The sequence below is a fragment of the Avibacterium sp. 21-594 genome, from assembly GCF_026226815.1.
GTDB classification, from domain to species: Bacteria; Pseudomonadota; Gammaproteobacteria; order Enterobacterales; family Pasteurellaceae; genus Avibacterium; species Avibacterium avium.
Genome location: NZ_JAKKOC010000002.1, coordinates 1 through 52,990, shown reverse-complemented (window position 1 = coordinate 52,990; position 52,990 = coordinate 1). Strand labels below are relative to the sequence as shown.

Genomic DNA, 52,990 nt, shown 5'->3' with positions numbered 1-52,990 from the left:
AATGTGATTTTTTCATTGTTTTCTCCTATGTAGGTAACTTAAAAAATAAAAGCCAATGGGTGTTATTGGCTTTACCTGATTTGTGACCGATTAAAGGTTGATGGCCAATAGTTTTAATGATTTCGCTAACAGGGATTTGCGTTTCGTTCCATTTAAAAACAAGCGTGCCGTTGTCGTCTAATACGCGCATACATTCATCAAAGCCTTTTTTGAGTTGGGTTTGCCAATCCTGATCAAGTCGCCCATACTTTTTTATTAGCCACGCATTATCACCGCCAACTTTCAAATGTGGTGGATCAAAGACGACAAGTTTGAAAGATTTATCGGGGTAGGGCATCTTGGTAAAATCGTGGATAACGTCAGGCTTTATCTCAAGTTTACGGAGTTTATCCCTATCTTTCATTGTGGTTTCAAGTCGTCTATTATCGGCAAACAACACATTCGGATTTTGCTTGTCAAACCAAAACATACGGCTACCACAACAGGCATCTAAAATAGGTTTCTGCATAATTTATTCCAAATAAAAAGCCTAACTTGCTAGGTTAGGCAGGTAAGTCATCTTCTTTAATAAATACGCCATCGATCATCTTTCCTTTTCGATCTTTTATTTGCTCGTAGGCATACTGTAGGCATTCGTTAAAATCTAAATAAAATTTAGTAGAGAGTAAAAATAACGTTCCGATAGTTAAGGCAAGATTATCAATGATGCTTTCCGCTTCTAACATTCCGATAGAGTGAGATAAATTCCCGATATTCTTAGAGATTAATAAGAGCGTTGAATCTTTTTCTTCATCAGATATTTCACCATCACTTAAACCTACGCTGACTACGTTAAGCAAACTCGGGATATTAATCGCATTACTGAGTTGTCGATTCATAATAATCATTACTACCATACAATCACCAATGCTATCTTTAATGATTTCAGGCTTATTTTTTGACACTCCGCCACATAATTCGCCAAATTCTTCAAGTAGTTTTAGCATTTGTTTGTGTGTTGTTGAGCCTGTAATTAAATTTCGCTCTTCAGCCCATTGTTCTATTTTTTGAATAATGTCTTCCATTTTATTTCCTTGTGATAATAAAAAAGCCACTTGTTACAGTGGCTTGTTAGTCTTCAGGTGGACTTGGTAATGGTTGCCAAAATTCTGTCGTAGCAATACCTAAAATTAAATTTAATTTTTACATTCTTTAATCTCCCAATTTAGTGTCAAAATAATGTTTAATTAATTTCTTTATACCACGTTGCCTATATTTGCTATTTGAATAGAACCATAAACCAGTGGAAGGGTAATAATTAATTACCCCTTTCTTAGTATTAATTTGTAGATGAGTATCGCTACAAGATTTAAAGGGGATACCGTTTACAGTTAATAATACTTTACCATTAATCTTGTTTTTAAAGCATTTCTCTTGTCTAGCAGAGCGTAGCTCTCTAAACATTTCACCCATATCACTCATTTTTATATTCCACTTTATAATTTAGAAGCGCTTTAGCCATTGTTTGGGCTTCTTCTTTTTTCATAAACACTAGCCTACGGTTCAATAAGTTATTCATTCCTTTTCTCCAATAAAAAACCGCTATTTAGCGGTTTTATTATCTTCTGCAACAAGTTCTAATTCTTCCCATTTGACAAGATAACCACCGTGGCGGCTAGAATTTCCCTCTTGCTCCCATCGCTTATTCTGTGCCACTTGCTCTTCAGTCAATACGCAAATTTTGCCCAATGGCATATAGCAATTTTCTTTATCGGCTTGAACTTCGCCGATTTGCCCACGCCATCTTACCTGTGAGCCAACAGGGAACGGCAATGTGTAGCCGTTTTGTGTTATCCATTCTGCTTGCATTTTTTCCTCGTGCCTGCGTGCATCATATTCTAGTGATTTGTTGACAAATTCTTGCGCTTCTTGAAAGCTCCAGCTGTCGTATCTAATGAATCGTTCTGCAGCATCTTCATCATCACCACCTTGCCAATGCTTAAGGATGCTTTGATATAAGCAAAATTCTGTAATATCTAGCGTGTCATCATAATATTTCGTCTCCTCCTCTACTGCCTCTGCAAATTCTTCGGCATAATTTTTCTTAACCCACTCTTGCAAAAATAGTTCAAAGGCATTTCCTTCAAGAGTTGGTCTTGGGACTTCAGGTATCCATTTATTATTGGTTAGCATTTTTTCTCCTGTTTTTATATAATCCACAACTGGCACACTTACCGCTTGCTGTGGCTCAAACTGCTTACCAAGTGCAAGGCTCGCGTAGCCAATAATGTCTTCCCAGTGGTCACTAAAGTTTTCATCACCGTTATAAATTCGGGTGAGCTTGGCGGCAATCATTGTGGCGGCGTAGGCTTTGACTTTGTTGCGTTCAAAAAGCTGACTATTAATAATTGGTTTAATCAGGTGATAAAAGGTTTCTGCACCGCTGACAAAATCGCCGTGCGTTTTTTCTCGTTCGTTGAGTAGTTCGTTTGTGTTCATTTTTTACCTCGTAAAAAAAGCCCTCAACTGAGGGCATTTGTCTAAAAAATTGTCTAGATTTCGTCTAGGATTGTCTAAGCTAGACAAGTTAAATTAGGATTATTTCAACGCATCTTTCAACGCATTCAGCGCATTATCAAGCTCTGTTGAGGTATCAAGGAGTTCATTTAAGAGTCTTTCATATTTTCCTTTAGTTTGTACCGCATTAAGGATTAATGGATCGAGAATTGCCCTTAAATTATGCTTCTCTACAGCTTCTTGTTTTTTGGCTTTTGCTAGCTCCGCTGCTTGTTTTGCTAAATTTTCTAACATTTCAGGCGATAATTTTTCTAATTGTTGCATATTTTTTTCCTTTGTTTTTGGTGTAATTGGGGATGTTGGACGTAATTCTTTTTTTAGGTCGAGTTTTGCAATCCAAAGTTTCGGCCCGTATTTGTTACTTGTGATTCTAATCAATCCAAATTCTTGCAGATCGTTGAGAATTAACTTTGTTTCGTCATCAGTTAAGTGGATAGAACCACATTTCCTGTTCTTAAATGATTTTTCCGCGTCAATAATGCGTCCCTGCCGAGTTCTATTGCTCCATAGGACTTCCAGAAATACTGTGGCAACATTCGCTAATCTAATCCCGAGTTTGTTTGCCTTAATATATTCATCAATCACCTTTTTCATATTTTTCACTGTATAATCTCCATAAATTAATCCCGCACTTTGGTTAGTAATACAATCATTGCCTAATAGCTCCACCCGTTTTTTATCAATGAATAACGCTGCAGAAATAGCGTCATTGAAAGAGGGAAAAAAGACAGTAGAACCATTAAGTGAGATTTGAGGCGTAAAATTATTATTTTGAGTTTTTATTACGCCAATAAACCCTGATTTGCTCTTAAAAGCTCCGCGTAATAAATAGGAATACCATTTGTCTGATGTGTAAAAGAGGCTCATACCACCCTCCTAACTATTAATTTTCGGCTTTCAACGCCTTAAGTGCGGTCAAAAATTCGGGAATATGGTAATCAAACGCTTCCATCAATGCTTGATTTCGTTCTACCGTGAATAAATAAAGCGGCTGCTTTTGATATTCGGGGCAGTAGCTGACAAAATCCCACGTTTCATAGCCTGTTACCCACAGATTCGCTTGCACTTGGATAATATATTCAAGCGGTATGCCCCCTTCAATAATGTAAGTAATGTGTGTACTCATTTTCGGGCATTTAATTTCTAACCCTTTTTTCAGTTCGGGAATGAGTCCATCAGGGCTAACCATTACTTCTCGTTTCTCATCAAGGTACACGCCGCCGACTTGCTGTACTTTGTTGCCAGTCAAGAACTCATAAGCACCGCGTGCAAGCGGTTCAAGCTGGTTGCCACGCTCCATATAATCAGATTTATAACGGCTGTCAGGTAAACCTAAAATGCTTTCTTCGACCAACTCGGCAAGGTATTTTATATAGGTAGCGGATCTATCGCCGCTTATTCGCACGATATTTTTGAACCCCGTACCGGTGGGAATGCCTAGCCGTGCGGCTAGCCATTCTTCCGAGCCTTGTTCACAATCAAGGGTGATCAAACCGTCTATCATAGTGGGATTTCCTCACTTGTTTTGTTATCAGCATTTTGTGCAGATTCATCTAATCGCCCGTTAAGGGTTTTGATAAAGTGTTCTGCTTTCGCTTTTGACAACTGCTCAATGCTTTGCACACCGTAGTAGGCAAAGGCTTTTTCAGTGTCGGTGTTCGTGAGCTGAATAAGCTGATTGAGGGTGTCGATTTGTTCAGATGTGGCTAATTCGACTGCTTGCCCTTCAATCACATTCGGTTTTGGTGTTACATTTAACGGTTCTTTTTGATTTTCTACAATGCGTTCAGCTTCGTCTTGGTCGTAAATACCTGTAAAGCCAAAAGCTAACCTTGCGCATTGGATCATTGCTTTATGGCGGAGCATTCGTTTTGGGTGTGATTTCCACGGTTGCGTGTTGCGGCTACATTCGCTCATATATTCCGTAACTGTCGTTGGGCGAGTGCGGTCTTTACGGTAGATATTACAGGTGCAACTGTTATCATCATTAAAGGTAAATTCAATACCGTCAAATTGTGGGTGGTCGTTCATAATGCGAGACCAACCATCCACGCCGACAATCGGCACAATGCCACCGTTATTTGGGAAGGCGTAGATTTCATTTGTCCAAGGGTTTAAGCCGTGTTGGTTAGCAACAACCAGTAGGGCGGTCATTTGGTCGGGGCTTACATTTTGCCCACGAAAGGCAGTCGCCATTAGGGTTTGTGGTAGATTTTCGCTACTGCCCATTTCAAAGCGTTCAGCGAGTTTATTTGTTAATGTTTGAAGTGCTGTTGTCATATTATTTTCCTTTGTTTGCTATTAAATCTGTTGTTATTCCGCAATAATGCCCGTCGCAGTCTGAGCCTAAATCTAATTCATATGCACACCACAACAAGCTGACAATCATTAAAATTCTGAACATAATTTCACCTTTTCACTGAATTTAGGTTGAACGAAACCGCCACACGGTTCACGGGGAAGTGCGGTCGGTTTTGGTTGAGTTTTAGAAATCGAGATAATTTCTTGTTGGGGTGATTTTTGGAATCACTCTTTGCCAGTTGAGCTTGGTAGAGCGTTTGAATGGCTCAATCAGGCGTTGCATTGTGGCTTGGCTTTCCTCGTGGTGGCGGTGATATTCGTGAGCGTGGCTGTACACGCTGCCGCTGAAAGTAGAGCCAATGGAATTGAGCGGTTCGTAAAGCTCGGCGAGTAGCGTGTTCATTCGTTTATGACTGAACCAGAGCCACGCGAGCTGTTCGAGTTCGTACTCGGTAAACTCAAACGTATATTTCTTTTCAGGTTCGGGCAAGACAAGTTGTCTTTGCTCTAAACTATATTTCCCTGTTTTTCTAATCTGTGGTAATACTTCTTCAAATACCCAAGCCTCAAATGGCTCTGCTTCAGGTTTGCGTGATTTGATGATTAGGCGGTATAGGTTTGGTTCGTTGATATAAACCATTTCTTGATCACCGCTTGTGGTAGGGGAGTAACGTTTCGTTACCCCCTTAGATTTGCAGTGATCTTTTAATGCTTTACTATCATTTGCATATCCTAAAATATCACAGACATCTTTACCGCAAAACCAGAATTCCTGATTTGGATCAGTAATAACTCGTACTTTAGAAGCTTTGAAATTGAATGATAAGAATTGGATTTGATTTGACATTTTATGCTCCGAATAATTTAGTTTAGTAATCCGATACCTTAGTAGGGTGTCGGGCTTCAACTACCGTATTCGGACGGCGGAACTTATTCCCCAGAGGGTATTGTATTAGGTTCTCTCGACCCGACATAGATTACTATGTAAATTTAGGGCATAAAAAAACCGCTTGCTGTCGGGTGCGGATTACCGCCGAATATTGTAGTGCGGTTATCTTAATCCGAAGTTTGGGCGGTGTCAAATAAAAAATAATTAGTAAATACTAAAGAACTCTTGCTTATTTATGAAGTATAAACTACAATAATCTTGTTTTTGGAATGGTTCTAAAAATGAGAAGCCCGACTGAAATCGGGCATCAAAAAAGGAGTTAGGATATGTATTTGAAGCTCGCAATCCTAATTATCCTGCTAATGGTGGCAATGCCAGCATTCTAGGATAAACCTGCGGGGGATATGTGGAAGTGTCCCCCAATGGCTCCTACTATAAACCGTTAATTCATTAAATGCAAGAGGTTAATATGTCTCGTGGTCGTCCTAAATCAGGTTTAACGCGTCAAGAACAGCAAGAAAAAAGCGATAAAAAACGCGGCGTACGTTTGGCTGGTTTTAAGTTGAAAGAAGAAACCATTTCACGCTTAGCAGAATTAAGCGAACGCACAGGAAAATCAAAAACCGCCCTAATTGAAGAGATGATTTGGAACTATTAAATTTACTGTTGTCTTAATCCGAAGTCGGGCGGTTGTAAAGTCTTATTTTTTCACAATCGTTGCCGTAATCCCCAACGCTTTCACTGGGGCAAAATACGCTCTTAATTGTTCAATGGTGCCGATAAATGGGATTTCTTGGGCTGAGATTTTAAGAATAAATTGCGTTGCCGCAGGTAGCGTTTCTTGCGTTGGTGTTTGCGGTTCAATATGCGCCGTGTTTTCATTGGTTTCTATTTTCTCGTTGGTTTGTGATGCGTTAAGGTTGGCTTCCGCTTCTGCACGTGCTTTTGCTTCTTGCTCTGCTTTCGCTTTTATTTCGGCTTCACGTTTTTCTTCATCGGCAATGCGTGCTTGAATGATAGGTTCAAGTTCGTCATCACCAGTAATCAGATTGAGCCAATCCTTAAAGAGATACTCATAAGAGATTGGAATTAGCTTGCGACGTGCGGAAAGTCGAGCAGCTTCTGTTGCAATTTCTGCCGCAATAAGGGTTTCTTCGGCATTCACAGCTTTCGTGAGAGTGGCAAGGGTGCTACGGCGTTTAGTGGCTTCTTCTAAGCGTTTTTTGATAGTAGCTTTTGGAATAACCTGTTCAAGGGCAATACACACATCGCTTTCAAAACCTGATTTGACCGCTGAAATTCGCTCAAAAGCCCCATTGACAATGTTTGTTTTAATCTCTGCTTCTTTGGTTTTCACTAATTTTTCACGCTCTAAACGAGCTTGGCGGAAGCGTTCGGCAATGTCTTGGGCTTGCTCAAGCAATTTGTTAATATCACCTTGCTGTGCATTTTTAATTGCTTCACGTGTTTTATCTTCTAGCTCCTTTAGTAACTTAACCTCTTCTTTAGCACGACCGAAGTCATCATCCGTTTCAAAGGTTTGTGTGAGCGTTGATAAAAACTGCTCAGCTTGTTTTTCAAAGTCGGTAATATTGCAAGCAAGCACTTTGCTTTCTGTGCTAATAATTAACTCAAATTTTTGGTTTTCCATTTATCCTCTCCCATAACAGTTATTTTTCCAATAATCGCAATCATCATCGCAAGGCTCGAAGTTATCGCTATCATCAGGCTCTATTTCATCTTCGCCTTGTTGACTAAATTGCTCGTAGTAGTCTTGGTCGCTGTCGCATTGCCAAGCACTTAAAAATCTGCGGCGCTTCATTGTGTTGCCTCATAATTTTGTAAAGTTGTCTTCGAAAAAGAGCGTAACCCCTCGCTGTTTACACGTTTTTATTTTCTCTTTAAACTCAGATGTTTCTTTTGCCATTTGGGGCGAATGGCAAACAGGCGTGCGATAAATATTTAAATTTGTTTTGAGATTGGCGATGTAGCCACGAAAGCCACCGTCATTAGCATAAATGCCGACTTCATAAGCGAGGTTAGTATTACTCATTGATTTTCTCCTGCAAAAGTGCGGTTGATTTTTTGAGATATTTTTCAATCTCAGGTGTCAAATTAGGTTGTAAATCACTGTGTTCTTGTTGCCATTCAAGATTTGCTTGGCGTTGCATTTCGGCGATTTGTTCTTGGCTAAATCCAAGGGCAGTGTAGTGTTCTTCTAGGCTTTGGGCGTAGGTTTCGGCAAGCCTTAGCACAAAGATGATGACAAATAAGATAAGTACAGTTTTTAGTGTGTGTTTGAGGAGTTCATTCATTTTTTGTTTCCTTTTCTTATAAAAAAGCCCACCTGTTACAGTGGGCAAACGGAGTATGTCTACACGGGGTTTAACGTCTTTCCGCAAGACGTATGAGTTTCTCCTATTTCTCATTCAAAACCGCACTCAGAGCCACGAGGAAAAGACATTAGGAAAAACAAGGCTAAGAATGCGGTTTTGAATAATGCCTAGATTAAGAGGCTCTAGGCTGCCCGTCGTGAATCAAAGTTGCGGTATGCCAATCCGCTGTTAAGTCAAATGCCTTAGTTTTATATAAGGCTTGTCTTTACTGGCTAGGTAAAGCCGTCATAAGAACCTATCCTAGGGGCTTCGTAGTGGTGTGCTACTGCTTTCTCCTATATAGGCAAAACACTTGCTTTCGGTTATCGCTTGGGCGATTAGTTCGGGTTTTCAATCCGTTCTGTTGAGCGGTGGGTCTAAATTGTCCACGCTTTGACTAACTCTCACCATCAGGTAATTGCTTGCGTGATAACGTGCCACAAGTGTTTGTTTAAATTGTTAAAGAGCAAATTCGGTTAAAGAAACCTTTATTAAAACCCATTAGGGCTTGAATAAAGGCTCTTTTGAGCCTAGGCGGTAACCATATATAAGCTAGTGAAGTAGCGTTTTGTGCAAAGATCTTTATCTCCATTATTCACGCCTAGATTTAAGCAATTCATCGCCGCATAGATTTTATTTTTGGCTTCTGTTTTCATTTCATTTGCAACATCAGCAGGCAAAGTAACGGTTGCTGAAAGCTCCATACGCTCATTGATTTTTGCGACCACTTTCCAGCCTTGCGGTAACACTTTTTTCACTTCTGCCATAATTTCTTTTTTCATTTGTTGGTTGATGTAAGCCATTTTGTTTTTCCTCGTTGTTTCGTTTTGATGGGTGTATTATGTACCATTGGTTCATATCTGTAAAGAACTTTTTGTTCATTTTGTAAAAAGAAAAGTACCAAAAGTACATATATTGTTGATTTTTAAAGAAAAATAATTTTAAAAAATTTGTTTGATTGCTTGTTTTTTATACAAATGGAGAGGTTAAAGGAGCGTTCTTCTGAAATAGCAGGGGGAAATGAACGGATAAAAGTCGGCTGATAGCTATTACAGTTAATAAAATGGTGGCATTCAAGATAATGTTTTAGGTGATTTGTTGTGGTTTCAATGAGTTAGGAACAGAAATTAAGTTTTTTCTAGGTGTTAATTCAAGATAATTGGTGTAGTTTGATACCATTTTCGTGGCGTTACGAAAATGGTTTTAGGGGATTTGGGCAAAAGAAAACCGCCACGAGGGCGGTTTTGTCAGACATTTTTAGCAAAAGCGATAAGATCGCTATCATTATTCCAATCAATATGCTGAATTTTAAACTTGTCAAATGTTCGCCTGATCGCATTTAGTATATTGGTTTTATTTGCTGTATCTGGAGTATCAAGAGCAAATAAAATATTTTCTTTTTTAAGCAACCCCTCATCATCAGCACGATTGATTTTAGCAACCCAACTATCACAATGCTCTATCATACTAGGGCTTTCAATTTGATCAAATGCCAAAGGTTTAACGGCTTTTAATATTTCTTGTTCATCTTTATTTTTTAAAGCTAGAGGTAATGTGAATTTTGCCATTTCTCCTTTTACTGTATGCTGCTTATAGTTCAATAGAAGCTGATTATTTTCTGCTTTGAACAAGGCTTTATAGTGTTTCAATATGGTTTGCTCTTGGCTTTCACTCTTTACTCCCGCATTTTGAATGAATTGCGTATAGAGCTGGTTAAAATACTCCAAGGGGTCATCTACAACACCAAAGGCGGCATTACTGTATTGAACAATACCTTCTTTTACATCAACGTAATGGTGAAAAAAGCGGGCCATTTCTTGAGAGTTAAATGTAAAATGTTGGTTAACAATATAGTCTAATTCTTGATTAATTGTTTCCCTTACGCTTTCAAATAGCTTGCTACGATAAAAGAAATCGGTTACCCGTTTATTATTTTTATTTACAAGACGATAAGTTAGCTTTTTACGTTCAGGCTCGCACATCAATAAGCCAACATTGACGAATTCGCCTGTTTCAAAGTAAGGACGATACCTTACAAAGCTGTATAGGATAGGTTTTTTCATTCTATGTTGTCCCAATAGTGTTCTTCAGTAATACGTGTTAAAAGTTGTTTAATTTTTTGAATCTGATCTTCCATTTTTTGAAAGTCCTCTTCATCAAAAGGAAACCAATCGTCTGGAATTTTCTGGTAAATATCAGCAAAATTTTCCAAGATGTCAATAGCTTTTTCTGTAAAATATTGTTTATCAATCCAATCTAACCGCCAACTTCGATTTTGTGGTGAAAAAATATGTTGAGAAAAATTAGCTTGCTCATCAAAAGCAAGGTTATGATCTATTACTAAAATTTCTTGACTAATTTCATCATACAGAAGGTTGATATTACCCGTTCCCACCATTGAAGCTGTTCTATCAGAATTTAATATCCAACGGTCAAACATGTAGAGCCATTTTTGATCTTGTTCACAAAGCATTTTGGCTTGTGCTGTCTTTGCCATTTTAGCTTTTTCAAAAAAAGGCGATGCAAAGGCTGTACCTAAAGGCAAATCACTTTGCCAACCTGGTGGAGCATATTGATTAGTTATTGATGTTATTTCCACAAAACTGATTTTAGGACAAGGTAATCCGATTCTTTCCGCTAATGTAGAACCAATAAATTCAGCTAATAGTTGAGCTATTGGCATCATTGCTTTTGTTTTAACAACAAACCATTGATCAGTTTCACTTTGACAAATAAAGGGTTTGGTTATCCCCATTTCTGTTCGTTCTCGAATAAAAACAATTTTATCCATTTTTTATTTATCTCTTTCTACGATAAATTTGACGTTCTACCATAGCTACGATCATTCTTATGATAGATTACAAATAGCTCCTATGCTCAACCGCCACGCCAATGATGCGAATTTCTTGTTTCATTGAACTAAGGGTTGGGAAATCTGGGTTAAGCGGAACAAGTTCAAAATGCGGATTACCTGATTCGGAAATTTCGCCTAATTCACGATAGCGTTTTAAGGTTGCTTCACCGTTTCCATTGACAGCGGCTACAAAATCACCGGGGTGAGGGTGTTTTCGAATGTCAATTAACACTAAATCCCCTTCGCTAAATTTAGGCTCCATCGATAAGCCGCTTATCCTCAAAAAGAACGCGTCTTCGCCTGCATCTATCTCTGTGTCAATATAGTTATAACCCATACTATCGTGAAAATCGCACGCTTCTGTCCACGTTCCTGCTTGAATTGAACTAATAAGGGGATAAGAGTGGGATTTTTTAACGTTCGCAGGAACAACATTTTGATCGCCAAATGTTAGCCATTCTGGTGTTACTCCTAAATATTTGGCAAGAGCATAAGTTTTACTCGGTGAGGGGGTTGTTTCTCCGCTAAACCATTTACTGACCGCTTTAGGCGTTACTCCAAGGATTTTAGCAATTTCTGCACCACGCCCCCACTCTGCTAAACCTTTTTCTTTACAAGCAAGATCTAATCGTTTAGCAAAATTCTCTCTGAATTTTTCTTCTGTAATCATTTTTTATCTCCGTACCATTGGTTCAATTATAAATAAATATTGAAGTACTTTCAGTTCTGATTTATTATGTACTTAATGTTCATATTTTTATGAGGGATTATGAAAACACTTACACAAATTATTGACCATATTGGAGCTTCAAATGTTGCTCAATTATGCGGTATTACTTCTCGGGCTGTGTATAAGTGGCGAGCTTCAAATACATTGCCAAGAACAGATTACACGGGAGAAACGCAATATGCAGAGAAACTAGCTAATGCTCTCAATAATAAAATAACGGCTGACGACATTAAGCGACTAGCGAACCCAGCTAATCCCTAATTTACCACCCCCACCCAAAAACAAAACCACAAAATCCACAAGGAATTTATGGCAATGAAGAAAACGATTATTGAAATGATTGAAAAGTGCCAAGGTGGAAAAGCTGCCGTGGCAGGCTTTCTTGGAATGACAGAACAGGCGTTGAATAACCGCCTTTATCAAACCAAAGGGCAACGCTTCACTTGCGAAGAATTGATTGCGATTGAACTTGAATATGGCGTGAGTGATTGGTCTGACGAAATTAACCGCCGTTTAGGCAAGGTGAGTTTTGTCGTACCGAACGAAAACGAAACAGATTTAGTCGAGCTATCGCAGTTACAACTGCAAGAACTTGCAGAGCGTGGAATTTTATTTGCCAAGCTCAACGAATTTTTAAGCGATGGTGTGCTAACACAAGAAGAGCAAGATGTATTGCACAAGTTGTTGCATAAATCACAACAGACTACGGCAAAAGCAATTGAAGTGGCAATTGCTATTCACAAGCAATAAAAAACCACCGTTGGAGCGGTGGCTTAATCTTATTAAGGAATTAGGTATGGATCAATTATCAATAATTTCAGAACAAAATGCAAGCATAAAAATGAGCAGTCGTGAGATTGCAGAATTATGTGAAAAACGCCACGACAATGTAAAAAGAACTATTGATATGTTGGCAGAAAAAGGTGTGATTGCTTTTCCTCAATTTGAGGAAAAGGCGACAAATGGGAGACCTAGCTTAGATTACATCTTTGTAGGAGAAAAAGGTAAGCGAGACACTTATGTTGTCGTAGCACAACTTTCACCTGAATTTACGGCTCGCTTGGTTGATCGCTGGCAAGAACTAGAAAATCAGCAAAAAAACACCGCACTTTTGCCTCAAAACTATTTGCAGGCATTAGAGGCATTGGTTGAGAAAGAACGGCAAAATCAAGCTCTTGCCTTAGAAAACAAGGATCTAAAACCTAAAGCAGCATTTGTTGAGCATTATGTTGAAGTTGGCACAAGCAAATCCCTGCGAGAAACCGCCAAAATCTTAAATATGCCGGAGAAAGCAATGATTATCCGCCTCATTGAAGATAAGGCGTTATACCGTCAATCTGGCAATCTCTTACCTTATGCAGATAAACAGCAACAAGGGTTATTTACGGTGAAAACGGGGACAACCGATCACGATCACAATTACACGCAAACACGAGTAACCGGCAAGGGTATTGAATGGATTGCACAACGTTATGCTTCGGAGTTAATGCTATGAGATTTAGCCAATATTTACGGCAATTAGGACAACCTATTGCGTACTATCCACAATTAGCAAAACCCTTGGGCGGAGTAACATCTGCAATTTTATTTGGACAATTATTCTTTTGGCAGGATAAAACCTCAAATCCATTAGGCGTATATAAAACACAAGCTGAACTCGAGCAAGAAACGGGGCTAACTCGTCGGGAGCAAGAAACAGCACGCAAAAAATTGGTCGAGCTAGGCATTTTAATTGAGACTCACAAACGCTTAGAACACCGTATTTATTTCAAACTGAATTTAGTTAAATTTGATGCGCTAATGGACGACATTCGGGAAGAAGCAAAACCGCCATTACCCAATGTCGCTAATGAACATTCCCCAATGGCGGAAAGCGACATTCGGGAAGAAGCAAAACCGCCATTCGTTAATACAGAGATTACTACAGAGACTACAAACAATAAAAAAACTTCGCAAAAAAAATCGCAAAGTGCGGTGGAAATTTTGGCAAGTTTTGGTATCGAGGGGGAGCTTGCAGAAGATTTTATTCAGCACCGAAAAGCCAAACGCGCAGTCATCACCAACACGGTAATGACACGACTGAAAAAACAAGCGGATTTAGCCAAATTGCCACTCGGGGAGGTAGTGGCGATGATGATTGAACGAGGCTGGCAAGGCTTTCAAGCCGATTGGGATTGGAAAAGTGCGGACAGCAAAAAGCCAAAGTTCAGCGATGATGACGATAGCTGGTGGCGTGGCAAAACCATTGAAATTCGGGGGTATTGATGAACCAAGTTAGTGCAACACAACTGCAAAATGCGATTGGGCGTGAACCAAACTATCACGCACCAGTGAGCAAGCAAGAAATCCCACCACACGTTGCTAAATTCGTCGATCGCTTGTTTGTTCGCCTGAAAGCGATATTCCCTGCTTGGCAAGCCGCATTTGATGGCGAAGAAGGCTACCAAGAAGCCAAGCACTTGTGGCTTGAAGCCTTGGTGAATAACGGGGTAACTACCGCAGCCCAATTCAAGCGTGGTATTGCACAAGCGGAACGTGAAAATAAACCATTTTTCCCAAGTGTGGGGCAGTTTATCACTTGGTGCAAACAAGACCGCTACGAGGCGTTAGGCTTGCCAAGCGAAGAGGAGCTTTACGACCGCCTTAAAAAATTCCAATCCTACGGAATGTTGGAAATCCACGAATTTAAATTTGAAAGCGATGCGGAATATTGGCTGCTTACCGATTTGTATTGTAACAATCGAGAAGCCTCAGAAGAAAAACTGAGAAAAGCCGTGAGCAAAGCATTGAAAGCAATGGCAGCACGCTTGGAAGCGGGGGAAACTTTACCTAAACCACAAATCACCTTGCCAAAGAAACCGAGTTTTATTACACCTGAAAAACAGCGTGAAATTAATTTGAAAGGGGCAGCAGCCTGTAAACAGATTTTAAACGGAGCAAGACAATGACAGAACAATTTGACCGTGATACTTGGCGCACGCCGAAATACGTTTTTGATTGGCTCTTACAGCGTTTTAACTGGTTTGATATTGACGGTTGTGCAAGTTATGAAAATGCCTTGACTTATCGCTATATCGGCAAACCTGCACCTGAAGATTATGATTATGCGGGTGGATTGGATAAAACGTGCGTAGCAACAGATTTTCTCGGTGAGGATTTATTCGAGCGATTGCTTGATGAAGTCGTGGAAACCTGCAATTTTCCTTTACGCATTTTCGTCAATCCGCCTTACTCCAACGTTACGCCGTTTTTAAAACGAGCAAAGGAACTACGAGACGCTGGGCATTTAGTCGTAATGTTACTCAATAACGATAAATCCACACAGTGGTATCAAAACCATATCCACAATGTGGCAAATGAAGTGATTGATATTATCGGCGGTCGTATTAATTTTCTCAACCCTATTACGGGCGAAGAAATCAAAGGTAACAGCAAGGGGCAAATGGTTGTCGTGTTTGACCCAGCGATGGAAGATTTTGTGCAACGTTCGGTGAGTTTGGATTTTATTAAAAAGTGCGGTGGGTATGGAAACTAAACAACGCTTTTTCTTGCGTAATGCGCGCATACAGCAAAATGCGATTGGGGCAATACATTCCCTTACCTTAGATGAACAAAGCCCTGTGGTGGTGGAAATAAAGCCCTTAACACGTACATTGGCACAGAATGCAAAACTGCACGCAATGCTAACGGATATTGCTAAGCAATGCACCTTTAACGGCAAGAAGCAAACGTTGGGCACGTGGAAAATGCTTTTTGTGAGCGGACATAACATTGCCACTGGTGAGCAAGCAGAGATGGCAATTGGGTTTGAAGGGGAAGTGGTGAATTTACGTGAAAGTACTGCAGAAATGGGCGTGAAGCGGTCAGCAAGTTTGATTGAGTATATTCAGGCTTGGGGCGTGAGTAACGGCGTAAGATTTAGCGATAGACAAGGGTTTTATGGGTATTAAAAACCGCACCGAAGTGCGGTTGGATTTTGGGGCGTTTTTAGAAATCAAGCAGTTTTCTTGTTGGGTTGATTTTAGGAATAACCCGTTGCCAATTGAGTTTTTTCGATTGAACAAATGGCTGAATTAAACGCTGTAGTGTGGCTTGGGTTTCTTCATAATGGCGTTTGTACTCGTGAGCGTGGCTATACACTGTTCCACTAAATGTTGAACCAATAGCATTAAGTGGGGAATAAAGTTCAGTAAGTAGGGTGTTCATTCTCTTTTGGCTGAACCATAGCCAAGCAAGTTGTTCAAGTTCGTACTCAGTGAATTCAAAGGTGTATTTTTTCTCAGGCTCAGGTAAAGCAAGTTGTTGGGGATTTTGCAAGCTGTATTTACCTGTTTTGCGGATTTGTGGGAGAACTTCTTCAAATACCCAGTTTTGGAATGATTTTGCGATTGGTTTTTCACTACGAAAAATGATCCGATATAAATTAGGTTCATTGATGAAGGCAGTTTTACGTTGTTTTTCATCTTTTGCCAACGTGTACGCTAGACGTACACCTTGAGGATCTAGCATTTGGCTTTGAACTCTACGGGAATTTTGGATTTGAAAAATTCTGCAAACATCAAGTAAACAGAAAAACGGTTGATTATCGAAAACTTCAACACGAACAGGGCTTGAATTAAAGTTGAAAAGTTGGTTTGACATACTGTATTTCCTTTTGAATAGGTTGGGCGGATAGGGTGTTCAAAACCGCTACAGTGACGGCGTGGGTATTGGTTATTTCCTCACCACCCTATCCATAGATTGAGTTTATTGTTTGTATTGAATTTGGTTGAGAAAAGGAGAAACACCAAATTTCAGATACAAAAAAATCACATTGACGCAGTGAGTAGCGACTGTAGTTATTTTTAAAGGCGTTTTGAAGCACCTTTGAAATAAATCTTACTCGGGAATAATGATACTGTCAAGATTAGAGGAAATAATGATGTTTAATTTTGAGAGAAATCCCTAACTTCTTAGGGCGTTCGACAGCTCAAAACTAGCAAACAGACTAGCGGAGTTATTCCCTTGCGGTGTTGTATTCCTCGCACTGTCGATCATTGATATTAATTGTTGTTTTTGTATCAGGTATGAGAAATAGGAGGAACCCAGATACAAAAAAATCACGCTAACGGGGTGAATTACCGCTGTTTGTAAGGCTTTTGAGACCTGTGGTAAATCCTACGCTTGACCGAGGAGAATGTCAAGCGTAAGGGGATTATTCTCGTAGCTCTTTTTGTGAAGCAATGGCTAAAAAATGACTACGATCTTTGTAAATTGGGTTGCTTGCTACACGGCTATCAATGCGTTTGATGAGATATTCGGGCAAGCTGATATTAATACGGTGGCGTTTGCCTTGATAAGCGGAAATATCCACATCAAGCAGTAACCAAGTATCGCAGTAGTTAAAGTCTTCTAAGGTCTGGTAGTGCTTATAGCCTTTATCTTGAAGCTCACTGATATTTGCGCCGTCTTCAAACATCATTTCTAAGATGGAATGAATGGCGTCTGTAGCTTGAATAGGGATTTCTTCAAGGGTATCTGCTGCACTAATGCAAGCGTATTTATCTGTAAATAATACTGGCACGGCAATGCCGTAAGCTTCATTTTCGTTATCAGGGGTTTCAATGCCGATAGTAAATAACATAGTCGCTCCTTATGGATTAGCTCGGCAGAGCTATAAAAGCCCTGCCGATTTTTTAATGGATCTTAATGTGCCGATTGGAAGGTGTTGCTTGGGGTGTGGTACGGGGAATGTTTTCCCAGTTATCGGCGATTGCCAAATTTGGTGATCGCCTTTACCGTGTCGAACAAACGTGCAACCTGCATCTTTAAGTTCCTTGATTAAGTCGCGTGAGTGCATGCTTCCTCCTTGTCGTCTTAATCGTGAATAATTATACACAAGAATACACACAAAATAAAGGGGTTAGTTGTCAATGCGAAAAAAATTCAAGCTAAAATGTAAAATCTGTGGTGAATGTTTTGAAACCTACGATAGTTTTCGCCAATGGTGTAGCCCTGAATGTGGGGTTACACCATTGGCAAAGCAGAAGCAAGCAAAGCAACGTGAAAAAGCGGAGCGTGAAAAAGTGCGGGCGGAAAAAGCGAAAATTCGGACGGTGAAAGAAAGATTAAAAACCCGTTCGCAATGGTTGAAAGAGGCTCAAGCAGAGTTTAATCGTTATATTCGGTTGCGTGATAAAGATTTGCCCTGTATTAGCTGTGGGCGTTTTCATTCTGGCAAATATGATGCGGGGCATTATCGTTCCGTTGGGTCAGCACCGGAATTGCGGTTTCACGAGGATAATTGCCATAAGCAGTGTGTGCCGTGCAACCGGCATAAAAGCGGCAATGCTATTGATTATAGGATTAATTTAATTGGGAGAATTGGTGTGGTTCGCGTGGAGTTTTTAGAGCGTAAAGATCATCCGCCAGCTAAATGGTCTGTTGATGAGATTAAAGAGATTATCAAAACTTATAAAGAAAAAATCAACGTGTTAAAAGCAAGGGGCAACTGATGGAGTTAGTGTTCAATGATATTAAAAAAGTTTGCACACAATGGGGCTATTGGGCTACACCACGATTAGGCACAGAATATCCTTGCCTTTCGGTGAGCATACCGGTGCCGATTGATGAGAGCAAAAGACGTGCCGATCCAATCAGTGAGCCATTGGCGGAAGAAATTGAACGTTGTGTGTTAGTGATGCGGAAAACCACACCTGAGCTTTACGATTTATTTATGGCAACTTATGCTTACCGCTTGCCACTTTATAATGAGTACGATCGCAATCGTGCATTAGTAAGAATGGGGATTTTGGAAAGGTTTGGGATTGGGCGCCGCACTTATTTTGAGCGCTTAAAAATAGCAGAAATATCACTGATGTTAATGTTAAGCCAGAATAACTGCATTTTTATTGCGTAAGCATATTTTTTGTGAAAACACTTGACTAGTGCGCACTAAAACACTAACATTCTGTCTATAGTGCGGTTTTGCACGTTTAAAACGCACGAATGAATTTTTAACAGCCCTGATCGGAAACGGTCGGGGCTTTTTATTTAGAAAGAACCCGCCATAATCGGCGGGTTTAAGGTTGTTAGTATGGATTCAACTATCACTATTGATATGAGTGCAATAAAAAGAGAATTGTCAAATCTTGAACAGCTTGTTACTTTTGAAGGCATCCCTGATCATCTTATCAAGCTCTTTTTTAACAACTTGCATCGGATAATCTCCATTGATTTTGTTTCCACACTTAATGCAAGTGGCACCGTTGAGGTCCTTGGAAGAGTTAATTTTACTACGAGTCTTGAAAGTTGTATTGCCGCACTTAGGGCAGGAAAGAGTGAATTTATCTCTCATATAGCATCCTTTTCGTAAAGCAATTTTGCATAAAGAGCTTTAAATAGGTTGCAAAAGGGATAAAAAACCGTAATAATGAATACGGTTTCGAAGCCCCTTAGAAACGAAATAAGCCCTCGAAAATGTGCTTGTTAAGTTTATTCCTAGCCCTCAATAGCGCCAACTATTGAGGGTTTCCTATATCTAGTATATGTTAAATATAACAATGCACTAGATGTAGTGATTATATGGAAAGATCTTTTTTTAAGCAACGATCTTTTTATATATAAATACAGTATTCATTGGATATATAAACAGATTTATTTACAAAGCTCAGTCTTAACGGACTGGGCTTTTTTATTGCCTCGAAAAAGCGGGGTGAGGTATGGAAAGAATGAAAGAAACATTGAAAAGCATTCCCCTTGAGTCGCAAGTTTACGGCTGGCTCACCTCTTTTTTTGGAATGCTGACATTAAGTGAATGGGCAATCTTGATTGGTATTATCGTAACCGTATGCGGTTATTGGCGAGAAAGTCGATTTAAGAAACGTATGCTTGAGCTGGAAGAAATCAGGGTAGGCGTACGAGATAAAAGCGGCAAGGTGATTAAATGAAACACATTAAGAAAATTGCGGGCTGTTCTGTTGTAGCAATTATTGGCTTAGTAATGCTTAATCACTCCGATGAAATCCGTACCACACAAACAGGCTTAGCATTAATTGGCAATGCAGAAAGCTGTATGCGTGAGCCGTATAAATGCCCTGCGGATGTATGGACGGTTGGAATTGGGTCAACGGGTGATATTACTTTCGGCAAGGTGTACTCAGATAAAGAGATTGCCGACCGTTGGGCCAAAGATATTCAAACAGCAGAACAGTGCGTCAACCGTTATGCCAACGGCAAAGCGTTACCACAAGGCGCATTTGAGGCATTAACCTCTCTAACATTTAATGTGGGCTGCGGTAAATTGAAAACCTCTACGATTTACCGTTATGCAAAACAAGGCGATATTCGGGCTGTGTGTGAGCAGTTCCCACGTTGGAAATATTCAGGCGGAAAAGTGTTGAAAGGTTTGGTAACCCGCCGCGAAAAAGAGAAAGCATTATGTTTAACAAGTTTAAAACGTGGTTAAATCTCACCGCACTTTGTTTGATTTTGGGCTTGTGTGGTTGGGTTTGGTATCAGTCGCAGATGATAAGTAGCTTAAAAGCCAAAAATCAAACGCAAGCCCAAACCATACAGCAACTTAATCATAATCTGACAGAGAAAACAAAACAGCTGGAAGATGAGCGCAAAGCAACTGAAAAACAGACCGCACTTGAACAAGCACAGCGAGAGAAAGCCGATGAAGACATTCAAGTTATTTACAAAACAATCAAAGTGCAAGATTGTAGTCGTCAGCGTTTGCCTGATGATGTTATTAAGCGGTTGCAGCACAAAAATTAAAACAGAGTATCGCCTGCCACCGAGCATTTACTTAATCCCTTGCCAACAAACCGCCTTCAGTGGCTCAACCTATGGTGAGGCGATTATTTATTTGCGTCGGGTGCAGAAAGAGCGTGAGATTTGTGCTGGGCGGTTAGATGGGATTATTGAATGGAGTAAATCAAATGGGAATGCTTTATAAGTCTAAGAAGAAATTGATTGAAGAGGGCTTCACGCATTACGGGCGACTTTGGGATATTCCTGTTTATGTCAAAGACATTCACAGTGAAGCTCCAGAAATTATTGCAGCTAATTTTATTCCTGAATGGGTTTTAACTATTGCCGATCAAATAGGATTTTTTATTGAGGGATTGATCAATATTAACAATCCTGAGTACGAGCCGATGTTTAAAATCCGTATTACAGGTGAAATTAAATAAGGATTGATTTACTATGTTAATGGAGGATATATGACAGAACAGGAACAATCAACACCAACTTTTACACGTGGTGAGAAATTAGTTGGCATTACTTTTAACGTTGGTGCAAGACAAGATGTACACGACTGCAAGCAGAGATTTGCTTTTGCTATCGATCAGCTTGAGGCGCATAAACAAGATGCCTTTGCACAAGGTACACTAAACTCAACAAAAGAAATGCTTATTGAAGAAGCACAAAAACGCATTCTTGATGCGCAGATGTGGGCGGTGAAAGCGTTAACATTTGGATTATAATTTAAGGATTAACCTATGCTAAAGAAAGACGGGGTTAAGTCCACGTCTAAGGGGCGTGGGTTGACCGACAAACAGAAACGATTTGTAGAAGAATATCTTATTGATTTAAACGCAACTCAAGCAGCTATTCGGGCTGGATATAGCGAAAAGACAGCTTATTCAATTGGGCAAGAGAACCTGACAAAACCTGAGATCCAAGGTGCGATCCAAACTGCCCAAAACAAACGCGCTGAGCGTGTTCAGATAACGCAAGATGACGTATTAAGAGATCTGCAAGAGTTGCGTGATATTTGTATGGGGCGTAAATCCATTGTAGTTACCGACACGGTTAAAGACAATCAAAAAGGGACGGTTAATTCCGTTGACAATCCTGTTTTTTGCTTTGAGCCTACGGCGGCAAATAAAGCCCTTGAATTGCTCGGTAAGCATTTGGGAATGTTTAAAGATAAGCTCGATGTGAGTTCTTCAGATGGTTCTCTTTCCCCCACAGTCATTCAACTTATTGCACCGGAGTTTGACAATGCAGAAAGTGCAGATACAAATTCCACCTAAGTTAATTCCTGTTTTTTCTGATAGCTATCGTTATCGCTGTGCTCACGGCGGGCGAGGCTCCGGTAAAACAAGGACATTTGCAAAAATGTCGGCGGTACGTGGCTATATGTTTGCAAAATCGGGCGTATCTGGTGTGATTCTTTGTGGACGTGAGTTTATGAACTCGCTAGAAGAATCATCATTGGAAGAAGTTAAACAGGCGATTCGCGAAACTCCGTTTTTAAATGCGTTTTATGAAGTTGGTGAAAAGTATATTCGTTCAAAGTGCGGGCGAATTGCTTATGTATTTAGTGGACTAAGGCACAATTTAGATAGTATCAAGTCTAAAGCAAGAATTTTAATTGCGTGGATAGATGAAGCTGAAACAGTAAGTGAGACAGCTTGGCGTAAGCTAACGCCAACAGTCCGCGAAGACGGTTCTGAAATTTGGGTAACGTGGAACCCAGAAAAAAAAGGGTCAGCAACTGACATAAGATTCAGGCAAAACCCGCCTGAAAATGCCATTGTCGTTGAGATGAACTATAACGATAATCCTTGGTTTCCTGATGTGTTGGAGCAAGAGCGCCTGAGTGATCAGCGACGCCTTGATGACGCGACATATCGCTGGATCTGGGAGGGAGATTATTTAGAGCAAAGCGATGCCCAAGTCTTTAAAGGTAAATTCAAGCAATTTGAGTTTGTTGCACAACCTGATTTCATTGGTCCTTATCACGGGCTTGATTTTGGTTTTGCGAAAGATCCAACGGCTGCGGTGCGTTGTTGGGTGTTTAATGGGGATTTGTACATTGATTATTGTGCGGGGAAAGTAGAGCTAGAACTGGACGATACAGCATTATTTCTAAGTTCTCAAATTCCTAATATTAACCAATATATTATTCGTGCAGATAGTGCAAGACCAGAATCAATCAGCTATTTAAAACGAAATGGACTGCCGCGAATTGAAGGCGTAAATAAGTGGAAAGGTAGCGTGGAAGATGGCATTGCGCATTTAAAATCTTATGGACAGATTTATATTCACCCACGTTGTGCTGCTGTACTTGATGAGTTCCGCCAATATAGCTACAAGACCGATCGTTTAACGAGTGATGTGTTGCCCGTCATTATTGATGCCAATAACCACTATATTGATGCAATTCGTTATGCTTTGTCGCCATTAATTCAATCTCGTGGCACGTTAAACCAACAATCACTAGAGATTTACTAAGGATTTTTTATGAGTGTATCTGATATTAGTACTCCTTTTGTCAAATTACATAGTCAAGTAAAGATTATTGATGATTTGCTTGGTGGTACTGCCGCAATGAGAAATGCTGGGACAGCTTACTTGCATCAAATGTCGCTTGAGAGCAAGGAGCGATACCAAAAGCGCTTAGAACGGTCAACGCTTTATCCAGCATTAAGTGAGACTTTATCACAAATGACAGGACGGGTATTTTTTAAACCAATTGATGTACAAGATGTCAATCAGGTGATCACAGATCGCTTTTTGCTAGACGTGGATATGCTTGGTAATAATCTTGATGTGTTTGCAGCAAGATGGTTTTATGCATCGTTGGCTTATGGCGTGAGTTATGTGTTGGTGGATTATACAAAAATTAATGACGTGCGAACACTTGCTGATGAGATAAAAGTAGGCGCAAGACCCTATCTTGTGCATATTAAGCCACAATCCGTTTTAGGCTTTAAAACTGCAATGCACAATGGTCGACAAGTATTAACGCAGTTCCGTTACACTGAAAATGTGGTTGTAGACAAAGACGAATTCACCACAGAAACTATGGAGCAGATCAATGTTTATGAGATTGGTCGTGTGCGTAAATATCAGAAGCGTGGTGAAGATTTTGAACTCGTTGATGATGTTGAATTGAAAATTGCCGGGAAACGATTGGATTTTATCCCTATTGTTGCTTTCGCAACAAAAAACAGCGGTGAATTTATGCTAGGTGAACCGCCATTAATGGAGTTGGCTTATCTCAATATTAAACACTGGCAGTCACAATCTGATCAGGACAATATCCTCAACACAGCAAGAGTACCGTTATTAGCTCGTTTTGGTGTAAATCAAGATCCAACATCGCCTAATACAATGCAAATTGGTGGCAGTTTGATTGATTTGCCAGAAAACGGTGATTTGCGTTATATCGAACACTCCGGTAATGCAATTGGCGCAGGGCAAGAATCATTGAAAATGCTCGAAAGTCAAATTCAAATGGCAGGTGCAAGCCTGTTAGTTAAAAGCGAAATCGCAATGACTGACAGCCAAACGAAAGAAGAACACGACAAACTTATTTCTAAATTGCGTTTATATGCAAATCGCTTTGAAGACGTGTTAGATCTCACCTTGGAATATGTTGGGAAATGGCTAGGTGTAGAAAAGGCAGGGAATGTAGAGATTACGGGCAACATAGATAGTGATATTGATGCGAATAGTTCTATCGAAAGCATTATTAAATTGCAAGCAGCCGGTATTATTTCCGCACAAACTGCATTCTCTGAAGCAAAACGTCGGGGGCTAATTAGCGATAACGTTGAATGGAAAGATGAGCAAGCACGCTTAGAAAATGGTGAACTCAATGGCTTTGACAGTTGATGAACAAATTGAAATTGGTCTGGCAGATAATAAAATTTTGCTTTTCCGTTTCGATGCGCATTTACGAAAAGAAGTGTATGAGCGCTTAAATGCAATGCAAAAACGTCTATTAAGTCGTATTTCTGCTGTTGGTATTGAAAGCGTCAGTCAAAAGGCATTAAAGCAGCTCTTAAAAGAGATTAGCGAACTCGTTGATGAAACCTATCAAGATATTCACCAGGTTACTGCGAAAGATTTAAAAGCCTTGCTTCCACTACAAGCCGAAGCATTGACTAAAATTTATAATCAGGCGGTGAAGTTTGATCTGTTTAATCAAGTGCCAGACTATCGCATTAAGGCAATACGTAATGCAGAAATTATCGCAGGTGCGCCATTGGAAGATTGGTGGAGAAAACAGGGAGATAATCTCACATTCGATTTTGAGCGAACAATTCGATCAGGAATGATAGAGGGCGCAAGCTATAATGACCTTGTAAAAAGCGTAAAAGAAATCACAGGACGTTCTCGCCGTGGTGCAGAAACGCTAGTGAGAACAGCAGTGATGAAGGTGAATGATGCGGCCCACGAAGCCTTACGCGATGAAAATGAAGACTTGCTCAATGGAGAGCAGCACGTTAGCACTTTGGACACTCGAACATCGGAAATCTGCCGTTTAAGAGATGGGCTTTCGTGGGATATGGAGCAACAGCCTATTGGTGGGCATAAAATCCCTTACAAGCGTCCGCCACTTCACCCAAATTGTCGCAGTGATCTAAAATTACTGATCAAATCTTGGAAAGAGCTAGGCATTAATCTTGAAGAAATTCCAGAAAGCACTAAAGCGAGTCTGGATGGGCAAGTGAAAAGCTCAATGAATTATGAAGATTGGCTAAAAACGAAGTCAGAAGCTGAGCAAGATAAAATCCTAGGCAAAGGGAAAGCCAAGCTATGGCGTGATGGCGTGATCACGTTTAGGGATATGCTGGATCAATCTGGCCGACCATTAACCTTAAAAGAGCTGAGTGAGATTTATGGCAGTAATAAATGGAAAGATTTTATTGAAATGCAACCATTGGAGAATGCCATAAAACACCATCAGAATGTGCAAGGATGGATTGACTTGGGGAAAGGATTGAGTGCAAAACATCAACACTTAATTGATGAAGCGCTTAACAGTAGTAAGCCTCACGAATCTATTTTGCAAATCCTAACTAAAGAGGGAGTTCAGCTTGGCGGAAGTGTAAATGTTATTGGTTCCAAATCGGATAAAATAGGTATTGCTGAATTTACTAAGGCTGTCCAAGTATATCCTAGTGCTTGGATCAAAAAGTCTAACGAAAAAGGAACCGTTTTTATCAGAAATCTGGCTTCAAGAGCTTTTCACCGTTATGTCAACACGGATAATATTCATCAGGATTTCGCTAATTTCAAGAAAAAAGGATTAGTAAAGCAAGGGGACTCTCTCATTATTAGGAATACAAAGCATCCAGAGCTTTGGCGGTTAAAGACACATATTCACGAATATGGTCATCGCTTGCAGAATATTTTCCCCGAAATGGATAGAGTTTTTGAAGAGTTTTGGCGAGCAAGAACAGCTAACGATCAGATTGAAGATTTGCACGATTTATTGCCGCATATCTATACCAAGAGAGGGGAAATAGTTAAAAAGGATCACTTCATTAACCCTTATTTTGGCAAAATTTATTATGAGCCAGGGTTAAGTCCGTACAATGGGTATTATTCGGTTGAAAAGCCGTTAGAAATGCTTACAATGACATTTGAATCAATTTTGGGAGGTGTCCCAGAGCGTTTTAAATTGCTTTATGAAAAAGATCCTGATTTGTTTTATTTAGGATTGGCTTTGCTTGCGAGGTTTAAATAATGAAAATTCAAATAAATATCCCTATGTACAAAGAAGCAACCATTTTCTCTTGGGATGTGGAAGAAGAGGAAAGTGAGATTATTCTAGAAAAGGTAACTTGGGATAGCGATACAGGATCATTAACTGGTAACGAACGAGCAGTAAGGTTTTTGACTTGGGCAATAGATGATAGTATTGGTCAGCAGTATGGCGCGGAACCCAGCCTCTACACCGTTGTTGACCCGCTGACCAATCCCTCTGATATGGCTCACGTTTTGCGTCAAAATGGCATTAATTTGCCTAACGAGCTATTACCCTATGATGTTGTGTGGGGCTTCACGCAACAATATTTTGAACAATGGGAAGAAGAGCAGGAATATCTAGCACGGGGGGAAACGCCGCCGACAGTGTGTTATTAATAACTAACCCCGATAGCAATATTGGGGTTTTTTATTAGTTTTTTAGACCTTGAGTATGAAAAATGCTCAAGGTTTTTTATTGCCTATAATTTATAAAAGGAAATGAATATGCAATTAGCAAACCCAGAAAATTTTAAACAGTTTGTACAAATTAAAGATAACAATGCGATAACTACTTCCGAGCTTGTAGCTAAAGTTTTCAATAGGAGACATTCGGACGTATTACGCGCGATTGAAAAATTACTTTCTAGCAGTCCTGATGATTTTACAAAACGCAATTTTGCGTTTTGCTTTAAAAACAATGCGTTACAAAATGGAAAACCTCAACCTTATGTGGAAATGACAAAAAACGGTTTTGTGCTTTTAGTGATGGGATTTACTGGCAAGAAAGCTGTTGAATTCAAAATTGCTTATATTGAAGCATTTGATTATATGCAAGCAGAGTTAACTAAAGGAACTAAGGGATTACTTGAGCAGTATTACCAACTTTTAGGTGAACATAATGCAGAAAAACAATTTGCCAGTCTTTGCGGTCAGGGATTAAGTCAGTGGAAAGAGAAAAAACCGCTACTTGAGGCAACACTTCGATTATTTGAAGACAAAATGCAAATTGAACTCCCTCTTAAATAATGAAACATTGTAATTTTTACTAAAACCGCCATTTTCGGAAGAATTTGGCGGTTTTTCTTTATCCGCGCGGAAGCGCAAAATCAACTAAACGGAAGGAAATCCACAATGAAATTAAAACTTGATGAAAACGGCCACGTTGTTGTTAATGATGGCAAACCAGTTTATATCCACGATGACGGCAAAGAAGTTGCCTTTGATGTAGCACAAGCAACGGCAAAGATTGCCTCTTTGAATGAAGAATGTAAAACCCATCGAATTGCGAAAGAAAAAGCGGAAGCTGATTTGAAGAAATTTGAGGAGATTACGGACATTGAGGCAGCGAAGAAAGCCTTAGAGACGGTTAAAAATCTTGATGATAAAAAACTTATTGATGCAGGCGAGGCGGAAAAAGTGAAAGCCGAAGTGATTAAGCAATATGAGGAAAAGCTCAAAGCGAAAGATGCCGAAATTGCGACAGCACAACACGCCTTACATCAAGAAGTCATTGGTGGATCGTTTGCCCGCTCTAAGTTTATTGCCGAGAAGCTCAGCATTCCAGTTGATATAGTGCAGGCGTCCTTTGCTAAATATTTTAGCTATGAAAATGGTGGATTGTTGGCAAAAGACGCTAATGGCAACGTGATTTATAGCCGGGAACGACCAGGTGAAACAGCGAACTTTGAAGAAGCCATTGAACAACTTGTAATGGCTTATCCAAATAAAGAACATATCCTTAAACCAAGTGGAAACTCTGGTGGCGGATCTGGTAATCAAGCAGGTTCTGGCGTTGAGTATAATCCATTCTCAAAAGAGCATTGGAATATGACAAAACAAGCAGAATTAATGAAAAATAACCCCGCACTTGCCAAGCAATATGCTGGAAAGTGCGGGATCAAATTAGATTAAAGGAGTAAATGATGGGACAACCAACCCGCATTGCTGATGTGATTGTACCTCAGCTTTTTACTAAATATGCCATTCAAAAAACAGCGGAGAAATCTGCTTTATGGCAATCAGGAATCATCTCAAACCTTGATGAAGCGGCACTTGTTGCTCAGAAAGGCGGATCGTTAATTACAATGCCATTCTGGGAAGACTTGAACGGTGATTCAGAAGTGCTTTCTGAAACTTCACCATTGACGGTGAATAAAATTACCGCCAAATCAGACGTTGCCATTTTACACGCTCGCGGTAAGGCGTGGGGAACGAATGACTTAGCTCGTGCCTTGTCTGGCGATGATCCGTTAGGTGCTGTAACGGAACTTGCCGCGACTTACTGGAGCCGCGAAATGCAACGCATTTTACTTGCCACCCTTGAGGGCGTGTTTGCAGCAACCTCTATGGCAGGCAACAAGCACGATGTATCTGCATTAGGTACGACAAAGCAAGTGATCAATGGTCATTCGTTTATTGATGCGGCCTATAAGCTCGGTGATGAAGTGGACAACTTAACCGCTGTGGCAATGCACTCCGCAACAGCCGCCTATCTTGCTAAAGAGGGGCTGATCGAAACAATTCGTGATGCAGATGGTGTTATCTTATACCAAACCTATATGGGCAAACGCATTATTGTTGATGACACAATGCCACAAAGCGGTGGTGTTTACACAACATATTTGTTTGGTACTGGTGCAATTGGTTATGGTGAGGTAACTCCACCGCACGCTGTAGAGACAGATCGTGATAGCTTACAGGGTGATGATATTCTTATCCACCGTCGCCACTTTATTTTACACCCACGCGGTGTGAAATGGGCAGGAAGTGCGGGGCTTGCACCAGATAATGCAGGGTTAAAAACTGGCACTAACTGGACGCGCGTTTACGATCCAAAACAAATTCGCGTGGTGGCATTTAAACATAAATTAACCACAGACTAACTGATAAAACCGCTCAGAAATGGGCGGTTTTTCTATTTAGGAGAACAAAAATGGGATTAGCTGCTTTTAACGCAATGCGACGCAAAAGAGCGTTGCAACAACAAAAAACAGCATCAACTTCTGAAACTGAGAAAGATAGCTCAACACAAAAAGAAGCAAATGCGACAGAAGATTTCAGCAAGCTGAAAGTTGAAGAACTGAAAGCGAAATTGGCAGAACTTGGCGTGCAATTTAATAGTGGGGCGAAGAAAGAGGAATTGCTCGCAATTTTACAGCAAGCAACAACGCCATTAAGTGAATGAGGCTAATTTATGGCAACGTTAATTATCCCCGATGACAGTTATGTGAGTCTTGAAGATGCTAATCAGTATCACGCAATGCGAACAAGCGCACTTGAGTGGGAAGCATTAGATGATGAAACAAAACAGCGCCGTCTTGTTAGCGCATCAGATTTTTTAGATGCGAATTATCACTTTGCGGGGGAAAAATCTGAGACTGAACAGCTAAGAGCTTTCCCACGAAATGGGAGTGATACAATTCCTAAAGCCGTGAAATTCGCAGTTTGTGAATTGGCATTGCAAGAAAGTCTCAATCAGAACGAAGAAGCTAAAATGGAAAGCGTTTCTGTTGGGCCTGTGAAAGTGGCTTATCAGCAAGGATCGCAAAGTGCAAATAGTTCAATTGATCGTTTTGCTTATGTGAAAGCGTTATTAAATAGCGTATTAGCAAAATCAACAGGGCAAGTAACTTTATTGAGGGGCTGAAATGAGTAAATTTTATCCTCAACTCAAGAAACTTTCCAGCAGACTAATTCGGCAGTTTGGGAAACCTTGCACAGTCATTATTTCAGAAGGTGGAACATATGATCCTGAAACTGGAGGGATGACCCGCCAATATTCAGAAGAGTATGAAGCGTACTGTCTATTCGATAATCTGAACTATGACTTTCCTAGTTTTACGAGTTCAGGCGTAACTAAGGCAAGCTCAGCGATGGTTGAATGGGGTGATGTGTTGATCTATATCACCGCAGAAGGTCATCCTGTTGTTGGTGCCATTATTGACGTTGACGAAACTCAATGGAAGGTGATCGCCTGCCAGCCAATAAATCCTGCGGGAACCGCATTATTGTATCAAGTTCAGGCAAGGAAGGTGGTATAAATGGGAAAGTTTAGTATTGATGTGGGCAAATTTGTCGTAAAAAGCAAAAAGAAAGCAGATCTCATTTATCGTAAATTGGCATTAGAAACCTATCAGCGTGTTAAAGATAAAACCCCAATTGATACAGGTCAGCTAAAGCGGAGCTGGACAGTGGCGGTAAACACCCCAGCCACCAAACATAACGGCACACAAAAAGCCCTTACTCTTGCCGAGTTGACTGATGCTATCTATATCACCACAGATAAACCTTATGCCGAGAAATTGGAATATGGACTATATCCTCAACCCGGTGGCACGAAGACGATTAATGGATTTTCAACGCAGGCACCGCAAGGTATGGTTCGTATCACTGTAAAAGAGATAGCGGATTGGGTAAATTCACAGAGGTGGTAAATGATTACTGAAATCAGGTCGTTATTACAAACACATTTAGCCAAGTTAGATAAATTCAGTACCGCTTGGGAGGGCGTGCAAAACGACGTGAAATTGCCCTATCAGTCAGTTTTTTTGCAACCCGTCACAGCCAATACAACCTCTATTGGTGATGAACCTAAAGCCACAGAAAGCGGCTTTTTACAGGTTACGCTGTTCTTTCCAAGTGGAAAGGGAACGCAACAGATTACTGAACGAGCAGATTTGTTGAGGCAACATTTCTATGGGCAAAATCTCATTAAAAACAATGTACAAGTTGTCATTCATTCACCGCCACAAATTGGCGGTATTTTTTTGAATGATGGCACACTTGCTTTACCCATCACAATTAATTACACCGCTTATCAATTATAGGAGTAAGCAATGGCAACAGCACAAGGCGTTAAACGCAAAATTATTGTGGCCAAAGAAACAACCTTTGGCGTTAAACCTGCAAAAACTGCAGGGAAAATTATTCCCCGCACAGAAAGCTCACTTAATTCTAATTTTGAGAGTTTTTCAAGCGAGGAAATCCGCGCAGATATGCAGCGCGCCCCTTCTACCGTTGGCTTTGAAAAAGCTGAAGGGGATATTAAAGGCGAGCTTGCAGCAGGTCAGTGGGCAATGTTTTTAGCTGCCGCACTTCGTGGGAATTGGACATCCGCCGCCAAAACTCCACTTATTAAGAAAACCAGTGCAGGCACGGGAGAAAAGAATGGAAAAATCCTCTTTGTGCCAACAACGGGGCATACCACAGATTCATTTACGATTGATGATTTTTTTGAAGATATTAATTTGCACCGCATTTACACCGGTTGCCGTGTCTCAAAAATTAGCATTGATATTCAGCCCAATGGCATAGCCTCAATCACTGTAACATTCCTCGGTCAACGTGGTGAAGAAACGCAAACCGGTTATTTCACCTCACCAACAGAAATCGCCCAATCCCCGAAATTGGCAGGGGTAAATGGACAGCTTTTAGTGAATAAACAAAAAGCCGCACTGGTTACAGGATTGAAATTAGACATTGATCTTGGCGCCTCAAGTGAGGCAACACTCGGTACAACTTATGCCCCAGATGTATTTATCGGCGCGATTGCGGTAAGTGGTTCTTTCACAATGTATCTGCAGGATAAAACAATGATTGAGGCGGTACGACGTGGGCAAAATCTTTCCCTTGCTTTACGAATGGATGCAGGTAGTGAAGATAATGCCGACTATATGACGTTAATTTTACCGGGCATTAAAGCTACTTCCGTAGAAATTGATGATGGAGCGAAAAACCTTATTCAAACCTTAAACTTTGACGCATTCCCTGCCGTGTTTGAAGGCGGTAGTGATATTGAGCCAGGGTTATCCGCGGCAACAACATTAATTATCCAAGACACGCTTGCATAAGCATTTTCTTTTACCAACTCATAGGCGACTGTAACAGGTCGCCTTTTTTTATCTCTAAAATAAGGATCTAACAATGGACTTTGCAAAATTATCTGTATCACCAAATACCTTCACCTTTCATTTAATCCACCCAACAGAGGGGACAGAGCTTGAAGCCACAATGACCGTGTATGGTGCATTGAGTGATGTCGTCAAAAAACATCAATCTCAAGTATTACGTCAATTACAGAAACGAGAGTTTGAAAATTCCCGCTCCCGCAAACAAAATTACCGCACATTAACCGAAATGGAACAAGATGCGATTGAAAATGCCATTGTTCGTATTGCAGATTGGCACGGTATCGAATGGGAAGGTAAAGATTTGGAATTTACGACAGAAAACGCCCGTAAATTATTGAATGCCTGCCCTTGGATGCGTGAGCAAATTATTGAACAGTCTGAAAATCTGGGAAACTTCTTAGCGGCTTAATTGAGAATTTACTGGGCTATGCTAAAGCACAGTTTAACCTTGATAAAAAGCCGAAAGACTCTTCCGTATCTATTCGCGATCATTTAATGGCGGTATATGAACAAACAGGGATTATGCCCGCTGAATTGGATATTAAACCGCCTCCCGAACCGCTTGAATATCTCCTTGATTATTTTTATGCACTTTCCCTTTCTCGCCAGTCGGGAATGAGTGTTAACCCTATTCTTTACAGCGAGATTTTGGCTTGGTCGCAACTGACAAAATGCACGTTGGAACAATGGGAATTAGAGGTCATTAAGCAACTGGATATGGTTTGGCTAAGTGCGCAGATAGAAGAAAACTATTAAAAATTCCACCGCACTTTTTATTTGAGGGTTAAATGAAAACATTTAATTTTGAACCTGATTGGGGTGTTAAACGAACAAAGAAACCCCGTGTAAAAGTCATCAGCTTTGGTGATGGCTATGAGCAACGTCAGCAAGACGGCATTCATCACACGCTAAGAAGTTTTGAGCTCACCTTTAGTGGTGATAACAATCGAATTAATGCTATCGACACGTTTTTGAGCGAATGCCGAGGAGTGGAAGCCTTTCAATGGACGCCATACCAAGAATCGGCAGGAAAATTTAAGTGTGAAGAATGGTCAACAACCGTAAAAACAAGCCACTCTACCTTGACGGCGACGTTTCAAGAAGTGATAGCCTAGGAGTAAACAATGACAGATTTTGCCACATTGGGAATTAAAATCACCAGCACAGGCGCTGCCAAAGCCGAAAATGAATTGGGACGCCTTGAACGCCAATCCGTGAAGGTGGATAAATCCATTGAAAGCGTCATCAAAACGATTGATAAACTGCGTAATTATATGACATTGGGCTTTCTAGGAGCAGGAATTAATCAGTTGCTGCAAATGTCAGACAAAATGAAAACCCTCGCTACGCAAGTGCGGTTTGTTACTCAAACAACAGCAGAATATGAGCGTGTACAGCAATCATTGTTTGAAATTTCACAACAAACACGGGCAAGCCTTGAAGCAACCACGACCATTTATACCCGAACATCAAGGGCATTAAAGGATTATGGTTACAGCCAACAACAAGTCTTAACCTTTACCGAAACGCTCAATAAAGCAATGGCTGTTGGTGGCGTTGGTGCGCAAGAACAAGCTACCGCACTTTTCCAGCTATCCCAAGCATTAGGTTCAGGTCGTCTACAAGGTGATGAGTTCAGAACCATTGCAGAGGCAGCACCAATCATCCTTGATGTAGTCGCAGAATATATGGGTAAATCCCGTGCTGAAATTAAAAAGCTGGCAGGGGAAGGTGTCATCACATCTAAAGTTATCTTTGAAGCCATTAGTGGCGCAAATAAAAAAATCTCTCAACAATTTGAGGGAATGCCAATTACCTTTGGGCAAGCAATGCAACAAATGGAAAATTCAGTATTGAAATTTGTTGATGAAATGCTCAACGGTTCGGGAGCCACAAATGGATTGGCTGAGGCGGTTTCATTTTTGGCGAAGAATTTTGACGCTTTGGTTAAGGCTGTAGGTTATGCTACGGCTGCTTATATTGCTTACAACACGGTTTCTTATGCGACAAATTTCAAGCAAGCCCATAATGGGATAGGAATGCTTGCTATGGGATTTGGACATCTTACTCAAATGGTAAGAGGGGCAACAATTGCTTTAATGGCTAATCCGATCGGCGCATTAACAGTGGCTATTGTAGGAGCTGCGTATGTTTTTGATCAATTTATTAGCGATATGCAAGTTGGAGCTTCAACTGTTGAATTAACTTGGGGAGATGTTGCTCACGGTGTATGGGAAGATTTTCAAGATGTAGTTAACGACACTGGGAAATGGTTTGTTGAATATTGGGATAAGTCAATTGCAAGCGCTGGAAGTTCATTTGATAGTTTGTTAGGAACTGTCATTTCTGTTAGCAGTGATATTGTAACTACATTAAAAAGTACGGCCAACCTTATAATTGGTCTATTTATAGGGGCTTATAAATCAAGTGTCATTGCGTGGAATAATTTTCCTGCTGCACTAGAGGCTTTGGCAGTGGTGGCATTTAATGGATTGGTTATATTGGCAGAAAAAGGGATCAATGCATTAATTGAGCTGATTAAAGCACCTATTGAACTAATTAATGCAGCATTGCAAAAATTTGGTGGAGATGGATTTGACACATCTGCATTTCGTGCAAATTTAGATGGCTTTAAGTTGACAGCGAGCGAACAAGCTAAAAACGTGGGAGAAAATATTTCTTCCGCGTTTATGGAAGGGTTAGATAAAGATTATATCGGTGGAGCATTTAAAGATCTTCAAGATTACCTTATTAAAACAGGAATGGCGCACAAAGTTAAGCCTAAAGAAAGTGTAGATCTTAATCAATCTGGCATTTCTAGTATTGTTGATCCAAGTGATACCAAAGGAGGGAGCAAAAAAAGAGAAAAAGCATTGCGTGAATGGCGAGATTATTACAATCAGCTAGAAATAACGAATGGCACAGCTTGGGATAAAATTGTTCAGGAAGAAAATCGGGCATTACTGGAAATGCTTGATAAAGCAAAAAGGGCAAATGTTGGGTATGAAGAAATAGAAAAAGCAAGAAAGCTTATTACAGAGAAGTATCTTAAAGATCGCAAAGATCTTGCAGCAAAATATGCACCAGAATTGAAGTTTGAAGAAGAATTAAAAAATTCTCTTAAAGAGATTGAGCAGTTAAAAAAAGCAGGAATGCTTACTAATGAACAAGCTGGAATGGCTCTGTTATCGTTGGGTGAGAAATACAATCCTGTACTAGCTGCGCAAAGAGAATATATTCAAAATATGAAAGAAATTGAAGTCTTAAAAGGAAAAGGCATTCTCACTGAAAATCAGGCTGATTTCGCTAAACAAGAACAAGAGTTTAAGCGCTGGCTAACTCAAGCAGATCATTCAGACCCATTTAACGGAATGATTTGGGGCATTAAACGATTTGGAGATAAAGCAACCGATGTAATGGGTAATGTTGCTCAGATCACAGAAACTGCGCTTGACGGTATGACCGATCAATTAACTAATTTTGTATTGACGGGGAAAGCCGACTTTAGATCGCTTGCAGTTTCTATTCTATCTGATATTACCAAAATGATCGTTAAAATGATGATTTTCAACGCTATAAAGGCTGGTGCTAGTGCAATGGGGTATTCTATCCCCGGCTTTGATAGTGGTGGATACGTGGAAGGATATTCTTCAGGTGGCTACACCGGCAACGGCGGTAAATACGATCCTGCTGGCGTAGTCCACAAAGGCGAATATGTCCTAACCAAAGAAGCCACAGCAAGGCTTGGGGTTGATTATCTAGATTATCTTAACTATGGCAAATCTAAGCGCGGTTTTGCTACGGGCGGCGGTGTAAATCTACCAACGGTGCATACACAATCTAGCTCACCGAAAATCAGCGTAAAAGTGATTAATAATGGCGAGCCAACGGAAGCCAAAGTTGAGAGCAAGCAAGATGACAAGGGCGGGTTAGAAATCACTGTTGAACTAATGCGCAGTGTTGCCCGAGAAGAAACCAGCAAAATGCTTCAAAGCAATATGCGACCAGGTGGAATGTTTGCGTAAGGAACCAAAATGAAGAAACTTAAATTACCCAAAATGAGAGTACCTTTATTTGAATGCGGGGATATTTACTTCTGTAAAACCAAAGAAGAATGGGAGAAAGCCTTTCAATTTTTGAATCTACAAAGTGAAATCCCCCCAGAGATTGTCGGACGTGCAACATCTTTCAAAAGTAATGCAGGGCATCGTGTTTATCTTATTGGTGTTTTCGATCAGTCTATCTCAACATTAGCTCACGAATCAGCTCATATCGCCTTTGATATTTGCCGCGACGTAGGTGTTAATGTTCTCCCTGAAAATGCAAACGAAACATTCTGCTATTTATTAACGAGGTTAGTGGAATTTGGTGAGCCACATATAAGAAAGCCAGCATAGTTGGCTTTAAATTATTTATTGCTATCAGGCGTTTTATGGATTTGTATCCATTTATGCCCAGGTTCTGTTGTTGGCGGCGCTTTTTGGTTGTCTTTGATCGTCGTGTAATTAGACTTTCTACCACCTCGAGGGCCTATTTCTTGGTAAATACCACCGTCTTTACCCGTATTTTCACCGGGTTTTATTGTTTTAGTCATAAGAATACCTTCTTGGTTATACCGCGTATTACGGCATAATTTACCTGAAGGTAAAATTTTTATTTTCAATACGAAAGGATAAATAAATTTTAATTTTGTGAACTAGATCACGCAGTTTAGTTATTGCCAGCCCGATCGAAAGAGATCGGTTTTTTTATTGCCTGTAAGATAGAAAAGTACACTCGAAAGCGGTGTTTCCTTTCTCCACTCACCGTTTCTTACAGGCTCTTTTTTATGTGGAGAACAAGGAGATAATAATGGAAGCATTAACCGCAGAATTCTTAGGAAAAGAAATTACTTTAGTGGATAACAATGGCATTGCTTATGTGGCAATGCGTGAAATTGTTGAGGGGATTGGCTTAGAGTGGTCAAGGCAACATAAGAAGTTGGTAAATCAATCACAAAAATTCAACTGTGTACATATGACCACAGTTGCTCAAGATGGCAAAAATCGTGAAATGCTATGTATGCCAATCAAAAAATTAAATGGTTGGTTATTTAGCATTAACCCAAATAAAGTGCGAGCAGATTTAAAAACACGTCTTGAAGAATATCAGGAAGAATGCTTCTTGGCATTATGGGATTATTGGACGGAAGGCATTGCTCGCCGTGATGAAGTGAAAAGAAAGCTACTTGATTGGAAAGAAAAAGAGAGTCTTTCTAAATCGAAAGGCAGTGAAGCAGGGCGGTTACTCAATCAACGAAAGCAAGAAAAACACCGATTAGAATTAGAACTTGCCCAAATAAAGCAACTTGATTTATTTGTTGCACTTTAAGCCAGACAATTAAACGTCTGGCTTTTTTATTACCAAAAACAAACCCCGATTGCGGCAAACAGTCGGGGTTTTCCTTTTCAACTCCCACTCGTCTATAGGAGATTATGATTTATTATGCCCAATTTTAACATAGGAAATTTATTAGGCAAGCTATTTACAAGCCTAAAAATAGGAGGAAATATGAGTGAGCAAGGTGCAGATAAAGCAGGGAAAGACATTTCGTTTGGCATTAAATTTTTCTTTTGCTGTATGGGTATCTCATCAATCTTAGCAGTGATCTTATGGCTATTACCTGACTTAATTACGGCTATTCACTAAGTCTTAATTCAAAGAGATAACAACAATTATCACTTCTTTTAGAAGTGGTGGGCGCGGTGATGTGATCCAGATCACTTTAAAACTCGCCTGATTTTGGTATGATTAACGCCTATTTTTCAGTTAGGAGTTAATTTATGAAAAAATTATGTGGAGTTGTTGCAATCAGCTGCATTCTTTCTGCTTGCGCTACAACTCCAGTATTCCTGCAAGATGCTAAACCTGTTCCTGAAAATAGAGTTTTGGCATTTAAAGAATATAATCCAGAGTATGCTAAAGTAACAATTACGCGTGATGCAGGTGCGCTCGGAAGTGGATGTTATTTAGGAGTAATGTATAGACAAACATTACTTGCTAGATTTGATCCTAAAGAAAATGCTACTTTTTATATCCCTGAAGGAGAGTGGAAGTTTGCGGTAACACCAGATCCAATGGGGCGTGGTTTATGTTCAGGGGCTATGGGGTTTAATCCAGCTGTAGAAATCCAGAAAATTGAGAAAAATAAGGAAAATTTATTCCGTATTAGCTCTGGTCCTTACAGACGACCTCGATTACTACCAATGTGATTTGTCCCAAATGAAAAAACTACTATTATTTATTTTAGCTAGTGTTGTCTTATTAAGCGGATGCGGTTCTAGCTCTAAAAACATAAAAGCGGAAAAAGGAGAAAGCTATTTTTCAAGCAAGTCAAAGGATGCCTTAAAACGCTGTATGATAGAGCAATTAGACGAATTTAGACCCGATAGAATGGTTATTAATGACTTTGATAATGTTTCAGAAATCTATATTGGAGCAGTACAATCAGGGTATTTAAGATACTTTTATCTTTTTGAAATAACCAATGGTAAGATCCTTTTTAAAAGAAATGGGGTCTATTATGCACCGTTATCTGTAAACGAGGCAAAGAATAAGATTTTTAATTGTCAATAACTATAAACCCTGTTGACCTCAACAGGGTTTTCTTTTATATTACTCTAATAGGTGTCGTAACCTACAATCAAAGGCGGTAATCCGCACCCGACAGCTTAGCGGTTTTTTTATGCGTAAAATTTGTGTTTCTCCTATTTCTCATCACGAATGGATCGCACATTTCACTCTATGCCGAGAGGGCGGAGAATAAAATACCCGAAAGGGGAATAATCCCAGCCGTTCCTTTGGCGGTTTACGAACCTCTTGGCACCAACCATATTCATTATGAATATAGTTGACATAAAAATGCTTAAACTGTAGTATTTAAAACAAGGTCTCAAAAGCCTTTATGTTCAGCGGTAATTCACCCCGTTAGCGTGATTTTTTTGTATCTGGGTTTCTCCTATTTCTCATACCTGATACAAAAACAACAATTAATATCAATGATCGACAGTGCGAGGAATACAACACCGCAAGGGAATAACTCCGCCAGACTGAACACTGGTTTTGAGCTGTCGATCACCCTAATTAATTAGGGATTTCTCTCAAAAGGAAATGTTCAATGAAAACTCAACTTCAAACCGTAAACTTCCATAACCAAACTCTTTTAACTATTGAGCAAAACAACATTCATTATGTTGCAATGAAACCAATTTGTGAAAATATTGGCTTAGCTTGGAATGCTCAGCTATTGCGAATTAAAAGAGATGAAGTGCTTTCCCAAGGTATGATCGTGATGATCACACCTACAAATGGCGGAGAACAAGAGATGGTCTGCCTCCCAATCCAATACCTCAACGGCTGGCTATTTGGCATTGATGTAAAACGAGTGAAACCTGAAATTAGAGAAACCTTGATTACATACAAAAGAGAATGTTATCAGGCGTTGTTTGATTATTGGAATAAAGGCAAAGCGGAAAGAAAACAAACCACAGTTGATGATCGCACAGGCTTGCGTGATGCCGTCAATGTGTTAGTTGCTAAGCGTAAATTAACCCACAGTGAAGTTTACGGCTTTATTCATCAACGCTTTAACGTTGAAAAAATTGAACAGCTAACCGCTGAACAAATTCTACAGGCGATAGAGTATGTGCAAAAACTCACTATCGGCGTAGAAATCGTTCTCCCCGAACCAGCCAACAAGATTGCATTAAACCTTGATGATTTTTATGTACTGGCTAAAGCAGTTAATTACCTCAATCATTCTATTCCTGAATGGGAGCGTTTAGAGGATTTATTTTCTGACCTAGAGAGCCACAAAAACTACAAAACGGCTTTTAATCTTGGCACAGCGAGCAATAATCTTGCTCAAACTGCTGAACGTATTGTAATGAGGCATACATCATTGCTACAAGAGGGTAGCATTCGTAATGAGATAGAGAATTGGATTTTTAACAGCCCAAGAACAGAGCAACGCCCCACAAAAGCTGTAAGCTACTTACGCTAAAAACGCAACCAAAACCGACCGCACTTTAGTTTAAGTGCGGTTGTAAATTTCTTGCTTTGCTATTGGCTATAGATTAAAATCTATATCAGATGGCAAAAAAGGTAATCGCTGCATGAAACAAGAATGGGTAGTTATTTTACAAGACCCGCTTTTAAGTTGGTTTGATACGTTGGCAGAAGATGATTTATTAAAAGTCTATGCTGCATTGGAATTATTATCAACAGAAGGTCCGCAATTAGGTAGACCGTATGCTGATACACTACAAGGTTCTAAATATACCAATTTAAAAGAATTGAGAGTGCAGTCTAAATTATCCGTATTTCGTTTGTTTTATCTCTTTGATCCAATTCGACAAGCTATTGTGTTATGTGGTGGAGATAAAAAGGGCAAAAAAGAGAAACTCTTTTACAAAGAGATGATCGCACTTGCCGAGAAAACTTACGAGGATTACCTTTCTGAATTTTCAAAGGAGTAAGAAAATGAGCGTAGCATTTAAAGATTTAATGAGTAAACTTCCTGCTGAAAAGCAAGCGAAAGTGAAAGCAATGGCTGATGATATGCGTATGGAGTTACAACTTTACCGCATTCGTGAAGAATTAGAACTTTCACAAAAACAAATGGCGGAAGCGTTAAATATTTCTCAGCCATCTGTTGTTGCACTTGAAAAACGTGGTAATGATATTAAATTATCATCAGTTAAGCGATATATTGAAGCAATGGGCGGTGTTTTAAATTTATCGGTTGAATTACCTACTGGGAAAACCGTCACCTTTAATTTATAAATACGGGGATTTGGTAGATTGAACCTATAAATATCGGAGGTAAACGATGAGTGAATTTAGTACCGCTTTTATAGTAGCAATGATAGGTTTTAATCGAATATTGGCATTTATTCTGCTTGCTGTTGTTGGTTTCATTTATGTCCATTATGGTGTGAAATTGATCGACTTAATCCCATTAAGTGATGAATACTATCGTGGTCTGCTATATGCGCTCATTTTACCGAGTATTCCCTTAATATTATGTATTATTTGAATTATTAAGATTTTAAGTGATCCAACACTAACCAAAGAAGAAAAATAAATCGATTATTTGGTCGATATTGAATAATCCGTTGATTGACACAAGCTCGCAAATGCGAGCTTTTTTATTGGAGAAATAAAATGCCCCAACAAGTCCCAATCCAAATGAAACTTGAGCTAAGTAAGCTCGAGCAGAACGCAATGATCGAACTGTTTGAAGTGGATTTGCGAAACCTGAAAGACAAAGATGGAATGAATGGCGAATTGTTCCGCTTTTATGCCGGCACAAACGAGATGATGCAGCCGATTGTGTGGCAAGGGCATACTTATGAAGCCTTTGGGGTAAAAGCCAGTGGTTTTGCGTTATCTGGTCAAGGTCCAAGTAACCGCCCAGAATTAACTCTTGCCAACATCAACGGTTTTATCACAGGGCTTGTGCAACGCTTTGACCAATGTTTAGGTGGCATTGTCCGCCGTCGCCAAGTTTATATGCAGTATTTAGACGCAGTAAATTTTGCGGACGGCAATAAACAAGCCGACCCAAGCCAAGAAGTGCTGAGTTATTTTGTGATTGAGCAGTTATCTACCCTTAAGCGCGATGTGGCGGTGTTTACGCTGGCGTTACCCACCGAAACAGATAATGCGTTGATTTCTGCACGCACTATCACGGTGCAATGTGGCTGGCTTTATCGTGGTTCGGAATGTGGTTACACAGGTGGCCCAGTAGCCGATGAAAAAGACCAACGCACCCGTGATAAAAATAAAGACAAGTGCAGTGGCTTAATTAGCGGTTGTAAGTTGCGTCACAATCTACGCAACTATGGGGGATTTGTGTCGGTGGATAAGTTAGGTTGATAGTTTGGGCTTCTTTAATGAATAAGTGCTTCTTAATCCATCAATGTGTTCGTTTAACTGGTCAGGAATATTTTGTCTCATAGGGTCTAAAATAAAATCAACGCCTTCACGTCTTGCTAATTTTGCAGCAGGGACAAAATCAGAATCACCTGCAATAAGTACAATTTGATTAACTTGTTGTTTTAATGCAAGCGTGGTGATGTCAATGCCAATTCGCATATCCACGCCTTTTTGACGAGTATTAATGATAACTTCGTCTTCTGTTAATGGTTGTTGAATGAGGTTTCGCCGCCCCTTTAAGATTTGCTGTTCAATATGCGGTTTGATTACCCATTCAGCGGCTTGAGATAAATCCCCTAGGCGTAATGCTACTTTACGCTTTTTTAATAAATGCTGATGTAAAGCTAATCTGAATTTAGCTTCATCTGATTTAGAAAAATCAATGGCTCGTTTATTAATAGGGTTATGCATTTTCTTTTCTAAAGGTGGGCAATCATAAAAAAAGATACGATAAAGTTCTCTTTTCCTATTTTTATCAGATAAATGCAACATTGCACAACGAACAGCAAGATCGGCGATGCGTTGAGCATTGAAATAATTATTAGGTTCAAAATGTCTTATACGTTTAATGAAGTACGCACCATCAATCAAAATAGCAGTGGACATAATTACTCTCAGAATGGTAGATAAAATAAAACCCTGAGGGTCGGCGTAATGTCTGGATAATTGACAAAAGCGTACTGCTACAGGGTTGGATTGCTTGTAAGTATAAGGAAAACATTTTTATTGTCAACGATAAATTTAATAAATTTTATTAATTTCTAATAAGTTATTGTTTGTCAATGTGTTATTAAAAATAATTAAGTGAGGGTATTTAATGGATCTAACACAACAAATCATCACCTACGCCAAAGCCCAAGAACCGCACGAATGTTGCGGTTTTGTTGTTTTAAAGGGTGATGAAACGGTTTTTATTCCTTGCGAAAACCAAGCGGAGGATAAGGAAAACCACTTTGAAATTTCGCCCGAAGATTTTTTGCAAGCGAATTCTCAAGGAAAAATCACCGCACTTGTGCATTCGCACCCGAACGGCGAACCTGTGTTATCGATTTTAGACCGCCAAACCCAACTGGCGGCTGATTTGGATTTTTGGCTGGTGTGCGGTGATGAAATCCATATCTTCCCCAAAATTCCGCCGTTGCTTGGGCGTGAGTTTAATCACGGGGTAATGGATTGCTACACGCTGTTTCGGGATTTTTATTATTTGGCGGGTGCAGATTTTCCTGATTTTGAGCGGGACGATTATTGGTGGGAAGACGGTTTCAATTTGTACCTCGATAATATGGCAGCACACGGCTTTGAACGGTTGGTGGATGAAAGTGCGGTGCAAATTGGCGATGTGATTTTAATGCAAGTGGGCGCAGATGTGCCAAACCACGCTGCGATTTATATTGACGAACAGATGGTATTGCACCACAGCCCACGCCGCTTATCAAAACGGGATTTATATGATGGTTATTGGTTTAAACATACACATAGCATTTGGAGATTTACGCAATGGTCAAGGTTAGATTTTACGGTGCCCTTAAACAGTTTGGCACTGCATTTGAGCTAGACGCAGAAACGCCTGCAGAATGCATTAAGGCACTGACATCACAAATCCCCAAACTGCGAGAGTTTATTCAGCAGGGGCTATTTACTGTGCGTATCGGGCGTGAATATCTTGATAACCGCTATTTAGAAAAAGGCTTGTTTTATAAGCTCAAAGCCGGAATGACGGTGCATATTACACCGGTGCTGAAAGGGTCGAAAAAGGCAGGATTGTTTCAAACTATTTTGGGTGCGGTATTAATCGTTGTGGGGGCTATCACTTACGCCTACGGCGGACAAGCCTTAATTTCAGCTGGGCTTGGGTTAATGATTAGCGGGGTGGCACAAATGCTAACAAAACAACCCTCTATGTCAAATCAAAATGAGGCGGAAAAGAAACAATCCACGGCATTTTCCAACCGCGCCAATATGACTGCACAGGGTCGAATGGTGCCGTTGGCGTACGGTCGCATACTCACAGGCTCAATGGTGATTTCGCAAGGTGTACGCACAGTTGATGTGGATGTGTTTAAGACGCAAGAACGCGAAGTGGGATTTAGAAAAGGTCGATTGTAAGGAGTAGTTATGGGTAAAGGCGGTGGCGGCGGACATACGCCAGTAGAAGCGCCAGAAAGTGGTCGCTCAAAACAGCTAGTGAATATCGTTGAAATTATCTCGGAAGGTGAAATTAAAGGCTTAGTGAACGGTGTGAAATCCGTATTTTTGGATAAAACGCCAATCCAAGCCAGCGATGATAGCTATAACTTTAATAACGTAGATGCCCAAGGACGCATTGGCGTGCAAGACCAAGACATAATGAGCGGGTTTAACACGTCCGAAAAAGAAGTGGCAGTTAGTGCGCAAGTGCGTAAAACGGTAGCAATCACTCGCACTATTACAGATAGCAAAGTTTCTCGCCTGCGCTTAACCCTTGGTGTGCAATCCTTATTTTCGCAAAACGACCAAGGCGACACCAACGGCACGCGCGTGGAATTACGTGTCACCATTGGTAGCAGTATCTATCCTGTGGTCATTGAGGGTAAATATAGCTCACAATATTTGCGTCAATTTGAGTACGGTAATTTGCCACCTGTACCATTTCAGGTGCGAGTTGAGCGTTTAACAGACGATAGCAAAAGCCAACGCCTACAAAATAACACGTTATGGTCGAGCTACACGGAAATTATCGAAACGCGGTTTGCTTATCCTAACACCGCACTTGTCGGCATTCAGTTTGACTCAGAGTATTTTGGGTCAATCCCGAACCGTAACTACGAAATTTACGGCATCAAACTCAAAGTGCCAAGTAATTATAATCCAATCAGCCGCACCTATACTGGGCTTTGGGACGGTACCTTTAAGGTTGCCTGGTCAAATAACCCTGCGTGGGTGCTGTATGACTTGATGACCAATAAACGCTATGGCTTAGGCCAACGATTGGGTGAGTTTAGCGTAGATAAATGGACGCTCTACCAAGTGGCCCAGTATTGCGACCAGCTTGTGCCAGATGGTTTTGGTGGCAAAGAGCCACGTTTTACCTGTAACGCGTGGCTTGTTGAACAACGCAAAGCCTATGATGTGATTAATGATATTTGCTCCATTTTCCGTGCAATGCCCGTGTGGAATGGGCGTGAATTTACCGTGGTGATGGATAGACCCGCCGACCCAGTGTGGACATACACCAATGCGAATGTGGTGAATGGCGAATTTAGCTATCAATATTCCGCGCTCAAAGCCCGCCACAATGAAATCCACGTTGAATATATTGATGCCAGCGACAGCTACGAGAAAAAAGTGGAGGTGGTATCAGATGATGCCTTAATCCGCCGTTATGGGTTAAACATCAAAAAAGTAACTGCTTTTGGTTGTACTTCACGCGGACAAGCACATCGCACGGGTAAATGGATTTTAGAAACCGAACGATTAGAGACCAAAACCGTTACTTTTAGCGTGGGTGCAGAAGGCTTAATGCATATCCCCGGTGATGTTATCCGTGTTGCGGATAGCGATTATGCTGCGACAAATATCGGCGGACGTGTCTTAGCGATTGAGGGGCGTAAAGCCATTTTAGACCGTGAGATTGAAATCAACGGCAAAAGCTACTTAACCTATATCAACGCCGAGGGCAAGCATAAAGATATTCGCATTTTTGGGGTGGCAAATGGTAATCAAGCTGTACTAGAGGCAATGCCAGAAGATTTAACGCCTTATACGGTCTGGTCGCTAACTACGCAACAAATCAATGTGCAGCTGTTTAAATGCCTGACCATTAGTGAAGAAGAAAAAGGCAAATACACCATTGTTGCATTGCAGCACGAACCGCAAAAAGAAGCCATTGTGGATAACGGTGCAGTGTTTGAACCAAGAGAAACCACACTCGCCACAAGCGGCTTGCGCAAAGTGGATAATGTGCAGGTGCAAGCAAATGGTGATGGGATTGAGCTAAGTTTTGATGCCATTGTACAAAATAGTGCGATGGTCAAATACCAAATCAAACTCTATCGTGATGGCAAGTTTTACAAGCTGTATGACAATTTAACCTCGCCAAAAATCACCTTTGTGGATTTACCAGATGGCGAGTACAAAGCCGAAGTGCGAGCAAAAAACGCGCAAGGACAATTGTCCGACCCGGTAACCAAAACATTTACTGTGCGTTTGGCCGTAAGTGAATTAGTCACTGTGTCGAAAATGTTTGCTATCGAACTCAATTGGCGTAACCCGATTTTTGCTAATCCAAAAACGGCGATTGAAATTTGGGTAAGTAGTGATAATCAATTTGTCAAGGCGCGCAAACTGGTTAGCCTCGCTTATCCCACAACGAGTTACACATACTCAGGCCTAACACTTAACGATCGCTTTTGGTTCTGGGTGCGAATGGTTGACGGGGATAATGCGGGGCGATTTACTGATGCGGTAGAGGGACGACCAAGCCAAGATGCCACCGCACTTACTGATTATTTGCACGGTCAAATTACCAAAAGCGAGCTTGGTCAAAGTCTGATTGATAGCTTACAAGCGGATATTGATGATGCCGTTGCCGCTGAAGCAGGATTAAGACAATCGGCAGTTGCGAATGCCGTTGCTCAAATCATCGCAGAATCACAAGCGCGCACGAAAGCAGTCCAAGACGAAGCGAAAGCTCGATCTGCTGCACTCAATACGGAAGTAACCAATCGCACAAAAGCAATCCAATCCGAAAGTGCAAAATTAACCGCCAAAATCCAAGCGGAAGCCAATACTCGGGGTACGGCTATCTCGCAGTTACAAAATACCGATGCTCAACAAGCACAGAAAATTACAGCTTTGACTGCCAAAGCCGAACAGGCATTATCTGGACTGGAAGCAGAAAAATTAGCAAGAGCAAAAGGAGATGAAGCGGAAGCACTGCAACGCACTGCTCTTACATCAAGAGTGGCAAGCGCAGAAAGTGGGTTAACCAATCTACAACGCACAATCAGCACGCAAGCACAAAGCTTGTCGGAAGTAAGCCAAAACCTTAATGCGCGGTTTGATAATCTACAGATTGGTGGGCGGAATTTGTTATTTGATACTGGGAACTTATCTAAGTATCGACAATATCACACAAGAGGGCAAATAACCGAACAATCTGACTACGTCCACCTCGAAGTTAATGAGAGTGGCAATAGTGGCATTTATAACTCAACGAAATCAACTCATAGCTTAAAACAAGATGAAAAAGCCGTGTTAAGTTTTGATTATCGTACGAATATGCCGAACTTAAATTATACCTATGTGCTGTCAGATGATGTTGGCAACTGGGCAATTCGACCAGTGATTACAGTTAGCAGTGATGAGGAATGGCACAAAGCGATTGTCGCATTTACCGCACCGCGAGAATTAACTAATATCAGAGCTTTAATCGGTGGTTATCATGTTGCCACGGGGACATATCTGGATGTTAAAAATGTCAAACTCGAACTTGGCACCATCGCCACCGACTGGACACCTGCCCCCGAAGACCTAGAAAGTGCGGTGGATGCGGTAAGTGCAGATTTGACTAGCTACAAATCTACACAAGCCACTAAAGAGCAAGCAACGGCTCAACAAGTGAGCAACTTGACGGCGAGAATGACAACGGCTGAAAGCGGAATAGCTCGCGTAGAAAAAGCCGTGTCAGATAATCGCACTTCAACCGCCGCACAACTAAATCAGCTTGCAGCGAATTTGAATAAAGCTAATAGCCAAATTACGGAAGAAAAATCAGCTAGAGCCAGTGGTGACAAAGCTAACGCGGATAAAATCACCGCATTAACGAGCCGTGTAAGTAACGCAGAAGCGGGCATTACAAATATCCAATCGACAAAAGCTAACAAAACCGAGGTGGCAAGTCTTGCTCGCACAACGCTACAAAGCGAGTGGCGAAGAGATGCGAAAGCTGAGGTGGATAATATCAAAGTTGGTGGACGGAATTATGCTGATGATGGCGATTTTTCGCGCGGGCGTTGGCACTTCTCCACAGGGAGCCGAGATGACAGAAATCATCAAATAAATGATGGTATTGTTACGGTTACAGGCTCATCTACAACGTGGAAACAATGGCAGCTCTACTCTAAACCTTTTGGCTCTACTAAAGGCTCTAAAAGTCTTGGGAAAATTGAGGTTGGTAATAGTTATACATTGAGTTTTGAAGCTCGTTGTGTGAGTGGTAATCCGCAGATGTGGGTTCGCCTGCGTGAAAATCGTCACAACGGATTGCCGACAGTTGAGCGGATTAGCACCTACATTACCCTAACAGACCAGTGGCAACGCTACTCGGTAACAGGTCTATTGCAAGATGATGGCGAAAATTTTGATTTTTGGCGCATCATCTTAGGCTATAGTCAAATTGGGCAAGTGCAATATCGTAAAGTCAAATTGGAAAAAGGCACTATTGCTACGGACTGGACACCTGCACCGGAAGACTTAGAAAGTGCAGTGGAAGCAGTAAGTGCAAAAGTTGATAGTACGCGAGAGACGCTAACCCGATCCGATCAAGCCCTTGGGCAACGTATTGATACTGTGAACGCATCTGTCAATGATGCTAAAGCGCAAATCTCTACAGTAAGCCGAGCGGTGAGTACAACAGACGGCAAGTTATCTGCTACGCATACTATCAAAACGCAAACCATTGCAGGCGGTCGTAAAGCGATTGCCGGCATTGCTTTGGGTGCGTCAGGAGATAATCGCACGGCAGAAAGCAGTGTAATTGTAATGGCGGATAAGTTTGGTGTGGTTAAAAATGCCAGTGATGGCAATGTTGTGCCGATGTTCTCTGTTGTTAATAATCGAGCTGCTTTCAATGGTGATTTAATCGCTGATGGCACTATTTTAGGTCAACACATTAGAGCCAATCAAACTATCTCTGCACCAGTGATTAATGGGGGACGAATTAGTGCAGCAAGTTTTTCGGGGAATACTTTTACGGGTAATACGATTAATGGCGGTACTATAAATGGCACAACAATCAATGGTGGAGTGGTTAGAGGCACGCGATTTGAAGGTGTGACGGGAAAATTCACAGGAGAATTGGAGGTTACACAATTAGTCGGGGGAAATATTTTTGAGACTTTTACTTATTCGGTAGATTGGACAAAGGATCGCGGAAACCCTCAATTCCGTATTAATGCAAGTACGGCGGACAGAGTTATTTTGTTTGACATCACATTATTCAACTATCTTTCCAGAAGAACTGTTGGACACGGTGATGATGCGTATGAAGAAGGGATTATCAAATCGGGAGTATATAATCTTTTGATAAATAATACCGACATCAAGAACAGTAGAGCTTATTTCTTGCCACGAAATACCGTAGCCAATATATCACTCCGCTATGATACTGACAAAGTTGATAGAGGATCTACATTACTTATTACTTCAGCTCTTGCTACAAGAGCAAAAACTATACAGAAAATCTAATTTGTTTTACTAACCGCCCTCGTGGCGGTTTTCTTTTATCTCAACAAAAAAGGAAACTACTTATGAAATACATCGAAAAACAACTTGAAGATAATCGCACCGGTGCGAGCGTAAATTATCACGAAGTAACAGGATTGCAGGTAGATTACCTAAATCACGCGACTTACATCACAATTGCATCTTATGTATCTAAAGCGACAAAAGATGCTGGTAAGGAATTGTTATCCGTCAATACGTTTACAATCCCAAGCGTGCCTGACTGGTCGCAAATCCCGTACGAATGGGCGTTATCTGAACTAGTCAAAGCGCAACCAGAAGAGTATGTACCGGAAGAATATGAGGGCTACGTTAATCCTTATCTCTTTGCTGGTGGTAAGGTTAAAGCGTGATTTTAATAGATAAGATGACCGCATAAAGTGCGGTCATTTTTTGGGGGATTTATGACTAAAAAACATTATTGCACAGGGTGGAAATCCGCACCTACTGATGTAAATGACTGTTGCCATCAACACGACCGAGATTATGGCGTTAATGGCACGGTATCACGCAAAGAAGCTGACGAACGATTTTTGCAATGTATGTTAAAAAATAAACGCCCGATTTTAGGGCGGATTTTATATGGATTAGTGAGAGTATTTGGGGGGATTTGGTTTAAGAAGAAGTAAATTTAGTTTGACGTAAATTTGACGAAATAGGGGTAAAAAGGTAGGAAATATTGATAATTTGGTGTGATAAAATTATAATGATTAGGCGATTAGGTCATTGATTTTATTAATGATTGTAGTTTATAGGTATTTATAATGGATAGGATTCAAAATCCGCCGCCCTTAAAAGCGTGCCGGTTCGAGTCCGGCCACTGGCACCATTAAGAATTTCGTGTTAAGCTGTAAGTCAAGCCCTTCAAATCAGTAACTTACGGCTTTTTTCTTTTCTGGCAAATTATCCAAAATATCATTTTTAGCATCAAATTTTGTCGTGTCTAAAAGACACTTTGACGTAAGTTTGACGTGATTTGCGTAGCTTAACAGATGGTCTGCATTGAGATGCGCATAGCGTTTGACCATCTCCAGTGTTTCCCAGCCACCAAGTTCTTTCAGTACCATCAGTGGCGTACCGTTTTGGACGTGCCAACTTGCCCAGGTGTGCCGTAAATCGTGAAAGCGAAAATCATTAATGTTGCAACGCTTGGCCGCACGGTTGAAGTCATCACGATCGACTTCTATGATTCGCTTACCTTTACCGCGGTGAAAAACATAGGGTGATAGTTGTTCTTCCCGCCGTTTTGCGATTATGGATAAAGCTTCTTCGCCTAGCAGTAGCGATCTTGCACGCCCTGATTTAGCAATATCACTACTTACAATGGCAATATTGCGAGAAAGATCTACTTTATCCCAAGTAAGCGATAAAATTTCAGTCATTCTTGCCCCGGTGGCAAGAGCAAAAGCACACACATCTCGCATCCAGCTAAGCTGCAATGCGTTAAGAAGTTCAAGGGCTTGTGGCTGAGTGATCCAGCGCACCCTAACTTTAGGCTCTTTATTTTTTGGGATATAAGGGATATTATCTATCCAGCCAGCTTTCTGAGCGAGAGATAACACCCGCATTATTGAGCTACGATAGCGGTTTTGTGTGGATAACGATAACTTTTCTCCCGTACTCGTTTTGTGCGTAGGGAGATTATTGACAATATCATCGGTTGTTAAAGAGCTAAGTGTTCGCCCAGCCAATACAGATCGCCAATATTCCGTGTGGCGGATTTTGGTCTTAAAATCTTTTTGCCCTTGCGAAACTTCGAGAAACCTTATTAGTGCTTCTTCGATCGTTCTTTCGGGCTTTTTATTGAGTCTCTCGACTTGCCAATATTCGTGTTTTAGCTTGTCGTGTAGCTCTTGGGCTAATTTCTTTTCAGTTGTTTGAGCAGAGCGTCTAATTCTCTGGCCGCTCGGTGTGGTAATATCGATTTGCCATACACCGAATTCATTTTTTCTGATCGGCATAATTTCTCCTTATCGCCGACCTGATCGTCTAATCGACAAACATTTTGCGTGTTTTGCCGTTTCTGATCAAGCGTTGTTTTTGTTACTCGCCATACTCGAGATCCTTCCATACGGAAAAATCCCCAATGAAACCGATGAGCATAAACTGCTCCATAGCTCATTTTGAGTTTATTGGCAACTTCTGAAATAGTTAGGGTTTCCTCCATTTAACCTCCCCATACCCATTTGATCACCCAGGTTATTATTGCCACTGGCAAGCCAACAAAAGCAATCAATGCAAATAGATAAAGTACAGCCATCACGAATAAGAGATGCTTATCATCGTTGTTCATATTCCCTCCAATAAAAAGCCCCGACTAACGGGGCGTTGTGATTATTTATCCTGATTTCGATCAACTAATTTATATTGTCGAAAAAATGCTTGTACAGCAAAGGCGACTGCTGCGCCTGCGATCATACCTAATATAAACATTGTTGCTCCTTATTATCCGATTGAAGTCTTTTGATTTGTATCTCAACTTGATCTTGTTGACGCTTAATAAGCTTTCTTGATTCATATAGCATACTGCCTGTTAAGCACATTACGCCAATACCGATTAAATAAAAAATTATCTCAAGCGCATCTACCATTATTGACCCACCTTAATAAATGGTACTGAACTATTTGGTGTCATTGTTGTTGGCAATACGCCATTCCATTTCTCCGCTGCTGTCAGCTCGACTAGCTGGCGATTTTCTTTTAACGCTTCGCCTTTGGCACGAATAGCTGCTGCTTCAGCTTCTCCCGCTAGTCGGACTTTTTCCGCATCCGCTTTGGCTTGAATAACTTCAGCATCAGCTTTAGCTTGAGCGTTCACCTTTACGATTTCCGCTTGCTTTTGCTGAATAATAAGCTCACGTTCTGCCGTCTGAATGGCCACATTTTTTTGTACGCTTTCTTCAACCCGTTTTTCATATTCTTTATTAAATTGGATTACAGTTTGCACAGCGGTAATTTCAAGCGGATAACCTTTTACTGCCTCACGAATTTGCGTAGTAATATCAGTAGTCAGTTTGGCCCGATTCTCTAACGCCCGTTGTGCGGTATAACCACTAAAGACAATTTCTAACGCCTGACGGCTGCGTGGTTCGATCAGCTGATTGATCATATTGGCAGTCGTACGGTAGTTTTTATAGACGAGGATTGGATCGGTTAGCTTGTAGGTAATTACTAGTGCCGTTGTTACGGTCTGTGTATCTCTGGTATAAGCAGAGATACCGCCCGTCAAATCTCCTGAATCATCGAATGAACCGAGCGTGATTTTTTGCTCACGAGTGGAAAATTTGATGTCATCTTCAAGCCAAGAACGCCAATGCAATCCTGCCGTTTTGGTTTCGACAATTTCGCCGTATTTAGTCACTAAACCAATCTCCCCCTCATCCACAGAAAAAGGTGAACAAGCAGAAAGGCTTAGTGCCGCAGTAAGAGCTAAAGCTA

At 40.6% G+C, this 52,990-nt stretch carries 73 protein-coding genes; 48 read left to right on the top strand and 25 right to left on the bottom strand.

What is annotated here, in order from left to right; all coding sequences use genetic code 11:
* Positions 1-25: 25 nt before the first annotated feature.
* The 8 genes from L5B76_RS11605 to L5B76_RS11570 all read right to left on the bottom strand — a co-directional run bounded on the left by L5B76_RS11605 (position 26) and on the right by L5B76_RS11570 (position 5,704).
* The gene (locus L5B76_RS11605; protein ID WP_265755626.1) at positions 26-508 is read right to left on the bottom strand and encodes a class I SAM-dependent methyltransferase; all 483 of its coding nucleotides are present in this window, start codon (positions 506-508) and stop codon (positions 26-28) included.
* A gap of 34 nt (positions 509-542) precedes the next feature.
* Positions 543-1,064 carry a MazG-like family protein gene (locus L5B76_RS11600; protein ID WP_265755625.1) on the bottom strand — a complete coding sequence of 174 codons (522 nt, stop codon included), beginning with the start codon at positions 1,062-1,064 and terminating at the stop codon, positions 543-545.
* 127 nt (positions 1,065-1,191) lie between these two features.
* Complete coding sequence (locus L5B76_RS11595) at positions 1,192-1,461, bottom strand: hypothetical protein (protein WP_265755624.1); 270 nt, start codon at positions 1,459-1,461, stop codon at positions 1,192-1,194.
* Positions 1,462-1,581: 120 nt separating this feature from the next.
* On the bottom strand, positions 1,582-2,478 hold the full coding sequence (locus tag L5B76_RS11590) for a hypothetical protein (protein ID WP_265755623.1): 897 nt from the start codon (positions 2,476-2,478) through the stop codon (positions 1,582-1,584).
* Between the two features lie 99 nt (positions 2,479-2,577).
* A complete protein-coding gene (locus L5B76_RS11585; RefSeq protein ID WP_265755622.1) occupies positions 2,578-3,423 on the bottom strand; it encodes a hypothetical protein in 846 nt (281 codons plus the stop codon).
* Between the two features lie 16 nt (positions 3,424-3,439).
* Positions 3,440-4,060 (bottom strand): YqaJ viral recombinase family protein, encoded by a 621-nt coding sequence (locus L5B76_RS11580; protein WP_265755621.1) that lies wholly within the window; start codon positions 4,058-4,060, stop codon positions 3,440-3,442.
* Positions 4,057-4,836, bottom strand: coding sequence for a phage recombination protein Bet (gene bet, locus L5B76_RS11575; protein WP_265755620.1), 780 nt, complete (start codon positions 4,834-4,836; stop codon positions 4,057-4,059). Before bet ends, L5B76_RS11580 begins: the two co-directional genes overlap by 4 nt.
* A 205-nt stretch (positions 4,837-5,041) precedes the next feature.
* Complete coding sequence (locus tag L5B76_RS11570; RefSeq protein WP_265755619.1) at positions 5,042-5,704, bottom strand: BRO family protein; 663 nt, start codon at positions 5,702-5,704, stop codon at positions 5,042-5,044.
* 511 nt (positions 5,705-6,215) lie between these two features.
* Between L5B76_RS11570 and L5B76_RS11565 the strand changes: the two genes are divergently transcribed.
* Positions 6,216-6,404 carry a ribbon-helix-helix protein, CopG family gene (locus tag L5B76_RS11565; RefSeq protein WP_021724201.1) on the top strand — a complete coding sequence of 63 codons (189 nt, stop codon included), beginning with the start codon at positions 6,216-6,218 and terminating at the stop codon, positions 6,402-6,404.
* 42 nt (positions 6,405-6,446) lie between these two features.
* On the opposite strand, the gene L5B76_RS11560 is transcribed toward L5B76_RS11565, so the two are convergent.
* From L5B76_RS11560 to L5B76_RS11525, 8 genes are all read right to left on the bottom strand, one after another.
* Positions 6,447-7,397 (bottom strand): hypothetical protein, encoded by a 951-nt coding sequence (locus L5B76_RS11560; RefSeq protein WP_265755618.1) that lies wholly within the window; start codon positions 7,395-7,397, stop codon positions 6,447-6,449.
* Positions 7,398-7,568, bottom strand: coding sequence for a hypothetical protein (locus tag L5B76_RS11555; RefSeq protein WP_250350360.1), 171 nt, complete (start codon positions 7,566-7,568; stop codon positions 7,398-7,400).
* Positions 7,569-7,577: 9 nt separating this feature from the next.
* The gene (locus L5B76_RS11550) at positions 7,578-7,799 is read right to left on the bottom strand and encodes a hypothetical protein (protein ID WP_250350359.1); all 222 of its coding nucleotides are present in this window, start codon (positions 7,797-7,799) and stop codon (positions 7,578-7,580) included.
* Positions 7,792-8,061 carry a hypothetical protein gene (locus L5B76_RS11545; RefSeq protein WP_265755617.1) on the bottom strand — a complete coding sequence of 90 codons (270 nt, stop codon included), beginning with the start codon at positions 8,059-8,061 and terminating at the stop codon, positions 7,792-7,794. Before L5B76_RS11545 ends, L5B76_RS11550 begins: the two co-directional genes overlap by 8 nt.
* A 590-nt stretch (positions 8,062-8,651) precedes the next feature.
* Positions 8,652-8,924, bottom strand: a complete 273-nt coding sequence (locus tag L5B76_RS11540) for a hypothetical protein (RefSeq protein ID WP_265755616.1) — start codon at positions 8,922-8,924, stop codon at positions 8,652-8,654.
* Between the two features lie 444 nt (positions 8,925-9,368).
* Positions 9,369-10,184 carry a DUF3037 domain-containing protein gene (locus L5B76_RS11535; RefSeq protein WP_265755615.1) on the bottom strand — a complete coding sequence of 272 codons (816 nt, stop codon included), beginning with the start codon at positions 10,182-10,184 and terminating at the stop codon, positions 9,369-9,371.
* The gene (locus tag L5B76_RS11530) at positions 10,181-10,912 is read right to left on the bottom strand and encodes a HipA family kinase (RefSeq protein WP_265755614.1); all 732 of its coding nucleotides are present in this window, start codon (positions 10,910-10,912) and stop codon (positions 10,181-10,183) included. Before L5B76_RS11530 ends, L5B76_RS11535 begins: the two co-directional genes overlap by 4 nt.
* 67 nt (positions 10,913-10,979) lie before the next feature.
* On the bottom strand, positions 10,980-11,645 hold the full coding sequence (locus L5B76_RS11525) for a LexA family protein (RefSeq protein ID WP_265755613.1): 666 nt from the start codon (positions 11,643-11,645) through the stop codon (positions 10,980-10,982).
* Positions 11,646-11,744: 99 nt separating this feature from the next.
* Here L5B76_RS11525 and L5B76_RS11520 point away from each other — a divergent pair, with 99 nt between their 5' ends.
* From L5B76_RS11520 to L5B76_RS11490, 7 genes are read left to right on the top strand one after another with little or no spacing between them, the layout of a single operon-like run.
* The gene (locus tag L5B76_RS11520; protein ID WP_046097532.1) at positions 11,745-11,966 is read left to right on the top strand and encodes a hypothetical protein; all 222 of its coding nucleotides are present in this window, start codon (positions 11,745-11,747) and stop codon (positions 11,964-11,966) included.
* A gap of 48 nt (positions 11,967-12,014) precedes the next feature.
* A complete protein-coding gene (locus L5B76_RS11515; RefSeq protein ID WP_265755612.1) occupies positions 12,015-12,455 on the top strand; it encodes a YmfL family putative regulatory protein in 441 nt (146 codons plus the stop codon).
* A 46-nt stretch (positions 12,456-12,501) separates the two neighbouring features.
* Positions 12,502-13,200: a phage antirepressor KilAC domain-containing protein gene (locus L5B76_RS11510; RefSeq protein ID WP_265755611.1), complete on the top strand. Its 699-nt coding sequence runs from the start codon at positions 12,502-12,504 to the stop codon at positions 13,198-13,200.
* The gene (locus L5B76_RS11505; protein WP_265755610.1) at positions 13,197-13,970 is read left to right on the top strand and encodes a DNA replication protein; all 774 of its coding nucleotides are present in this window, start codon (positions 13,197-13,199) and stop codon (positions 13,968-13,970) included. Before L5B76_RS11510 ends, L5B76_RS11505 begins: the two co-directional genes overlap by 4 nt.
* On the top strand, positions 13,970-14,653 hold the full coding sequence (locus L5B76_RS11500) for a replication protein P (RefSeq protein ID WP_265755609.1): 684 nt from the start codon (positions 13,970-13,972) through the stop codon (positions 14,651-14,653). Before L5B76_RS11505 ends, L5B76_RS11500 begins: the two co-directional genes overlap by 1 nt.
* Positions 14,650-15,240, top strand: coding sequence for a DNA N-6-adenine-methyltransferase (locus L5B76_RS11495; protein WP_265755608.1), 591 nt, complete (start codon positions 14,650-14,652; stop codon positions 15,238-15,240). Before L5B76_RS11500 ends, L5B76_RS11495 begins: the two co-directional genes overlap by 4 nt.
* Positions 15,230-15,655, top strand: a complete 426-nt coding sequence (locus tag L5B76_RS11490; RefSeq protein WP_265755607.1) for a recombination protein NinB — start codon at positions 15,230-15,232, stop codon at positions 15,653-15,655. Before L5B76_RS11495 ends, L5B76_RS11490 begins: the two co-directional genes overlap by 11 nt.
* Before the next feature lie 37 nt (positions 15,656-15,692).
* Here the strand turns inward: L5B76_RS11490 and L5B76_RS11485 are convergent, their stop codons facing one another.
* From L5B76_RS11485 to L5B76_RS11475, 3 genes are all read right to left on the bottom strand, one after another.
* Entirely contained in the window at positions 15,693-16,346 is a 654-nt protein-coding gene (locus L5B76_RS11485) for a P22AR C-terminal domain-containing protein (RefSeq protein ID WP_265755606.1), read from the bottom strand.
* Between the two features lie 553 nt (positions 16,347-16,899).
* Complete coding sequence (locus L5B76_RS11480; protein WP_265755605.1) at positions 16,900-17,328, bottom strand: type II toxin-antitoxin system HicB family antitoxin; 429 nt, start codon at positions 17,326-17,328, stop codon at positions 16,900-16,902.
* A 30-nt stretch (positions 17,329-17,358) separates the two neighbouring features.
* A complete protein-coding gene (locus tag L5B76_RS11475; protein ID WP_265755604.1) occupies positions 17,359-17,544 on the bottom strand; it encodes a type II toxin-antitoxin system HicA family toxin in 186 nt (61 codons plus the stop codon).
* A gap of 73 nt (positions 17,545-17,617) precedes the next feature.
* On the opposite strand from L5B76_RS11475, the gene L5B76_RS11470 reads away from it, so the two are divergent.
* On the top strand, positions 17,618-18,199 hold the full coding sequence (locus L5B76_RS11470) for a recombination protein NinG (RefSeq protein ID WP_265755603.1): 582 nt from the start codon (positions 17,618-17,620) through the stop codon (positions 18,197-18,199).
* Positions 18,199-18,603 carry a hypothetical protein gene (locus L5B76_RS11465; RefSeq protein WP_265755602.1) on the top strand — a complete coding sequence of 135 codons (405 nt, stop codon included), beginning with the start codon at positions 18,199-18,201 and terminating at the stop codon, positions 18,601-18,603. Before L5B76_RS11470 ends, L5B76_RS11465 begins: the two co-directional genes overlap by 1 nt.
* A 225-nt stretch (positions 18,604-18,828) precedes the next feature.
* Here L5B76_RS11465 and L5B76_RS11665 read toward each other — a convergent pair whose 3' ends face one another.
* The gene (locus L5B76_RS11665) at positions 18,829-19,041 is read right to left on the bottom strand and encodes an ECs_2282 family putative zinc-binding protein (protein ID WP_442780798.1); all 213 of its coding nucleotides are present in this window, start codon (positions 19,039-19,041) and stop codon (positions 18,829-18,831) included.
* Between the two features lie 373 nt (positions 19,042-19,414).
* Here L5B76_RS11665 and L5B76_RS11455 point away from each other — a divergent pair, with 373 nt between their 5' ends.
* The 25 genes from L5B76_RS11455 (at position 19,415) to L5B76_RS11340 (ending at position 36,489) form a co-directional block, all read left to right on the top strand.
* Positions 19,415-19,633, top strand: coding sequence for an HP1 family phage holin (locus L5B76_RS11455; protein ID WP_265755600.1), 219 nt, complete (start codon positions 19,415-19,417; stop codon positions 19,631-19,633).
* Positions 19,630-20,151, top strand: a complete 522-nt coding sequence (locus tag L5B76_RS11450) for a lysozyme (protein WP_265755599.1) — start codon at positions 19,630-19,632, stop codon at positions 20,149-20,151. Before L5B76_RS11455 ends, L5B76_RS11450 begins: the two co-directional genes overlap by 4 nt.
* On the top strand, positions 20,124-20,465 hold the full coding sequence (locus L5B76_RS11445) for a DUF2570 family protein (protein ID WP_265755598.1): 342 nt from the start codon (positions 20,124-20,126) through the stop codon (positions 20,463-20,465). The genes L5B76_RS11450 and L5B76_RS11445 overlap by 28 nt, the downstream gene beginning before the upstream one ends.
* The gene (gene lysC, locus L5B76_RS11660; protein WP_442780797.1) at positions 20,365-20,646 is read left to right on the top strand and encodes an Rz1-like lysis system protein LysC; all 282 of its coding nucleotides are present in this window, start codon (positions 20,365-20,367) and stop codon (positions 20,644-20,646) included. The genes L5B76_RS11445 and lysC overlap by 101 nt, the downstream gene beginning before the upstream one ends.
* Positions 20,603-20,884, top strand: coding sequence for a hypothetical protein (locus L5B76_RS11440; protein WP_265755597.1), 282 nt, complete (start codon positions 20,603-20,605; stop codon positions 20,882-20,884). The genes lysC and L5B76_RS11440 overlap by 44 nt, the downstream gene beginning before the upstream one ends.
* A gap of 30 nt (positions 20,885-20,914) precedes the next feature.
* A complete protein-coding gene (locus L5B76_RS11435; RefSeq protein WP_250350329.1) occupies positions 20,915-21,178 on the top strand; it encodes a hypothetical protein in 264 nt (87 codons plus the stop codon).
* 15 nt (positions 21,179-21,193) lie between these two features.
* Positions 21,194-21,730: a terminase small subunit gene (locus tag L5B76_RS11430; RefSeq protein ID WP_265755596.1), complete on the top strand. Its 537-nt coding sequence runs from the start codon at positions 21,194-21,196 to the stop codon at positions 21,728-21,730.
* Positions 21,699-22,934 (top strand): PBSX family phage terminase large subunit, encoded by a 1,236-nt coding sequence (locus L5B76_RS11425; RefSeq protein ID WP_265755595.1) that lies wholly within the window; start codon positions 21,699-21,701, stop codon positions 22,932-22,934. Before L5B76_RS11430 ends, L5B76_RS11425 begins: the two co-directional genes overlap by 32 nt.
* 9 nt (positions 22,935-22,943) lie before the next feature.
* Entirely contained in the window at positions 22,944-24,320 is a 1,377-nt protein-coding gene (locus tag L5B76_RS11420) for a DUF4055 domain-containing protein (protein ID WP_265755594.1), read from the top strand.
* Entirely contained in the window at positions 24,304-26,181 is a 1,878-nt protein-coding gene (locus L5B76_RS11415; RefSeq protein WP_265755593.1) for a phage minor head protein, read from the top strand. Before L5B76_RS11420 ends, L5B76_RS11415 begins: the two co-directional genes overlap by 17 nt.
* Positions 26,182-26,204: 23 nt before the next feature.
* The gene (locus L5B76_RS11410) at positions 26,205-26,579 is read left to right on the top strand and encodes a hypothetical protein (RefSeq protein ID WP_265755592.1); all 375 of its coding nucleotides are present in this window, start codon (positions 26,205-26,207) and stop codon (positions 26,577-26,579) included.
* Positions 26,580-26,687: 108 nt separating this feature from the next.
* Entirely contained in the window at positions 26,688-27,209 is a 522-nt protein-coding gene (locus tag L5B76_RS11405) for a Rha family transcriptional regulator (protein ID WP_265755591.1), read from the top strand.
* A 105-nt stretch (positions 27,210-27,314) separates the two neighbouring features.
* Positions 27,315-28,094 carry a DUF6651 domain-containing protein gene (locus L5B76_RS11400; protein WP_265755590.1) on the top strand — a complete coding sequence of 260 codons (780 nt, stop codon included), beginning with the start codon at positions 27,315-27,317 and terminating at the stop codon, positions 28,092-28,094.
* Positions 28,095-28,102: 8 nt separating this feature from the next.
* Complete coding sequence (locus L5B76_RS11395) at positions 28,103-29,065, top strand: major capsid protein (protein WP_265755589.1); 963 nt, start codon at positions 28,103-28,105, stop codon at positions 29,063-29,065.
* Between the two features lie 50 nt (positions 29,066-29,115).
* Positions 29,116-29,367, top strand: a complete 252-nt coding sequence (locus L5B76_RS11390) for a HeH/LEM domain-containing protein (protein WP_265755588.1) — start codon at positions 29,116-29,118, stop codon at positions 29,365-29,367.
* Positions 29,368-29,376: 9 nt separating this feature from the next.
* Positions 29,377-29,829, top strand: a complete 453-nt coding sequence (locus L5B76_RS11385; RefSeq protein WP_250350319.1) for a DnaT-like ssDNA-binding protein — start codon at positions 29,377-29,379, stop codon at positions 29,827-29,829.
* Between the two features lies 1 nt (position 29,830).
* A complete protein-coding gene (locus L5B76_RS11380; RefSeq protein ID WP_265755587.1) occupies positions 29,831-30,223 on the top strand; it encodes a hypothetical protein in 393 nt (130 codons plus the stop codon).
* Positions 30,224-30,616 carry an HK97 gp10 family phage protein gene (locus L5B76_RS11375; RefSeq protein ID WP_265755586.1) on the top strand — a complete coding sequence of 131 codons (393 nt, stop codon included), beginning with the start codon at positions 30,224-30,226 and terminating at the stop codon, positions 30,614-30,616.
* On the top strand, positions 30,617-31,009 hold the full coding sequence (locus L5B76_RS11370) for a phage tail terminator-like protein (RefSeq protein WP_265755585.1): 393 nt from the start codon (positions 30,617-30,619) through the stop codon (positions 31,007-31,009).
* A gap of 9 nt (positions 31,010-31,018) precedes the next feature.
* On the top strand, positions 31,019-32,032 hold the full coding sequence (locus tag L5B76_RS11365) for a phage tail tube protein (protein WP_265755584.1): 1,014 nt from the start codon (positions 31,019-31,021) through the stop codon (positions 32,030-32,032).
* Positions 32,033-32,105: 73 nt separating this feature from the next.
* Positions 32,106-32,501 carry a hypothetical protein gene (locus L5B76_RS11360; RefSeq protein WP_250350314.1) on the top strand — a complete coding sequence of 132 codons (396 nt, stop codon included), beginning with the start codon at positions 32,106-32,108 and terminating at the stop codon, positions 32,499-32,501.
* 86 nt (positions 32,502-32,587) lie between these two features.
* Positions 32,588-32,848 carry a phage tail assembly chaperone gene (locus L5B76_RS11355; RefSeq protein WP_265755583.1) on the top strand — a complete coding sequence of 87 codons (261 nt, stop codon included), beginning with the start codon at positions 32,588-32,590 and terminating at the stop codon, positions 32,846-32,848.
* Between the two features lie 32 nt (positions 32,849-32,880).
* Positions 32,881-33,207 carry a phage tail protein gene (locus tag L5B76_RS11350; RefSeq protein ID WP_250350312.1) on the top strand — a complete coding sequence of 109 codons (327 nt, stop codon included), beginning with the start codon at positions 32,881-32,883 and terminating at the stop codon, positions 33,205-33,207.
* Between the two features lie 9 nt (positions 33,208-33,216).
* Positions 33,217-36,117, top strand: a complete 2,901-nt coding sequence (locus L5B76_RS11345; protein WP_265755582.1) for a phage tail tape measure protein — start codon at positions 33,217-33,219, stop codon at positions 36,115-36,117.
* Positions 36,118-36,126: 9 nt separating this feature from the next.
* Positions 36,127-36,489 (top strand): hypothetical protein, encoded by a 363-nt coding sequence (locus L5B76_RS11340; RefSeq protein ID WP_265755581.1) that lies wholly within the window; start codon positions 36,127-36,129, stop codon positions 36,487-36,489.
* 11 nt (positions 36,490-36,500) lie between these two features.
* Here the strand turns inward: L5B76_RS11340 and L5B76_RS11335 are convergent, their stop codons facing one another.
* Positions 36,501-36,686 carry a YjzC family protein gene (locus L5B76_RS11335; protein ID WP_265755580.1) on the bottom strand — a complete coding sequence of 62 codons (186 nt, stop codon included), beginning with the start codon at positions 36,684-36,686 and terminating at the stop codon, positions 36,501-36,503.
* A gap of 257 nt (positions 36,687-36,943) precedes the next feature.
* On the opposite strand from L5B76_RS11335, the gene L5B76_RS11330 reads away from it, so the two are divergent.
* The 8 genes from L5B76_RS11330 to L5B76_RS11295 all read left to right on the top strand — a co-directional run bounded on the left by L5B76_RS11330 (position 36,944) and on the right by L5B76_RS11295 (position 42,010).
* A complete protein-coding gene (locus L5B76_RS11330) occupies positions 36,944-37,462 on the top strand; it encodes a phage antirepressor N-terminal domain-containing protein (protein WP_265755579.1) in 519 nt (172 codons plus the stop codon).
* Positions 37,463-37,642: 180 nt separating this feature from the next.
* On the top strand, positions 37,643-37,780 hold the full coding sequence (locus L5B76_RS11325; protein ID WP_165381770.1) for a hypothetical protein: 138 nt from the start codon (positions 37,643-37,645) through the stop codon (positions 37,778-37,780).
* A gap of 134 nt (positions 37,781-37,914) precedes the next feature.
* Positions 37,915-38,343 carry a hypothetical protein gene (locus L5B76_RS11320; RefSeq protein WP_265755578.1) on the top strand — a complete coding sequence of 143 codons (429 nt, stop codon included), beginning with the start codon at positions 37,915-37,917 and terminating at the stop codon, positions 38,341-38,343.
* A 10-nt stretch (positions 38,344-38,353) separates the two neighbouring features.
* Entirely contained in the window at positions 38,354-38,707 is a 354-nt protein-coding gene (locus L5B76_RS11315) for a hypothetical protein (protein WP_265755577.1), read from the top strand.
* Between the two features lie 541 nt (positions 38,708-39,248).
* Entirely contained in the window at positions 39,249-40,133 is an 885-nt protein-coding gene (locus L5B76_RS11310; protein WP_265755576.1) for a phage antirepressor N-terminal domain-containing protein, read from the top strand.
* A gap of 112 nt (positions 40,134-40,245) precedes the next feature.
* Positions 40,246-40,608 carry a type II toxin-antitoxin system RelE/ParE family toxin gene (locus L5B76_RS11305; RefSeq protein ID WP_265755575.1) on the top strand — a complete coding sequence of 121 codons (363 nt, stop codon included), beginning with the start codon at positions 40,246-40,248 and terminating at the stop codon, positions 40,606-40,608.
* Positions 40,609-40,612: 4 nt separating this feature from the next.
* Positions 40,613-40,915: an XRE family transcriptional regulator gene (locus tag L5B76_RS11300; RefSeq protein WP_250350305.1), complete on the top strand. Its 303-nt coding sequence runs from the start codon at positions 40,613-40,615 to the stop codon at positions 40,913-40,915.
* A 381-nt stretch (positions 40,916-41,296) separates the two neighbouring features.
* Positions 41,297-42,010 (top strand): phage minor tail protein L, encoded by a 714-nt coding sequence (locus L5B76_RS11295; RefSeq protein WP_265755574.1) that lies wholly within the window; start codon positions 41,297-41,299, stop codon positions 42,008-42,010.
* On the opposite strand, the gene L5B76_RS11290 is transcribed toward L5B76_RS11295, so the two are convergent.
* The gene (locus L5B76_RS11290) at positions 42,002-42,676 is read right to left on the bottom strand and encodes an NYN domain-containing protein (protein ID WP_265755573.1); all 675 of its coding nucleotides are present in this window, start codon (positions 42,674-42,676) and stop codon (positions 42,002-42,004) included. The genes L5B76_RS11295 and L5B76_RS11290 overlap by 9 nt on opposite strands.
* 211 nt (positions 42,677-42,887) lie before the next feature.
* Here L5B76_RS11290 and L5B76_RS11285 point away from each other — a divergent pair, with 211 nt between their 5' ends.
* From L5B76_RS11285 to L5B76_RS11265, 5 genes are all read left to right on the top strand, one after another.
* Positions 42,888-43,625 (top strand): C40 family peptidase, encoded by a 738-nt coding sequence (locus tag L5B76_RS11285; RefSeq protein WP_265755572.1) that lies wholly within the window; start codon positions 42,888-42,890, stop codon positions 43,623-43,625.
* Complete coding sequence (locus L5B76_RS11280) at positions 43,568-44,176, top strand: tail assembly protein (protein WP_265755571.1); 609 nt, start codon at positions 43,568-43,570, stop codon at positions 44,174-44,176. Before L5B76_RS11285 ends, L5B76_RS11280 begins: the two co-directional genes overlap by 58 nt.
* A 9-nt stretch (positions 44,177-44,185) precedes the next feature.
* Complete coding sequence (gpJ, locus tag L5B76_RS11275) at positions 44,186-49,516, top strand: TipJ family phage tail tip protein (RefSeq protein ID WP_265755570.1); 5,331 nt, start codon at positions 44,186-44,188, stop codon at positions 49,514-49,516.
* Positions 49,517-49,578: 62 nt separating this feature from the next.
* Positions 49,579-49,905, top strand: coding sequence for a hypothetical protein (locus L5B76_RS11270; protein WP_265755569.1), 327 nt, complete (start codon positions 49,579-49,581; stop codon positions 49,903-49,905).
* A gap of 51 nt (positions 49,906-49,956) precedes the next feature.
* The gene (locus L5B76_RS11265; protein ID WP_265755568.1) at positions 49,957-50,181 is read left to right on the top strand and encodes a hypothetical protein; all 225 of its coding nucleotides are present in this window, start codon (positions 49,957-49,959) and stop codon (positions 50,179-50,181) included.
* Between the two features lie 240 nt (positions 50,182-50,421).
* Here the strand turns inward: L5B76_RS11265 and L5B76_RS11260 are convergent, their stop codons facing one another.
* The 3 genes from L5B76_RS11260 to L5B76_RS11250 all read right to left on the bottom strand — a co-directional run.
* Positions 50,422-51,513 (bottom strand): tyrosine-type recombinase/integrase, encoded by a 1,092-nt coding sequence (locus L5B76_RS11260; RefSeq protein WP_265755567.1) that lies wholly within the window; start codon positions 51,511-51,513, stop codon positions 50,422-50,424.
* 206 nt (positions 51,514-51,719) lie between these two features.
* Positions 51,720-51,845, bottom strand: coding sequence for a hypothetical protein (locus L5B76_RS11255; protein WP_265755566.1), 126 nt, complete (start codon positions 51,843-51,845; stop codon positions 51,720-51,722).
* 297 nt (positions 51,846-52,142) lie between these two features.
* Positions 52,143-52,990: SPFH domain-containing protein (locus L5B76_RS11250; RefSeq protein WP_265755565.1), on the bottom strand; the 848-nt coding region annotated here is incomplete at its 5' end.

Bases quoted from the DNA above. Each gene is read 5' to 3' on its own strand.
- L5B76_RS11360 (WP_250350314.1), top strand. From the start codon at position 32,106: ATGGACTTTGCAAAATTATCTGTATCACCAAATACCTTCACCTTTCAT.
- L5B76_RS11290 (WP_265755573.1), bottom strand. From the start codon at position 42,676: ATGTCCACTGCTATTTTGATTGATGGTGCGTACTTCATTAAACGTATA.
- L5B76_RS11505 (WP_265755610.1), top strand. From the start codon at position 13,197: ATGAGATTTAGCCAATATTTACGGCAATTAGGACAACCTATTGCGTAC.
- L5B76_RS11595 (WP_265755624.1), bottom strand. From the start codon at position 1,461: ATGAGTGATATGGGTGAAATGTTTAGAGAGCTACGCTCTGCTAGACAA.
- L5B76_RS11570 (WP_265755619.1), bottom strand. From the start codon at position 5,704: ATGTCAAATCAAATCCAATTCTTATCATTCAATTTCAAAGCTTCTAAA.
- L5B76_RS11315 (WP_265755577.1), top strand. From the start codon at position 38,354: ATGAAAAAACTACTATTATTTATTTTAGCTAGTGTTGTCTTATTAAGC.
- L5B76_RS11590 (WP_265755623.1), bottom strand. From the start codon at position 2,478: ATGAACACAAACGAACTACTCAACGAACGAGAAAAAACGCACGGCGAT.
- L5B76_RS11260 (WP_265755567.1), bottom strand. From the start codon at position 51,513: ATGCCGATCAGAAAAAATGAATTCGGTGTATGGCAAATCGATATTACC.
- L5B76_RS11370 (WP_265755585.1), top strand. From the start codon at position 30,617: ATGATTACTGAAATCAGGTCGTTATTACAAACACATTTAGCCAAGTTA.
- L5B76_RS11270 (WP_265755569.1), top strand. From the start codon at position 49,579: ATGAAATACATCGAAAAACAACTTGAAGATAATCGCACCGGTGCGAGC.
- L5B76_RS11385 (WP_250350319.1), top strand. From the start codon at position 29,377: ATGGCAACGTTAATTATCCCCGATGACAGTTATGTGAGTCTTGAAGAT.
- L5B76_RS11415 (WP_265755593.1), top strand. From the start codon at position 24,304: ATGGCTTTGACAGTTGATGAACAAATTGAAATTGGTCTGGCAGATAAT.
- L5B76_RS11600 (WP_265755625.1), bottom strand. From the start codon at position 1,064: ATGGAAGACATTATTCAAAAAATAGAACAATGGGCTGAAGAGCGAAAT.
- L5B76_RS11480 (WP_265755605.1), bottom strand. From the start codon at position 17,328: ATGTTATTTACTATCGGCATTGAAACCCCTGATAACGAAAATGAAGCT.
- L5B76_RS11405 (WP_265755591.1), top strand. From the start codon at position 26,688: ATGCAATTAGCAAACCCAGAAAATTTTAAACAGTTTGTACAAATTAAA.
- L5B76_RS11495 (WP_265755608.1), top strand. From the start codon at position 14,650: ATGACAGAACAATTTGACCGTGATACTTGGCGCACGCCGAAATACGTT.
- L5B76_RS11410 (WP_265755592.1), top strand. From the start codon at position 26,205: ATGTACAAAGAAGCAACCATTTTCTCTTGGGATGTGGAAGAAGAGGAA.
- L5B76_RS11325 (WP_165381770.1), top strand. From the start codon at position 37,643: ATGAGTGAGCAAGGTGCAGATAAAGCAGGGAAAGACATTTCGTTTGGC.
- L5B76_RS11365 (WP_265755584.1), top strand. From the start codon at position 31,019: ATGGCAACAGCACAAGGCGTTAAACGCAAAATTATTGTGGCCAAAGAA.
- L5B76_RS11375 (WP_265755586.1), top strand. From the start codon at position 30,224: ATGGGAAAGTTTAGTATTGATGTGGGCAAATTTGTCGTAAAAAGCAAA.
- L5B76_RS11420 (WP_265755594.1), top strand. From the start codon at position 22,944: ATGAGTGTATCTGATATTAGTACTCCTTTTGTCAAATTACATAGTCAA.
- L5B76_RS11450 (WP_265755599.1), top strand. From the start codon at position 19,630: ATGAAACACATTAAGAAAATTGCGGGCTGTTCTGTTGTAGCAATTATT.
- L5B76_RS11455 (WP_265755600.1), top strand. From the start codon at position 19,415: ATGAAAGAAACATTGAAAAGCATTCCCCTTGAGTCGCAAGTTTACGGC.
- L5B76_RS11490 (WP_265755607.1), top strand. From the start codon at position 15,230: ATGGAAACTAAACAACGCTTTTTCTTGCGTAATGCGCGCATACAGCAA.
- L5B76_RS11320 (WP_265755578.1), top strand. From the start codon at position 37,915: ATGAAAAAATTATGTGGAGTTGTTGCAATCAGCTGCATTCTTTCTGCT.
- L5B76_RS11305 (WP_265755575.1), top strand. From the start codon at position 40,246: ATGAAACAAGAATGGGTAGTTATTTTACAAGACCCGCTTTTAAGTTGG.
- L5B76_RS11380 (WP_265755587.1), top strand. From the start codon at position 29,831: ATGAGTAAATTTTATCCTCAACTCAAGAAACTTTCCAGCAGACTAATT.
- L5B76_RS11395 (WP_265755589.1), top strand. From the start codon at position 28,103: ATGATGGGACAACCAACCCGCATTGCTGATGTGATTGTACCTCAGCTT.
- L5B76_RS11445 (WP_265755598.1), top strand. From the start codon at position 20,124: ATGTTTAACAAGTTTAAAACGTGGTTAAATCTCACCGCACTTTGTTTG.
- L5B76_RS11300 (WP_250350305.1), top strand. From the start codon at position 40,613: ATGAGCGTAGCATTTAAAGATTTAATGAGTAAACTTCCTGCTGAAAAG.
- L5B76_RS11515 (WP_265755612.1), top strand. From the start codon at position 12,015: ATGGCAATGAAGAAAACGATTATTGAAATGATTGAAAAGTGCCAAGGT.
- L5B76_RS11535 (WP_265755615.1), bottom strand. From the start codon at position 10,184: ATGAAAAAACCTATCCTATACAGCTTTGTAAGGTATCGTCCTTACTTT.
- L5B76_RS11355 (WP_265755583.1), top strand. From the start codon at position 32,588: ATGGCGGTATATGAACAAACAGGGATTATGCCCGCTGAATTGGATATT.
- L5B76_RS11560 (WP_265755618.1), bottom strand. From the start codon at position 7,397: ATGGAAAACCAAAAATTTGAGTTAATTATTAGCACAGAAAGCAAAGTG.
- L5B76_RS11390 (WP_265755588.1), top strand. From the start codon at position 29,116: ATGGGATTAGCTGCTTTTAACGCAATGCGACGCAAAAGAGCGTTGCAA.
- L5B76_RS11665 (WP_442780798.1), bottom strand. From the start codon at position 19,041: ATGAGAGATAAATTCACTCTTTCCTGCCCTAAGTGCGGCAATACAACT.
- L5B76_RS11475 (WP_265755604.1), bottom strand. From the start codon at position 17,544: ATGCACTCACGCGACTTAATCAAGGAACTTAAAGATGCAGGTTGCACG.
- L5B76_RS11520 (WP_046097532.1), top strand. From the start codon at position 11,745: ATGAAAACACTTACACAAATTATTGACCATATTGGAGCTTCAAATGTT.
- L5B76_RS11585 (WP_265755622.1), bottom strand. From the start codon at position 3,423: ATGAGCCTCTTTTACACATCAGACAAATGGTATTCCTATTTATTACGC.
- L5B76_RS11545 (WP_265755617.1), bottom strand. From the start codon at position 8,061: ATGAATGAACTCCTCAAACACACACTAAAAACTGTACTTATCTTATTT.
- L5B76_RS11440 (WP_265755597.1), top strand. From the start codon at position 20,603: ATGGGATTATTGAATGGAGTAAATCAAATGGGAATGCTTTATAAGTCT.
- L5B76_RS11330 (WP_265755579.1), top strand. From the start codon at position 36,944: ATGGAAGCATTAACCGCAGAATTCTTAGGAAAAGAAATTACTTTAGTG.
- L5B76_RS11335 (WP_265755580.1), bottom strand. From the start codon at position 36,686: ATGACTAAAACAATAAAACCCGGTGAAAATACGGGTAAAGACGGTGGT.
- L5B76_RS11255 (WP_265755566.1), bottom strand. From the start codon at position 51,845: ATGAACAACGATGATAAGCATCTCTTATTCGTGATGGCTGTACTTTAT.
- L5B76_RS11425 (WP_265755595.1), top strand. From the start codon at position 21,699: ATGCAGAAAGTGCAGATACAAATTCCACCTAAGTTAATTCCTGTTTTT.
- gpJ (WP_265755570.1), top strand. From the start codon at position 44,186: ATGGGTAAAGGCGGTGGCGGCGGACATACGCCAGTAGAAGCGCCAGAA.
- L5B76_RS11285 (WP_265755572.1), top strand. From the start codon at position 42,888: ATGGATCTAACACAACAAATCATCACCTACGCCAAAGCCCAAGAACCG.
- L5B76_RS11540 (WP_265755616.1), bottom strand. From the start codon at position 8,924: ATGGCTTACATCAACCAACAAATGAAAAAAGAAATTATGGCAGAAGTG.
- L5B76_RS11345 (WP_265755582.1), top strand. From the start codon at position 33,217: ATGACAGATTTTGCCACATTGGGAATTAAAATCACCAGCACAGGCGCT.
- L5B76_RS11310 (WP_265755576.1), top strand. From the start codon at position 39,249: ATGAAAACTCAACTTCAAACCGTAAACTTCCATAACCAAACTCTTTTA.
- L5B76_RS11435 (WP_250350329.1), top strand. From the start codon at position 20,915: ATGACAGAACAGGAACAATCAACACCAACTTTTACACGTGGTGAGAAA.
- L5B76_RS11465 (WP_265755602.1), top strand. From the start codon at position 18,199: ATGGAGTTAGTGTTCAATGATATTAAAAAAGTTTGCACACAATGGGGC.
- L5B76_RS11470 (WP_265755603.1), top strand. From the start codon at position 17,618: ATGCGAAAAAAATTCAAGCTAAAATGTAAAATCTGTGGTGAATGTTTT.
- L5B76_RS11430 (WP_265755596.1), top strand. From the start codon at position 21,194: ATGCTAAAGAAAGACGGGGTTAAGTCCACGTCTAAGGGGCGTGGGTTG.
- L5B76_RS11530 (WP_265755614.1), bottom strand. From the start codon at position 10,912: ATGGATAAAATTGTTTTTATTCGAGAACGAACAGAAATGGGGATAACC.
- L5B76_RS11550 (WP_250350359.1), bottom strand. From the start codon at position 7,799: ATGAGTAATACTAACCTCGCTTATGAAGTCGGCATTTATGCTAATGAC.
- L5B76_RS11400 (WP_265755590.1), top strand. From the start codon at position 27,315: ATGAAATTAAAACTTGATGAAAACGGCCACGTTGTTGTTAATGATGGC.
- L5B76_RS11485 (WP_265755606.1), bottom strand. From the start codon at position 16,346: ATGTCAAACCAACTTTTCAACTTTAATTCAAGCCCTGTTCGTGTTGAA.
- lysC (WP_442780797.1), top strand. From the start codon at position 20,365: ATGAAGACATTCAAGTTATTTACAAAACAATCAAAGTGCAAGATTGTA.
- bet (WP_265755620.1), bottom strand. From the start codon at position 4,836: ATGACAACAGCACTTCAAACATTAACAAATAAACTCGCTGAACGCTTT.
- L5B76_RS11295 (WP_265755574.1), top strand. From the start codon at position 41,297: ATGCCCCAACAAGTCCCAATCCAAATGAAACTTGAGCTAAGTAAGCTC.
- L5B76_RS11350 (WP_250350312.1), top strand. From the start codon at position 32,881: ATGAAAACATTTAATTTTGAACCTGATTGGGGTGTTAAACGAACAAAG.
- L5B76_RS11510 (WP_265755611.1), top strand. From the start codon at position 12,502: ATGGATCAATTATCAATAATTTCAGAACAAAATGCAAGCATAAAAATG.
- L5B76_RS11265 (WP_265755568.1), top strand. From the start codon at position 49,957: ATGACTAAAAAACATTATTGCACAGGGTGGAAATCCGCACCTACTGAT.
- L5B76_RS11605 (WP_265755626.1), bottom strand. From the start codon at position 508: ATGCAGAAACCTATTTTAGATGCCTGTTGTGGTAGCCGTATGTTTTGG.
- L5B76_RS11500 (WP_265755609.1), top strand. From the start codon at position 13,970: ATGAACCAAGTTAGTGCAACACAACTGCAAAATGCGATTGGGCGTGAA.
- L5B76_RS11525 (WP_265755613.1), bottom strand. From the start codon at position 11,645: ATGATTACAGAAGAAAAATTCAGAGAGAATTTTGCTAAACGATTAGAT.
- L5B76_RS11555 (WP_250350360.1), bottom strand. From the start codon at position 7,568: ATGAAGCGCCGCAGATTTTTAAGTGCTTGGCAATGCGACAGCGACCAA.
- L5B76_RS11580 (WP_265755621.1), bottom strand. From the start codon at position 4,060: ATGATAGACGGTTTGATCACCCTTGATTGTGAACAAGGCTCGGAAGAA.
- L5B76_RS11565 (WP_021724201.1), top strand. From the start codon at position 6,216: ATGTCTCGTGGTCGTCCTAAATCAGGTTTAACGCGTCAAGAACAGCAA.
- L5B76_RS11280 (WP_265755571.1), top strand. From the start codon at position 43,568: ATGGTCAAGGTTAGATTTTACGGTGCCCTTAAACAGTTTGGCACTGCA.
- L5B76_RS11340 (WP_265755581.1), top strand. From the start codon at position 36,127: ATGAAGAAACTTAAATTACCCAAAATGAGAGTACCTTTATTTGAATGC.